Source organism: Teichococcus coralli (assembly GCF_009829925.1).
Classification (GTDB): Bacteria; Pseudomonadota; Alphaproteobacteria; order Acetobacterales; family Acetobacteraceae; genus Pseudoroseomonas; species Pseudoroseomonas coralli.
In genome coordinates this window covers 1-55931 of record NZ_SNVJ01000022.1, presented here as the reverse complement: position 1 = coordinate 55931, position 55931 = coordinate 1, and the positions used below count along the sequence as shown (strand labels likewise).

50 protein-coding genes and 2 tRNA genes (1 of these 52 running past the window's edge) are annotated in these 55931 nt (G+C 71.6%); 29 read left to right on the top strand and 23 right to left on the bottom strand.

The window, feature by feature from the left end; genetic code table 11:
* The 6 genes from E0493_RS19425 to rsmI form a co-directional block, all read right to left on the bottom strand.
* On the bottom strand, positions 1-227 hold the beginning of the coding sequence (locus tag E0493_RS19425) for a S1 family peptidase (protein WP_160938916.1). Its footprint begins 454 nt before the window's first position; the window shows 227 of its 681 coding nt (coding positions 1-227); its start codon is at positions 225-227; its stop codon lies off the left edge, out of view.
* Between the two features lie 79 nt (positions 228-306).
* Positions 307-1413, bottom strand: a complete 1107-nt coding sequence (locus E0493_RS19420; protein WP_160938915.1) for a hypothetical protein — start codon at positions 1411-1413, stop codon at positions 307-309.
* A gap of 80 nt (positions 1414-1493) precedes the next feature.
* A complete protein-coding gene (locus E0493_RS19415) occupies positions 1494-2468 on the bottom strand; it encodes an L-threonylcarbamoyladenylate synthase (RefSeq protein WP_160938914.1) in 975 nt (324 codons plus the stop codon).
* Entirely contained in the window at positions 2465-3241 is a 777-nt protein-coding gene (gene cysQ, locus E0493_RS19410) for a 3'(2'),5'-bisphosphate nucleotidase CysQ (RefSeq protein ID WP_160938913.1), read from the bottom strand. The genes E0493_RS19415 and cysQ overlap by 4 nt, the downstream gene beginning before the upstream one ends.
* Before the next feature lie 76 nt (positions 3242-3317).
* On the bottom strand, positions 3318-4436 hold the full coding sequence (locus E0493_RS19405) for a hypothetical protein (RefSeq protein ID WP_160938912.1): 1119 nt from the start codon (positions 4434-4436) through the stop codon (positions 3318-3320).
* An 88-nt stretch (positions 4437-4524) separates the two neighbouring features.
* Positions 4525-5445 carry a 16S rRNA (cytidine(1402)-2'-O)-methyltransferase gene (gene rsmI, locus E0493_RS19400; RefSeq protein WP_160938911.1) on the bottom strand — a complete coding sequence of 307 codons (921 nt, stop codon included), beginning with the start codon at positions 5443-5445 and terminating at the stop codon, positions 4525-4527.
* A 38-nt stretch (positions 5446-5483) separates the two neighbouring features.
* Between rsmI and E0493_RS19395 the strand changes: the two genes are divergently transcribed.
* Positions 5484-6638: a penicillin-binding protein activator gene (locus E0493_RS19395; protein ID WP_160938910.1), complete on the top strand. Its 1155-nt coding sequence runs from the start codon at positions 5484-5486 to the stop codon at positions 6636-6638.
* A gap of 38 nt (positions 6639-6676) precedes the next feature.
* Positions 6677-8062 (top strand): sensor histidine kinase, encoded by a 1386-nt coding sequence (locus E0493_RS23830; RefSeq protein WP_160938909.1) that lies wholly within the window; start codon positions 6677-6679, stop codon positions 8060-8062.
* Positions 8063-8200: 138 nt separating this feature from the next.
* Here E0493_RS23830 and E0493_RS19385 read toward each other — a convergent pair whose 3' ends face one another.
* From E0493_RS19385 to hemW, 4 genes are all read right to left on the bottom strand, one after another.
* On the bottom strand, positions 8201-8761 hold the full coding sequence (locus E0493_RS19385) for a DinB family protein (RefSeq protein ID WP_160938908.1): 561 nt from the start codon (positions 8759-8761) through the stop codon (positions 8201-8203).
* Between the two features lie 23 nt (positions 8762-8784).
* Positions 8785-9609, bottom strand: a complete 825-nt coding sequence (locus tag E0493_RS19380; RefSeq protein ID WP_160938907.1) for a TIGR03915 family putative DNA repair protein — start codon at positions 9607-9609, stop codon at positions 8785-8787.
* Positions 9602-10861, bottom strand: a complete 1260-nt coding sequence (locus E0493_RS19375; protein WP_160938906.1) for a putative DNA modification/repair radical SAM protein — start codon at positions 10859-10861, stop codon at positions 9602-9604. The genes E0493_RS19380 and E0493_RS19375 overlap by 8 nt, the downstream gene beginning before the upstream one ends.
* Before the next feature lie 221 nt (positions 10862-11082).
* On the bottom strand, positions 11083-12252 hold the full coding sequence (gene hemW / locus E0493_RS19370; RefSeq protein WP_160938905.1) for a radical SAM family heme chaperone HemW: 1170 nt from the start codon (positions 12250-12252) through the stop codon (positions 11083-11085).
* A gap of 324 nt (positions 12253-12576) precedes the next feature.
* Between hemW and miaB the strand changes: the two genes are divergently transcribed.
* The 6 genes from miaB (at position 12577) to E0493_RS19340 (ending at position 18897) form a co-directional block, all read left to right on the top strand.
* Positions 12577-13989 (top strand): tRNA (N6-isopentenyl adenosine(37)-C2)-methylthiotransferase MiaB, encoded by a 1413-nt coding sequence (gene miaB / locus E0493_RS19365; protein ID WP_160938904.1) that lies wholly within the window; start codon positions 12577-12579, stop codon positions 13987-13989.
* Between the two features lie 41 nt (positions 13990-14030).
* On the top strand, positions 14031-15116 hold the full coding sequence (locus tag E0493_RS19360; RefSeq protein ID WP_160938937.1) for a PhoH family protein: 1086 nt from the start codon (positions 14031-14033) through the stop codon (positions 15114-15116).
* On the top strand, positions 15116-15655 hold the full coding sequence (gene ybeY, locus E0493_RS19355; RefSeq protein WP_160938903.1) for an rRNA maturation RNase YbeY: 540 nt from the start codon (positions 15116-15118) through the stop codon (positions 15653-15655). The genes E0493_RS19360 and ybeY overlap by 1 nt, the downstream gene beginning before the upstream one ends.
* Entirely contained in the window at positions 15652-16566 is a 915-nt protein-coding gene (locus tag E0493_RS19350) for a hemolysin family protein (protein WP_160938902.1), read from the top strand. Before ybeY ends, E0493_RS19350 begins: the two co-directional genes overlap by 4 nt.
* Positions 16567-16754: 188 nt before the next feature.
* On the top strand, positions 16755-18290 hold the full coding sequence (gene lnt, locus E0493_RS19345) for an apolipoprotein N-acyltransferase (RefSeq protein WP_367614551.1): 1536 nt from the start codon (positions 16755-16757) through the stop codon (positions 18288-18290).
* A gap of 157 nt (positions 18291-18447) precedes the next feature.
* Positions 18448-18897, top strand: coding sequence for a helix-turn-helix domain-containing protein (locus E0493_RS19340; RefSeq protein ID WP_160938901.1), 450 nt, complete (start codon positions 18448-18450; stop codon positions 18895-18897).
* 79 nt (positions 18898-18976) lie between these two features.
* Here E0493_RS19340 and E0493_RS19335 read toward each other — a convergent pair whose 3' ends face one another.
* From E0493_RS19335 to E0493_RS19320, 4 genes are all read right to left on the bottom strand, one after another.
* Complete coding sequence (locus tag E0493_RS19335; RefSeq protein ID WP_160938900.1) at positions 18977-19885, bottom strand: lysophospholipid acyltransferase family protein; 909 nt, start codon at positions 19883-19885, stop codon at positions 18977-18979.
* 77 nt (positions 19886-19962) lie between these two features.
* Positions 19963-20772, bottom strand: coding sequence for a GNAT family N-acetyltransferase (locus E0493_RS19330; protein WP_160938899.1), 810 nt, complete (start codon positions 20770-20772; stop codon positions 19963-19965).
* Positions 20769-21284, bottom strand: a complete 516-nt coding sequence (locus E0493_RS19325) for a Fur family transcriptional regulator (RefSeq protein WP_160938898.1) — start codon at positions 21282-21284, stop codon at positions 20769-20771. The genes E0493_RS19330 and E0493_RS19325 overlap by 4 nt, the downstream gene beginning before the upstream one ends.
* Before the next feature lie 215 nt (positions 21285-21499).
* Positions 21500-21946, bottom strand: a complete 447-nt coding sequence (locus E0493_RS19320) for a MucR family transcriptional regulator (RefSeq protein WP_160938897.1) — start codon at positions 21944-21946, stop codon at positions 21500-21502.
* 130 nt (positions 21947-22076) lie between these two features.
* Here E0493_RS19320 and E0493_RS19315 point away from each other — a divergent pair, with 130 nt between their 5' ends.
* The gene (locus E0493_RS19315) at positions 22077-22337 is read left to right on the top strand and encodes a sulfurtransferase TusA family protein (protein ID WP_160938935.1); all 261 of its coding nucleotides are present in this window, start codon (positions 22077-22079) and stop codon (positions 22335-22337) included.
* Here the strand turns inward: E0493_RS19315 and tsaB are convergent.
* Entirely contained in the window at positions 22312-23451 is a 1140-nt protein-coding gene (gene tsaB, locus E0493_RS23535) for a tRNA (adenosine(37)-N6)-threonylcarbamoyltransferase complex dimerization subunit type 1 TsaB (protein WP_235913893.1), read from the bottom strand. The two genes, E0493_RS19315 and tsaB, sit on opposite strands and share 26 nt — an antisense overlap.
* 63 nt (positions 23452-23514) lie before the next feature.
* Between tsaB and ddpX the strand changes: the two genes are divergently transcribed.
* The 11 genes from ddpX (at position 23515) to E0493_RS19250 (ending at position 36419) form a co-directional block, all read left to right on the top strand.
* Positions 23515-24063, top strand: coding sequence for a D-alanyl-D-alanine dipeptidase (gene ddpX, locus E0493_RS19300; RefSeq protein ID WP_160938895.1), 549 nt, complete (start codon positions 23515-23517; stop codon positions 24061-24063).
* Positions 24064-24251: 188 nt separating this feature from the next.
* The gene (locus tag E0493_RS19295) at positions 24252-24872 is read left to right on the top strand and encodes a LolA family protein (RefSeq protein ID WP_160938894.1); all 621 of its coding nucleotides are present in this window, start codon (positions 24252-24254) and stop codon (positions 24870-24872) included.
* Positions 24873-24944: 72 nt separating this feature from the next.
* Entirely contained in the window at positions 24945-25748 is an 804-nt protein-coding gene (locus E0493_RS19290; protein WP_160938893.1) for a gamma-glutamyl-gamma-aminobutyrate hydrolase family protein, read from the top strand.
* Positions 25749-25987: 239 nt separating this feature from the next.
* On the top strand, positions 25988-26794 hold the full coding sequence (locus E0493_RS19285) for an exodeoxyribonuclease III (protein ID WP_160938892.1): 807 nt from the start codon (positions 25988-25990) through the stop codon (positions 26792-26794).
* Between the two features lie 232 nt (positions 26795-27026).
* Positions 27027-28046 (top strand): UDP-glucose 4-epimerase GalE, encoded by a 1020-nt coding sequence (gene galE, locus E0493_RS19280; protein WP_160938891.1) that lies wholly within the window; start codon positions 27027-27029, stop codon positions 28044-28046.
* 142 nt (positions 28047-28188) lie between these two features.
* Positions 28189-29784: a phytoene desaturase family protein gene (gene crtI, locus E0493_RS19275; protein ID WP_160938890.1), complete on the top strand. Its 1596-nt coding sequence runs from the start codon at positions 28189-28191 to the stop codon at positions 29782-29784.
* Complete coding sequence (locus tag E0493_RS19270) at positions 29781-31376, top strand: phytoene desaturase family protein (RefSeq protein WP_160938889.1); 1596 nt, start codon at positions 29781-29783, stop codon at positions 31374-31376. The genes crtI and E0493_RS19270 overlap by 4 nt, the downstream gene beginning before the upstream one ends.
* Positions 31377-31536: 160 nt before the next feature.
* Positions 31537-32322 (top strand): lysophospholipid acyltransferase family protein, encoded by a 786-nt coding sequence (locus E0493_RS19265; RefSeq protein WP_160938888.1) that lies wholly within the window; start codon positions 31537-31539, stop codon positions 32320-32322.
* 10 nt (positions 32323-32332) lie between these two features.
* A complete protein-coding gene (locus tag E0493_RS19260; RefSeq protein ID WP_367614549.1) occupies positions 32333-33451 on the top strand; it encodes a glycosyltransferase in 1119 nt (372 codons plus the stop codon).
* A complete protein-coding gene (locus E0493_RS19255; RefSeq protein WP_160938886.1) occupies positions 33448-35088 on the top strand; it encodes a squalene/phytoene synthase family protein in 1641 nt (546 codons plus the stop codon). Before E0493_RS19260 ends, E0493_RS19255 begins: the two co-directional genes overlap by 4 nt.
* A 44-nt stretch (positions 35089-35132) precedes the next feature.
* Positions 35133-36419, top strand: coding sequence for an aldehyde dehydrogenase family protein (locus E0493_RS19250; RefSeq protein ID WP_160938885.1), 1287 nt, complete (start codon positions 35133-35135; stop codon positions 36417-36419).
* Between the two features lie 359 nt (positions 36420-36778).
* Here the strand turns inward: E0493_RS19250 and E0493_RS19245 are convergent.
* The 4 genes from E0493_RS19245 to fdh form a co-directional block, all read right to left on the bottom strand.
* A tRNA-Leu gene (locus E0493_RS19245) sits at positions 36779-36864 on the bottom strand.
* Positions 36865-36907: 43 nt separating this feature from the next.
* Complete coding sequence (locus tag E0493_RS19240) at positions 36908-37828, bottom strand: NAD(P)-dependent oxidoreductase (RefSeq protein ID WP_160938884.1); 921 nt, start codon at positions 37826-37828, stop codon at positions 36908-36910.
* Between the two features lie 100 nt (positions 37829-37928).
* Complete coding sequence (locus E0493_RS19235) at positions 37929-38228, bottom strand: hypothetical protein (RefSeq protein ID WP_160938883.1); 300 nt, start codon at positions 38226-38228, stop codon at positions 37929-37931.
* On the bottom strand, positions 38225-41416 hold the full coding sequence (gene fdh / locus E0493_RS19230; protein ID WP_302466835.1) for a formate dehydrogenase: 3192 nt from the start codon (positions 41414-41416) through the stop codon (positions 38225-38227). The genes E0493_RS19235 and fdh overlap by 4 nt, the downstream gene beginning before the upstream one ends.
* 254 nt (positions 41417-41670) lie before the next feature.
* Here fdh and E0493_RS19220 point away from each other — a divergent pair, with 254 nt between their 5' ends.
* The 4 genes from E0493_RS19220 to E0493_RS19205 all read left to right on the top strand — a co-directional run bounded on the left by E0493_RS19220 (position 41671) and on the right by E0493_RS19205 (position 44488).
* A complete protein-coding gene (locus tag E0493_RS19220; protein ID WP_202397227.1) occupies positions 41671-41895 on the top strand; it encodes a hypothetical protein in 225 nt (74 codons plus the stop codon).
* An 11-nt stretch (positions 41896-41906) separates the two neighbouring features.
* Positions 41907-42803 carry a 4Fe-4S dicluster domain-containing protein gene (locus E0493_RS19215; protein ID WP_160938879.1) on the top strand — a complete coding sequence of 299 codons (897 nt, stop codon included), beginning with the start codon at positions 41907-41909 and terminating at the stop codon, positions 42801-42803.
* 11 nt (positions 42804-42814) lie between these two features.
* Positions 42815-43861, top strand: a complete 1047-nt coding sequence (gene nrfD, locus E0493_RS19210) for an NrfD/PsrC family molybdoenzyme membrane anchor subunit (protein ID WP_160938878.1) — start codon at positions 42815-42817, stop codon at positions 43859-43861.
* Between the two features lie 231 nt (positions 43862-44092).
* On the top strand, positions 44093-44488 hold the full coding sequence (locus E0493_RS19205) for a (R)-mandelonitrile lyase (protein ID WP_160938877.1): 396 nt from the start codon (positions 44093-44095) through the stop codon (positions 44486-44488).
* 202 nt (positions 44489-44690) lie between these two features.
* On the opposite strand, the gene E0493_RS19200 is transcribed toward E0493_RS19205, so the two are convergent.
* Positions 44691-45584: a LysR family transcriptional regulator gene (locus tag E0493_RS19200; RefSeq protein WP_160938876.1), complete on the bottom strand. Its 894-nt coding sequence runs from the start codon at positions 45582-45584 to the stop codon at positions 44691-44693.
* 169 nt (positions 45585-45753) lie between these two features.
* Here E0493_RS19200 and E0493_RS19195 point away from each other — a divergent pair, with 169 nt between their 5' ends.
* The 4 genes from E0493_RS19195 to paoC all read left to right on the top strand — a co-directional run bounded on the left by E0493_RS19195 (position 45754) and on the right by paoC (position 50940).
* Positions 45754-47007 (top strand): MFS transporter, encoded by a 1254-nt coding sequence (locus tag E0493_RS19195; protein ID WP_160938875.1) that lies wholly within the window; start codon positions 45754-45756, stop codon positions 47005-47007.
* A gap of 138 nt (positions 47008-47145) precedes the next feature.
* Positions 47146-47796: an aldehyde dehydrogenase iron-sulfur subunit PaoA gene (gene paoA / locus E0493_RS19190; protein WP_160938874.1), complete on the top strand. Its 651-nt coding sequence runs from the start codon at positions 47146-47148 to the stop codon at positions 47794-47796.
* Entirely contained in the window at positions 47793-48743 is a 951-nt protein-coding gene (locus E0493_RS19185; protein WP_160938873.1) for an FAD binding domain-containing protein, read from the top strand. Before paoA ends, E0493_RS19185 begins: the two co-directional genes overlap by 4 nt.
* 4 nt (positions 48744-48747) lie before the next feature.
* On the top strand, positions 48748-50940 hold the full coding sequence (paoC, locus tag E0493_RS19180; RefSeq protein ID WP_160938872.1) for an aldehyde oxidoreductase molybdenum-binding subunit PaoC: 2193 nt from the start codon (positions 48748-48750) through the stop codon (positions 50938-50940).
* A gap of 107 nt (positions 50941-51047) precedes the next feature.
* Here the strand turns inward: paoC and E0493_RS19175 are convergent.
* The 3 genes from E0493_RS19175 to selA form a co-directional block, all read right to left on the bottom strand.
* A tRNA-Sec gene (locus E0493_RS19175) sits at positions 51048-51137 on the bottom strand.
* Between the two features lie 10 nt (positions 51138-51147).
* Positions 51148-53040, bottom strand: coding sequence for a selenocysteine-specific translation elongation factor (gene selB / locus E0493_RS19170; protein ID WP_160938871.1), 1893 nt, complete (start codon positions 53038-53040; stop codon positions 51148-51150).
* Complete coding sequence (gene selA, locus E0493_RS19165) at positions 53037-54446, bottom strand: L-seryl-tRNA(Sec) selenium transferase (protein ID WP_367614547.1); 1410 nt, start codon at positions 54444-54446, stop codon at positions 53037-53039. Before selA ends, selB begins: the two co-directional genes overlap by 4 nt.
* Before the next feature lie 55 nt (positions 54447-54501).
* Between selA and selD the strand changes: the two genes are divergently transcribed.
* Positions 54502-55548 carry a selenide, water dikinase SelD gene (gene selD / locus E0493_RS19160; protein WP_160938870.1) on the top strand — a complete coding sequence of 349 codons (1047 nt, stop codon included), beginning with the start codon at positions 54502-54504 and terminating at the stop codon, positions 55546-55548.
* Positions 55549-55931: the final 383 nt, after the last annotated feature.

Below are 55931 nucleotides of genomic sequence, written 5' to 3'. Positions count from 1 at the left end.
GCACAGCCATGCAGCAGCGGCTGGGTGCCGTCCACCAGATGCGCCGCCGTCAGGAAGCGCCGCTGGCCGATATAGACCGCAGCCCCGGCCGAGATGCAGTCCGGCGCCAGCCCCGCGCGCAGCCCGGCCAGCCCGGCACGCTGCGGCGCGGCCGGTGCGCAACCTGCCATCAGCGGCATCAGCAGGAGAAGGAAAAGGCGGCACAGCGGGCGAGCGGGAAGGCGCATGGAAGAACCGCCTGCAAGACCCGCACGGCGGCGGGCGAAGCGTCAGCATGGCCTAGCCGCCGCGCCGCGCCCAGGCCTTTCACGGCACTTTGAGGAAGAAGCTCTTGGCCCGCGCCTCGCGCCCGCGGAGCAGGCTGGTGCGGATCTGCCGCACCGTCCGCTGGCCGACATTGCGCTCGTAATAGCCTTCATCCTCCGGCAGGCGGTCCATCAGAACGCGCCAGATCTCCTCCACGTCGGCGCGGGTGGCCAGCCGGTCGGGGTTGAACAGGCGCTTGCGCATCTCGGCGAGATGCGGCTCCAGCTGCTCCTGGCGGATGCGCGCGTGATGGGCGCGCTTGGCCTGGATGAGCGCCTCGAGCTGCCCGGCGGCCAGCCGCGGCGGCTCCGGCGGCAGCGCGGTGGCGACCTCCGTGCCCTCGAAGCCGTGCCGGGCGAAGCTCGCCGCGCTGAAGGACTGCCCCTGCTTGCCGATGTAGCGCGCATAGCACACGTCGGTGTTGATGCGGCCGAAGCCGAGCTCGGCGCAGGCCATGGTCTTGGAGACGTCCTGGGAGGACTGGGTGCTGGCCACCGCCTTGCCCAGGTAGGCCTCGACCAGCCGCAGATGCGGGCGGGCCTGGTAGTCGCTTTCCCGCCAGATCTGCAGGAAGGGAGCCAGCCAGGGCTGCATGGCCTGCCAGCACCGCCGCGTCAGCCCGAAGCCCCAGTGGTGTTCGAGCGGAATGAAGCCGGGGCGCTGCGGGTCGCCGGGGGCACGGTGATTGCCGTAGGCCGCGAAGTACCCGAGGCGAGAATGCGCCGGCAGTTGCGCGCGGATCGCCTCCAGCGTGGCGAGGTAGAACGGCCCGAGTTCGAGGTCCTCCTCGAAGAAATAGCCCACCTCGGCCTTCAGCGTCTCGAAGACGAGCGATTCGCCGCGCTGCAGGTTCAGCGCGATGCCCAGGTTCTGCGGCGCGGCATGCACCTGGCCCTGCGGAAAGACACGGCGGAAGGCCGCGACATTGGCCTCGATCGCCGCATCCTCGGCGAAGCGCACGCCGGAGCGGGGCGAGACGGCGCCGTCCTGCAGCAGGTGCACCTCGGCCTCGTTGAGCGCCACGCCCCGCTGCGCCTGCAGGGAAAGGCACAGGCGCTCCAGATAGTCGGGGCGGTTGAAGGCGTAGATGACGATCGGCGTCGTCAAGGGCGGCGATGGTTCCATCGGCGGTGCGGAGGCGCCCCCTGCTCGTCAACCCCGGCGATATCCGGCGCGGGCACGGCCCGTCAAGCCGGCGGCCGGGGCGCCGCGGCGCGCGCCAGCCGGTCGTTGATCGCGGCGCCCAGGCCCTCAGGCGGCACCGGCATGGCGGCGATGCCGGCAAGGCCGCGGCGGCGCCCCTCCGCGTCCAGCCAGCGCAGCCCGGCGAACAGGCGGGCCGCCGCCTCCACCGGGTCGCGCCCTTCGCTGAGCTGCCAGGTCGCGCCGGCGCCCGGCAGCGGCGGTCCGAAGGCCAGCAGCGCCTCGTCCGGTCCGACGGAGGCGGCGTCTAGCCGGACCGGCAGGCCCGGCGCGTAGTGCGAGCTCATCATGCCCGGCGCCTTGAGGCCGCCTTCGGCCTCGGCCACCGCGCCGGGCCGGCCGAGCGGCCCGAGCAGCGCCGCCAGCGCCGCCTCCGGCACGCCGCCGGGGCGCAGCAGCAGCGGCTGCGGGCCGGTGAGGTCGAGCACCGTGCTCTCCAGCCCGACCGGGCAGGCGCCGCCGTCCAGCACCGCCTCGATCCGTCCCTCCAGCCCGTCCAGCACATGCGCGGCGGTGGTGGGCGAGACCGCGCCCGAGCGGTTGGCGGAAGGCGCGGCGACCGGCACCCCGGCTTCCCGCAGCAACGCCCGCGCCAGCGGATGCGCCGGCACCCGCACGGCCAGCGAAGGCAGCCCGGCGCCGGTCAGCGGGTCGATGCGGCTGCGCTCCGCGCGCGGCAGCACCAGGGTGAGCGGCCCCGGCCAGAAGCGCCCCGCCACGAGCCGCGCGCGGTCATCCGCCCGCACCTCGGCGAAGGCGGCCTCCGCCGCGGCGAAATGACTGATCAGCGGGTTGAAGCGCGGCCGGCCCTTGGCGGCGAAGATGCGCGCCACCGCGGCGGCATTGCCGGCATCGGCGCCCAGCCCATAGACCGTCTCGGTCGGGAAGGCGACCAGCCCGCCCGCGCGCAGCAGCGCGGCGGCGCGCGTCAGCTGCTCCGGGGCCAGCCGCTCCGTCATGCCGCCCCGGGGCTTTCCGCCCCCTGGCAGAGGAAGGGGGGGTTCTCCCAGCCCGGCTTGCCATAGGCCAGCGGCCGGCCGTCGAAGTCGGTGCAGCGGCCACCCGCGGCCAGCAGCACCGCCTCGGGCGCCGCCGTGTCCCATTCCATGGTGCGGCCGAAGCGCGGGTAGAGGTCGCCCACGCCCTCAGCCAGGCGGCAGAACTTCACCGCCGAGCCCATGTTGACGATGCGCTGCACCTTCCGCCCCTCCAGGAAGCGCGGCAGGCGCGGGTCGTCCTTGTAGTGGCGGCTGGCCATGACAACGAGGCCCTCCCCCGGCACCTGGCGGGCACGGATGGGGCGGCGGCCGCCGGCATCCTCCTTCCAGGCGCCGGTGCCCGGGATGCCGGTGAACAGCTCCCCCGTTGCCGGGATGGCGACGGCGCCGAGCTTCGGCCGCCCGTTCTCGATCAGGCCGATATTGACGGTGAACTCCGCCCGGCCGGCGGCGAACTCGCGGGTGCCGTCCAGCGGGTCCACCAGCCAGTAGCGCGGGCTGGCGGCGAGCAGCGCACCGCCGGAGACCTCCTCCTCCGCCACCACCGGGATGTCCGGCACGGCCTCGCGCAGGCCCTCGGCGATGATCGCCTCCGCCAGCCGGTCGGCGGCGGTGACGGGGCTGAGGTCGTCCTTGTGCTCCACCGCGAAGCCGGCGTCGCGCACGGTGAGGATGGCGGCGGCGGCACGCTGGGCGAGCCGCGCAGCGAGGTCGAGGAGGTCGGAATCGGTCATTCTGCGGCGGGAGTGTAGCACCGGAGGCGCGCGGGCGGGGCCGGGGCGGGCAAAAAAGCCGCCCGGCCGCGCCCGCTCACTCGCGGAAGTTGCGCCCGCGATACTCCCGGCTGTTCAGCATGATGTTGCGCAGCTGCCGCACCGGGCTGCGGCCGGCATACTGCTCATAGATGTGGTCGCCCTCCGGCAGGCGGTCGAGCAGCAGGCGGTAGAGCTGCTCGATGTCCTCGCGCGTCGCCATCCGCTCCGGGTCCCAGTGGCGGGCGGAATAGCGTTGCAGGAAGCCGCCGAACTCCAGCTGCCGGAAACGGCGGAAATGCTCCTGCTGCCGCCGCAGGATGGCGGTGACGCGCTCGACGCTGGGCGGCTCCACGGGCAGATCGCCGCGCTCCACCGCCTCCATCCGGTCGTAGCCCATCTCGCGGAAGCGGCGCTCGCTGAAGGAGGCGCCCTTCTCGCCGATGTAGCGGGCGAAGCACGTGTCCGTCATGGCGCGGGCGATGCCGAGCTGGGCGCAGGCCACCGCCTTCAGCGCGTCCTGCGAGGACTTGTCGATCGCCATCTCCTGGCCTTCCAGGAAGCGGTAGACGGCGAGGTGGTTGCGGTTGGGGTAGTCGGTCTTCTCCAGGATGGCGAAATACGGTCTGAGCCAGGCCTGGATGCGCTGCCAGGCGTCCCGCCGCAGCGCGAAGCCCCAGTGATGGTCGAGCGGCACCAGCCGCACCCGGTTCGGGTCCGGGATGGCCCGGTGGTCGCCATAGGCGGCGAAATAGCCGACCTCCGGGAAGGGCGCGAAGGCCGCGCGCAGCCGCTCCATCATCAGCAGATAGGCGGGGCCGAGCTCCAGGTCGTCCTCGAAGAAATAGGCGATCTCGGCGCCCAGTGTCTCGAAGGCATGCGCCTCGCCGCGCCGGATGTTGAGGGCGATGCCGAGGTTCTCGGCGCTGGCCAGCACCTGCCCCTGCGGAAAGGCGGCGCGGAACACGGTGACGCTTTCGGCCATGGCCGCGTCCTCGGCGTAGCGCACGCCGGAGCGGCGCGAAACCGGCCCGTCCTGCAGCAGGCAGATCCGCCGCTCGTCCAGCGTGACGCCCTGCTGCGCCTTCAGCGAGGCGCAGAGGCGCCCCAGGTAGTTCGGCCGATCGAAGCCAAAAATGACGATCGGCGCATCCATCACGTGCGCGGCGTCTGCCATACCGGTCCCGCTCTCCCCATCGCCCAGCGGCCGGTGCCCTTCCCGCCTGCGCGCGGATAGGTAGGGAATCCGCCTCGGCGGGGCAACGTCATTCCGCCCCGCGCAGCTGCAGCGCGCGCGCATAGACCTGCTTGCGCGGCAGCCCCGTGGCGGTCGCCACCAGGGCCGCGGCGTCGCGCAGGCTCTCGCCGGCGGCAAGCGCCGCCCGCAGCCGCTCGTCCAGGCTGGCCTCGGCCTCGGGCGGCTCGTCGCCGGCGGGCCCGACCACCAGCACCACCTCGCCGCGCGCCGCATTGGCCTGATAGTGCGCCGCCAGCTCCTCCAGCGTGCCGCGGCGCACCTCCTCGAAGCGCTTGGTCAGTTCGCGCGCCACCGCGGCGGGGCGCGGGCCCAAGGCGGTGGCCATGGCGGCCAGGGTCTCCGCCAGCCGGTGCGGCGCCTCATAGAAAATCAGCGTGGCGGAAAGGCCGGCGCGCTCGGCGGCGCGCAGCCTGGCCAGGGCGGCGGCCCGGGCGGCCTCGCGCGGCGGCAGGAAGCCCTGGAACAGGAAGGGATGCGGCGGCAGGCCGGAAAGCGTCAGCGCCATCACCGCCGCGTTCGGGCCCGGCACGGCGGAGACGGCGATGCCCCCGGCGATGGCGGCGCGCACAAGCTGGTAGCCGGGGTCGCTCATCAGCGGCGTGCCTGCATCCGAAACCAGCGCGAGGCGTTCACCCGCTGCCATGCGCGTCACGAGGCGCGGGGTCGCGGCCTCCTCATTGTGCTCGTGCAGCGGCAGCAGCTTCGCGGAAACGCCATGTCGCGCCAGCATCGGGGCTGTTACCCTGGTATCCTCGCAGAGCACCGCGTCGGCCGCGCGCAACGTGGCCAGGGCGCGGGGCGCGAGGTCGCCGAGATTGCCGATCGGCGTCGCCACCAGTGTCAGCCCCGGCCTGCTGCCCGGGGGAGGGGAGGTTTCACTTGCTGCTTCCGTGGTCCCGTTCTCGTCCTGCTGCAAAGGCGGCTGCATCGGCCCTCTCCTCGTCCCGGCGCGGCCTGACGGCGGCCATGCTGCTCGGCGCCGTTGTGGGCCTCGCGGCCTGCGCGCCGCAAGTCTCCGGCACCGGATACATCCCCCCGCAGGCTGCGGGCCCCGTCCTGCCGCCGCAGCCGGCGCGCGAGAAAGTGGCCCTGCTGCTGCCGCTCTCCGGCGCCAACGCCTCGCTTGGCCAGCCGCTGCTGAACGCGGCGCAACTCGCCCTGTTCGAGCAGGGCGGGCCAGGTTTCGAGTTCCTTCCGCGGGACACCGGCGGCACGGCGAGCGGCGCCGCCGCCGCCGCGCGCAGCGCCATCGGCGAGGGCGCGCGCATCCTGGTCGGGCCGCTGACGGCACAGGAGACGGCGGCCGTGGCGAGCGCCGCGCGCGGCGCCGGCGTGCCGGTGCTGCCCTTCACCAACGACGCCAACCAGGCGGCGCCGGAAGTCTGGCCGTTGGGCCTGACGCCGGAGCAGCAGGTACGCCGCGTGGTGGCCGCCGCGCAGGGCCAGGGCGTGCAGCGCTTCGGCCTCGCCGCGCCGGACGGCGCGCTGGGCCGCCAGATGGCCGCCGCGCTGCGTGGCGCGGCCCGGGATCTTGGCCTGCCCGCGCCGGTGGTGGAACTCTACCCCGCCGCCGCCGCGCCTTCGATCGTGGCGCGTGAGCTGGCGGCGCGCCTCGCCCCCACCCCCGACGCGGCGCCCGGCTCCGGCGTCGAGATGCTGCTGCTGGGCGAGAACGGCGGGCGGGCGCGCGACTTCGTGGGCGGGCTGACCGGGGCGGGCGCCGCGGTGCCGCCGCTGCGCCTCGCCGGCCTCGCGGTCTGGGCCTATGACGACGGCCTGACGCAGCAGCCCGCGCTGGCCGGCGCCTGGTTCCCCGGCCCCGACCCGGCGGCGCACAGCCAGTTCGAGAGCCGCTACCAGGCCGCCTTCGGAGAGCGGCCGGCACGCGTCGCGGGCGTCGCCTATGACGCGGCCGCGCTCGCCGCCCGCGCCATGCGCGAGGCCGCCTCGGGCGGCATGCCGCGCATGCCCGTGGGCGAGGTCGTCCTCGGCGCCGACGGGGCGCTGCGGCTGAACCCCGGCGGCAAGGTGCAGCGGGCGCTGGCGGTCTATGCCCTCTCGCCCGGCGCGCCGGCCGCCCCCGTCGCTCCCGCGGAGCTGCCCGGCGAACTCGGCTACTGAGCCGGGAACGGCAGAACGGGCCACCGCGGAGGAGACGGATGCTGCAGAACGGGCCGGCGCCGGGCCGCTGGCTGGCCTCGGCGGCGCTGATCGGCGGCGTGCCCTTCGCGCTTTTCGCGCTGCTCGCGCTGAGTGGGCAGGCCACGCCGGTGCCGGCGCTGCTCTGCATGGCCGTGACGGCGGGAGCGGCGCTGCTGGTGGCGCGGCTCTGGCTCGGCGGCCTCGCCCGCCTGGCCGCCGTGCTGCGCCGGGCGGCCGATGGGGAGGAGGCCTGGCCGGCGCCCCTGTTCCCGCCCCTGCTGCCGGCCCTTGCCGAGATCTCGGAGGGTGTCGCCCGGCTTGCCCGCAGCCTTGCCGAGCGCGGCGAGCTGGTCGGGCGCATGCGGCGCGCGGATGCGGCCATTCTGGAAAGCCTGCCCGATCCGCTGCTGGTGCTGGGCGACGACCGGGCCGCGCTGCGCGCCAACGCCGCCGCCCGCGCGCTGTTCGGCGTCCGCGCCACCGAGGTGGGGCCGCTGGCGGGCGACACCGCCGCTGCGCTGCGCCATCCCGCCCTGGCCGGGGCGGTGGATCGGGCGCTCGCCGAGGGCACGCCGCAGGCGGTGGACCTCGTGCTGCCCGTGCCGGTGCCGCGCGAGCTGGCCGTGCAGGTGATCCCGCTCGAGCCGCCGCTGGCCGACGGCGGACGGTTGATCGTGCAGCTTTCCGACCGCACGCGCGAGCGCGCGGTGGAGCGCATGCGCGCCGACTTCGTGGCCAATGCCAGCCACGAGCTGCGCACGCCGCTGGCCAGCCTGATGGGCTTCATCGAAACCCTGCGCGGCCCGGCGGAGAACGACCCGGAAGCCCGTGCCCGCTTCCTCGGCATCATGGCCGAGCAGTCCGACCGGATGCGGCGCCTGATCGACGACCTGCTCGGCCTTTCCCGCATCGAGCTGGCCGAGCACCAGGCGCCGACCGGCCGCGTGCCGCTGGCCGAGCTGGCGCGCGGCGAGGCGGAGGCGATGGCGCCGATCCTGGCCACCCGCTCCGTGAAGCTGGTCCTCGCCGTGGATGAAGCGGCGGTGGCCGCCCCGGCCGATGCCGAGCAGCTGGCCCAGGTGCTGCGCAACCTGCTGGAGAACGCCGTTCGGCACGGCAATGCGGGCGGGGAGGTGAAGCTGGCGGTGGAGCGCACCCCCGGCGCCCGCCCCGGCGTGACGTTGAGCGTGACGGATGACGGTCCCGGCATTCCCCGCGAGCACATCCCCCGCCTGACCGAGCGCTTCTACCGCGTGGACAAGGGCCGCTCCCGCCAGGCGGGCGGCACCGGGCTGGGGCTGGCGATCGTCAAGCACATCGTCAACCGCCACCGCGGGCAGTTGCACATCGAGAGCCAGGAGGGGACGGGCGCGACCTTCAGGATCTGGCTGCCGGCGGAATAACAAGGCCAGGGAGGGGAAATGAATTTCCCCCCCTGTCCTCTTCTTTCTTTTGCCAGTTCTGGGCCGCGCTTTCCGCAGGCGCTGGAAACGCGAGGAAGGAAGATGGGGCCTGGAGGAATTCCTTCCCCGGGGCTTTCTTCACTCCCAGATCGTCGCCTCCGTCCAGCCGAGCTCCGCGAATTCCGCCGCGCGCAGCGGCGCCTCGGCCTCGGCGTAGAACTCGTCGAGCTGCGGCGGCGCGACCGAGGTGGCGCTCAGCATGGCATGCGCCTGCCCGCGATGATGGATCTGGTGCTGGAACAGGTGCAGCAGCAGCCGGTCGGCGCGCTCGCGCTGGATGCGCCCGGTGCGGTGGATCGTGATGACGCGGCCGGGGGTGGCCTCGTCCATCGCCCCGCACCAGGCGATCAGGCGGCGGTCCACGGCGGCCTGGGCCGCGTGCAGTTCCGCGACGCCCGGGCAGGGGATGCGCTCGGCCCAGGCGGCGGGGCCGAGCGTGCCCCCCTCCAGCGCGTCCACGTAGAAGTGGTCCACGATCAGGATATGGTTCAGCGTGGCCTGAATGGAGGGAAAGAAGCCGGTGCGCGGCGCCTCGAAGGCCGCCTGGGTGAGGCCGGCGCAGGCGGTCAGCAGGCGGTGGTTGGCCCAGGCATTGTTGTGGGCCATGGAGCGCAGGGCGAGCAGCAGCGAAGGCGGCATGGTTCCCTCCAGGTGGCGCGGGGTCAGTCCTTGCGCCGGCGCCGCGGCCCAGGGGGCTGCGGTTGCGATGCCGGCTCCTGGCCGAGCATGGCGCGCACGCGGCCGGAGGCGCCCTGCATCAGCGCAGGGATGATCCGCGCCTCCGGCAGGTTCTTCCAGTACTTCTTGGGCATCTCGGCGCGCATGGCGTCGGGCTTCAGGCGGGCGGGGTTGAAGATGCTGGCGAAATAGGTGCGCCAGAGGTCCTCGGCCGCGTCGTCGGCAGGGGCGTCGGCGCGGCGGGCGCCCTCGGCGAAGCGGATCTCGGCACCGTCCCAATGGGCGCAGCGGCGCGGCGTCAGGATGGACCAGCGCAGCGCGGCGAAGCGGCGCTGGAAGAAGCCGGCCTCGGCCTCGACGATGTGGTGCTCGGGCTCGAACCAGGCGACGGAGCGGGGCCCTTCCGGCGTGTCGATCTCCCGGAAGCGGAGAAAGGCGTGCATCTTGTGGGCGTCGCGCTTCACCGCGCGGGCCATGGCCTCCAGCCGGGCCATGCGCGGCTCGGTGGGGGTGCGCAGCAGGCCGGGGGCGCGGCGCGCATCCCAGAGCAGGCCGTAGAGCAGCGCGAAGCGCTCAGGGTCGCTGTGCCGGGCGGCACGCTCCGCCATCTCCAGGAAGTCGCGCGGCACGGGCGGAATGGCGCTCTGAGCTGGCACGTCGGGCGGCGGCGGGCCGGCAAAGAGGCCGGCGGGCTCGGCCGGGCTGTGCCAGGAAACGGCCTCTGGCGGGATGCCGGCCCCCAGCAGGCCGCGCGCCGCCTCCCGCCAGCCGGCGAAATCGGCAGGGCTTTCCAGCGTGACGCTATACATCGAGCGCGAGCTGTCGCGGCTTCGCGGCCTGGGCAAAGGCGCTCGGCGCCAGGAGCTGCCGCCGCAGCCCTGCGGAATCGAGCTGGCCCCGCGCCGGGCGGTGGTCGGGCGCCAGGATGAAGGGCGAGACCTTCTTCAGCGGCACCCGCAGCCGCGCCAGGTCGGCCAGCCGCACGGAGGAATACCGCCGCGCCGCCAGGATGCGGTCCACGTTGCGCGCGCCGAGGCCAGGGATCCGCAGCAGCGCCTCCCGCGAGGCGCGGTTCAGGTCAAGCGGGAACAGCGCGCGGTGCTTCAGCGCCCAGGCCAGCTTGGGGTCCAGCTCCAGGTCGAGCATGCCCCCTTCCCCGCCGGCCAGGATCTCCTGCGTCTCGAAGCCATAGAAGCGCAGCAGCCAGTCGGCCTGGTAGAGCCGGTGCTCGCGCAGCAGCGGCGGCGGAGCGGGCGGCAGCTTGGCGGAAGCGTCGGGAATGGGCGAGAAACCGGAGTAGTAGACCCGCTTCAGGCCGAACTTCTTGTAGAGCGCGTCGCTGGTGCCGAGGATGTGGCGGTCGTCGCTGTCATCGGCGCCGACGATCATTTGGGTGGACTGCCCGGCGGGGGCGAAGCGCGGCGGCGCGGCGCGGGTGGGCGTGCGCCGCGCCTCCTTCGCCTCGGCGATATGGCCGGACAGGTTGCCCATGGCGCCGTGGATGCCCGCCAGGTCCTTCTCCGGCGCCAGTTCCTTCAGGCTGCGCACCTGCGGCAGCTCGATGTTGATCGAGAGCCGGTCCGCCCAGCGCCCCGCCTCCGCCAGCAGCTCCGGCGCCGCGTCGGGAATGGTCTTGAGGTGGATGTAGCCGAGGAAGCCGTGCTCCTCGCGCAGCGTCCGCGCGACGCGGATCAGCTGCTCCATCGTGTAGTCGGAGGAGCGGATGATGCCGGAGGAGAGGAACAGCCCCTCGATGTAGTTGCGCCGGTAGAAGGCCAGCGTCAGCCGGACCAGCTCCTCCACGGTGAAGCGGGCGCGCCGGACGTCGGAGGACTTGCGGTTGATGCAGTAGGCACAGTCGAAAATGCAGGAATTGGTCAGCAGCACCTTCAGCAGCGAGACGCAGCGGCCATCCGGGGCATAGGCGTGGCAGATGCCCATGCCTTCCGTGCTGCCGAGACCGCCGGCGCGGGAATCCCGTTTCTCCGTGCCGGACGACGCGCAGGAGGCGTCGTACTTGGCCGCGTCGGCCAGCAGGGCGAGTTTGGCGCGGAGGTCCATGGCGGCAGTCCGGGAGGGGATCACGTTCTTTATATGTTCCCGATCTGGAATCCGCCAAGGAAGGCTGGGGGAAGGAATTCCCCCAGACCCCCATCTTTTTTCTGCCAGGCTCCAGGTACTGCCTTCGGCCGAGGCATGAGCGCGGATAGCCCGCGCCGCCAACTGACAGAAAAGCAAGAAGCGGGGGATCGGGGGAGAATTCCTTCTCCCCCGGTCCTGCCTCACCGCAGCAGCGACGGCAGCAGCAGGTCGAGCCGCAGGCGTCCCTCCCAGGTGGTGGCCAGCGCGCCCTCCGGCGTCCAGCGCAGGTAGTCCTCGTCCAGGCAGGCGGCGAGGATGGCCGGGTCCACCGCCTCGGCCAGCGGAACGCCGGTGCGGGCCAGCAGGCGGTCGGGATGGACGCCCTCGCTCAACCGCAGCCCCATCAGCAGGGCCTCGCGGGCGCGGTCGGTGGGCGACAGGGTCTCGGTGCCGGTGATGGCATGGCCCTCCGCCTCGACGCGCGCCAGCCATTCCTCCGGGCCACGATGGCGACGGGCGGCGACCAGCCCCTCCTTCAGCAGCAGGCGCTGATGCGCCCCGGCGCCGATGCCGATGGTGTCGCCATAGCGCCAGTAGGCGAGGTTGTGCCGGCTCTCCGCCCCGGGCCTGGCGTAGTTCGAGACCTCGTAGGGCCGCAGGCCGAAGCGGGCGGCCTCCTCGCCGGTGGCGAAGTAGAGCGCGGCGGCCGCCTCGTCGTCCGGCAGGGCGAAGGCGCCGCGGGCGTATTCGGTGGCGAAGCGCGTGCCCGGCTCGATGGTGAGCTGGTAGAGCGAGAGGTGGTCGGCGGCCAGCGCCAGAGCCTGCCGCAGCTCGGCGCGCCAGGCGGCCTCCTGCTGGCCGGGGCGGGCGTAGATCAGGTCGAAGGAAAGACGCGGGAACAGCGCCCGCGCCGCCTCCAGCGCGGCGATGGCCTGCGGCACGTCATGCCGGCGGCCGAGGAAGCGCAGCGCCTCCGCATCAAGCGACTGCACGCCGAGGCTGGCGCGGTTCACCCCGGCGGCGCGCACCTCCGCCAGCCGCGCCACCTCGACGCTGCTGGGGTTGGCCTCCAGCGTGATCTCGATCTCCGGCACCGGGTCGAAGAGGCGGGTGGCGTCGCTGATGATGTCGGCCACCACCTCGGGCGGCATCAGGCTGGGCGTGCCGCCGCCGAAGAAGATCGAGGCGAGCGGCCGGCGCCCCTGCCCTTCCGCCTCCAGCCGGACGGCCTCGAAGGCCAGCTCACGGCGCAGCGCGGCGCCGAAGCGGGCTGCGTCCACCCGCTCGCGAACATGGCTGTTGAAGTCGCAGTAGGGGCACTTGGCCGCGCAGAAGGGCCAATGCACGTAAAGGGCGAGCGGCTCGGACATGGGCGGGGATATGGGCGCGGCGGGGTGGCCGCGTCGAGGGCGGGACGAACGGGGGCAGGCATGCCGCGAAGCGGGCTCGGGGGGGTTTGCCCAAAACGTCATGTTCGCCGCGTCGGTTTGCCTTGACCGGCCAGGGCGGCATCCGCGAGCATCCTCCCACATGATGCGCCCTGGATCGCAGACGGATTCCGCGGTCTCGGGGAGCCTGGCCGCTTGACCCGCGGCCACGCGCCCCGCACATCCGCCCGCGACGCCGCCCCCCATCGGGGTGGCCCCGGCCGGCTTGTGCCGCCGGGTTCCGCAGCCCCGGGTTCCCTCCGCGTCATGACCTCTTCCCTGCCTGCCCAGGATCGCCCCATCTTGTCCGAGACTGCCGGCTCCCCCCGCAAGCGGCTCTACATCCGCACCTGGGGCTGCCAGATGAACGTCTATGACAGCGGCCGCATGGCCGACGTCCTGGCGCCACTCGGCTACGGCCCCGCCGAGACGCCGGAGGAGGCCGACATGGTCATCCTCAACACCTGCCATATCCGCGAGAAGGCCTCGGAGAAGGTGTTCTCCGATCTCGGCCGCCTGCGCCTGCTGAAGCAGGAGAAGGAGGCGGCCGGGCAGCGGATGGTGCTGGCCGTGGCCGGCTGCGTCGCCCAGGCCGAGGGCGCCGAGATCACCGCCCGCGCCCCCTGGGTGGACCTCGTGCTGGGGCCGCAGACCTATCATCGCCTGCCGGAGATGGTGGCCCGCGCCAGCCGCGCCGCCGGCGCCCAGATCGAGACCGACTTCCCGGTGGAGCAGAAGTTCGACCATCTGCCCGACGCGCAGGGGCAGCAGGGGCCGGTCGCCTTCCTGACCATCCAGGAGGGCTGCGACAAGTTCTGCTCCTTCTGCGTGGTGCCCTATACCCGCGGCGCCGAGTTCAGCCGGCCGGCCGCCGCCATCGTCGCGGAGGCCCGGCGGATGGTGGCGCGCGGCGCGCGGGAGATCGCGCTGCTCGGCCAGAACGTGAACGCCTGGCACGGCGAGGCGCCCGATGGCTCCACCTGGGGCCTGGCGCGGCTGATCCATGCCCTGGCCGAGATCGATGGGCTGGCCCGCATCCGCTACACCACCAGCCACCCGCGCGACATGGATGACGCGCTCATCCGCGCGCATGGCACCGTGCCGCAGCTGATGCCCTTCCTGCACCTGCCCGTGCAGAGCGGCTCGGACAAGATGCTCCAGGCGATGAACCGCGGCCACGAGGCGGAGCTGTTCTTCCGCCTGGCCGACCGGCTGCGCGAGGCGCGGCCGGACCTGGCGCTCTCCTCCGACTTCATCGTGGGCCATCCCGGCGAAACCGCCGAGGACCATGCGGCGACCATGCGGCTGGTGGAGAAGGTCGGCTTCGCCCTGGCCTACAGCTTCAAGTACTCGCCCCGTCCCGGCACCCCCGCCGCCGACCAGCCCTTCCAGGTGGCCGAGACGGTCAAGGACGAGCGGCTGCAGGAGCTGCAGGCCCTGCTCCGCCGCCAGCAGGACGATTTCAACCGCGCCTGCGTCGGCCGTGAGTGCGACGTGCTGATGACCGGCGCCGGGCGGCACCCGGGCCAGGTGGCCGGACGCACGCCCTGGCTGCAACCCATCCATGCGATTGGCCCGGAAGGCCTCGCGGGACAGGTGGTGAGGGTGCGAATCACCGCAGCGCACCCCAATTCTCTCTCCGCAACCTTGCTCGACGAGAAGGAGCTTGCCTGCGCTTGAGCAACACCGCCTCCATCGCGCTTCGCGCCGATGCCCGCAACCTGAGCCGCCCCCCGGCGGCTGACACCGTGTCCGAAGCCCGGACCGTCACGCTGCAGTTCGAGGACAACGCGCTGCTGCCGTTGCTGTTCGGCGAGCATGACCGCCATCTGGCCCGTATCGAGCAGCGACTGGGGATCCGGCTGGCCAGCCGGGGCAACCGGCTCTCGATCATCGGCGCGGCCGAGGCGACGGGGATCGCCGAGACGGCGCTGCGCAGCCTCTGGATGCGGCTGGAGCGGGGCGAATCGGTCGGCATGGCCGAGGTGGAGGCGGCGCTGCGCCTGGCGGAGGGCGCCCCTGCGGCGCCGGCCAGCGGGGACGAGCCGCGCCTGCCGCTGGCGGACCTGCCGGCGATCCGCACCCGCAAGGGCGCCATCGCGCCGCGCAGCCACGCGCAGGCGGCCTACATGGACCAGCTCGCGCGGCAGGACATGGTCTTCGGCATCGGCCCGGCTGGCACCGGCAAGACCTATCTCGCCGTGGCCCAGGGCGTGGCGCTGCTGCTGGCCGGACGGGTGGACCGCATCGTGCTCTCCCGCCCGGCCGTCGAGGCCGGCGAGCGGCTGGGCTTCCTGCCCGGCGACATGAAGGAGAAGGTGGACCCCTATCTCCGCCCGCTCTACGACGCCCTGCACGACATGATGCCGGCCGACCAGGTGCAGCGCCGCATCACCTCGGGCGAGATCGAGATCGCGCCGCTGGCCTTCATGCGCGGCCGAACGCTGGCGCATTGCTATGCCATCCTGGACGAGGCGCAGAACACCACGCCGGCGCAGATCAAGATGTTCCTCACCCGCATGGGCGAGGGCACGCGCATGGTGATCACCGGCGATCCCACCCAGGCCGACCTGCCGCCCGGGCAGAAGTCCGGCCTGGTGGAAGCGCTCGCCATCCTGGACGGGGTGGACGGCATCGGCGTCTCGCGCTTCGCGGAGGCCGATGTGGTGCGGCATCCGCTGGTGGCGCGGATCGTGGCCGCGTATAACCGTGCCGATCAATCGGCCGGGGGCCCCGCCGCCAGAGTGGGCGGCGCGGGCGGACGGCGCCGTGACGGGACTCCTCCCGCGCGGCAGGAAGGAGAATGATGGAACCGGGAAGTCTGTCGCCCGGCCGCGATAGCGTGGCCGGGCATCCCACACCGGAGGTCGTCGTCGTCATCGACGCTCCGGCATGGCGTGCGGCCGTGCCCCGCGCCGAGGATCTGGCGCGCCGCGCCGCCGAAGCCGCCTGGGCCGAGATGCTCGGCGACGGCTTCCCCCTCGACCATGCCCCGATCGGCGCCCCCTCCGGCAGCATGACCGTCCTGCTGACGGACGACCGCGCGGTGAAGCGCCTGAACGGCCGGCACCGCGGCAAGGTCAAGCCGACCAACGTGCTTTCCTTTCCTGGCGAAGGCTTCGGCCACCTGGGCGACATCGCCCTGGCGCTCGGGGTGGTGCGGCGCGAGGCGCGCGGCGCCAGCCGTCGCGTCGCGGCGCATCTGGCGCATCTGGTGGCGCATGGCACGCTGCACCTGGGCGGCCACGACCATGTCGAGGCCGGCGAGGCGCGCCGCATGGAGCGCGCCGAGGCGCGCATCCTTCGCCGCCTTGGCATGCCCAATCCCTGGCGGGGCGTGACATGAGCGAGACCCGCGAGACCCGGGAGGGCATCCTCTGGCGCCTGCACGGCCTGCTCCGCCGCCGCTCGGCCGAGACGGTGCGCGACCAGATGGAGGCCCTGGTCGAGGGGCGCGACCCCGAGGAGGCGCATGAGCACGACGGCCCGCCCCGCCCGGAGCTGGATGCGCAGGAACGCGCCATGCTGCGCAACGTGCTCAAGCTGCGCGGCAAGGCCGCCAGCGACGTGATGGTGCCGCGCGCCGACATCGTCGCCATGCCCGAGGACCTGACCCTGGAGCAGGCCATCCGCCTGATCCAGCGCGAGGGCCACAGCCGCTTTCCCGTCTATCGCGAGCAGCTCGACGATATCGTCGGCATGGTCCACATCAAGGACGTGTTCGCCAGCGTCGGCCGCGAGGGTCCGTTCAGCATGGCGGCGGTGCTGCGCAGGCCGCTCTTCGTGGTGCCCTCCGTGCCGGTGCTGGACCTGCTGCTGCAGATGCGCCAGCAGCGCATGCACCTGGCGCTGGTGGTGGACGAATACGGCGGCATCGACGGGCTGGTGACCATCGAGGACCTGGTCGAGACCATCACCGGCGACATCTCCGACGAGCATGACGAGGACCGCCCGCCGCAGTTCGTGGAGCGGCCGGACGGGCTGATCGACCTCGACGCCCGCACGCCGATCGACATCTTCGAGGAGCGCATCGGCGAGGTGCTGACCGAGGACGAGCGCGAACAGGACATCGACACCGTGGGCGGGCTGGTCTTCACCCTGGCGGGCCGCGTGCCGGCCAAGGGGGAGCTGGTGTCCCACCCCTCCGGGCTGGAGTTCCGCGTGCTCGACGCCGATGCGCGCCGGATCCGCCGCCTGCGCATCCGGCGGCCAGGCGCGCATAGCGGGCCGGCGCCCGCACGGGTGGCGGCGGAGTAGGACGGCTGGGGGAAGCAGTTCCCCCAGACCCTCTTCTTTTTTCTTCGCGTCGTGTGCTCGCGGAAAGCACGGCCGCAACCGGGTGAAAAGAACTCCCCGGAGCTTTCTCCCCGCCCTCTCGCCGGTGAAGCCCCTTTGGGCTACCCCCTTTCAGGCCGACACCTCTCCTGAAACAGGGTTTCCCCCGCGTGCTTTCCAAGATCTCCCGCCTGACCGGCCGCCGGGCCCTGCTTGCTGCCTTCGGCCTGGGGGCGCTCGGCGCCCTCGCCATGCCGCCGCTCTACGCCGTGCCGGTGCTGCTGCTGGCGGTTCCGGGCCTGCTCGCCCTGCTGGACGGTGCCGGAAGCGGGCGCAGGGCCGCGCTTCTGGGCCTGTGCTGGGGCTGGGGCCACCATATTGTCGGGCTCTACTGGATCAGCCACGCCCTGCTGACCGACCCATGGCGCTGGGGATGGCTGGTGCCGATCGCCGTGCCCGGGCTGGCCCTGCCGCTGGCCGCCTATGTCGCCGTCGCCGCGGTCGTCGCCTGGCGGGCGCGGCCGGGCTGGCGACGCTGGCTGGCGCTGGCTGGCGCCTGGGTGGTGATGGAGTGGTTGCGCGGCCTGCTCTTCACCGGCTTCCCCTGGAACCTCATGGGCTCGGCCTGGGCCTTCGATGCGCTGCCGATCCAGGGCGCCGCCTGGTTCGGCGTGTACGGCCTCTCGCTGGCCACCATGCTGCTGGCCGGCCTGCCATGGCTTGGCCGGCGCGCGATGATGGGTGGCGCGCTGGCGCTGCTGGTGCTCGCGGGCCTCGGCGCGGCGCGGCTGGCCGGCACAGAGCCGCCCCCCCGGCCGCTGTCGGTGATGCTGGTGCAGGGCAACATCCAGCAGGAGGCGAAGTGGCGCGAGGACCAACGCTGGCCGATCTTTCGCCGCTATCTCGAACTGACCCAGCAAGGCGCCGCCCGCGCACCCTCCGACCGCCGGCTGGTGGCGATCTGGCCGGAGACGGCAAGCCCGTTCCTGCTGCCCTCCGACGCCGCGGCGCGCGACTATGCCGCCCGCACCCTGCCACCGGGCGGCATCCTGCTGGCCGGCTCGGTGCGCGCGGAATGGGGCGCGGACGGGCGGCTGAGCCACCTCTTCAACAGCCTTTCGGCGGTGGACGCGGAGGGGCGGCTGCTGGGTGTCTACGACAAGGCGCATCTGGTGCCCTTCGGCGAATACATGCCGCTGCGCGGGCTGATCCCGATCCGGATCGTTCAGGGCGGCGCGGATTTCGGCGCGGGCCCCGGTCCCGTCGCGATGGAACCCGGAGGGCTGCCGCCCTTCAGCCCACTGATTTGTTATGAGGTCATCTTTCCGGGAGCCATCGTCCCGGCACAGCGGCCGGACTGGCTGCTGAATATCACCAACGATGCCTGGTTCGGCTTCTCCGCCGGCCCGTACCAGCACCTCGCGGCGGCCCGCCTGCGCGCGGTCGAGGAGGGGCTTCCCCTCGCCCGCGCCGCGCAAACCGGCGTTTCCGTCGTGTTCGACGCGCATGGCCGGACGGTGGCACGGCTCGGCCTGGGCGAACGGGGCACCGTGGTGGCTCCGTTGCCGGCTCCGCTGCCGCCAACCCTCTTTGCGCGCGTCGGCAACATTGGCGCGTTATCCCTGGCGGTTTTGATCCTCCTGGTTGCGTTTTTCCGGGGATCGCCTACGAAAGACCGGTCAAATGCGGGCCGCGGCGTCGCTTAATTGAGATTTCTCGAAAGAGTTGACAAAACCTTGCCGGACCCTTACTCAGATTTTCATGGATGCAAGGCGAAGGTCAGCCGGGTAACGCCGCCGCGAAGGTGTAGGCAAACCCAGAGCAACCGGGCGCGGTGCTGCACATTGTGGCGGAGGTTTGCATATGCCCAGCGATGATGTGGTGGAGCGGAGCGAGCGGGAACATCGGCCGAGCCCGATCGATGTTCACGTTGGCAGCCGAGTACGGCTGCGGCGCACGCTCCTCGGTATGAGCCAGGAGAAGCTGGGCGAGGCTCTTGGCCTTACCTTCCAGCAGGTCCAGAAGTATGAGCGCGGCGTGAACCGGATCGGCGCCAGCCGGTTGTTCGACCTTGCCCGCGTGCTGGACGTTCCGATCGGCTTCTTCTTCGACGACATGCCGGACGCGATGGGCGGCAACACGGCGCTGCGCAACCGCCTGAACGGCTTCGCCGAGCATCAGGAAGGCTTCGAGGACGACACGCTGCACAAGCGTGAGACGCTTGAACTGGTGCGGGCCTACTACCGGATCACCGAGCCTTCCGTCCGCAAGCGCGTCTTCGACCTGATCAAGAGCCTGGCGCCGACCGACTGAAGATCGCGCCGGCGCCCGCAGCGGCGGCGCCGAAGCGATCAAAGGCGTGGCGGACGCAGTTCCTCGCGCCTTTCCGTGTTCAGCGCGGCAAGGCGGCCAGGGGCGTTGCCACCCGGTTCTGCCGGAGCACCGCAGCGCCTTCGGCGACGACCTCCTCCACGGCCTGCGTCAGCACCTTGCGGTTGCGAAAGGCACGCGGATCCAGCGGTTGGTGGAGCAGAACCGTCACGTGCCCGCCCGGGCGGCATGCCAGGCGCCAGAAGTGGCTGCCGATGTCCATGTCCCCGTACCAGGCGAAGTGGGGGCGGTCCCGCCGGCGCGCCGGCAGGCCACCGATACGGTCGTACACCACCGAGATCGGCTGCACCGCGACCGCCGCATCCGCCACCGCCAGAAAGGAGGAGCGGAAGGGCAGCACGCGCGCGCCGTCATTGCTGGTGCCCTCGGGAAAGAGGATCAGGCTGTCCCCGGCGCCCAGGCGCTGCCGCATCGCATCGGCCTCCTCGCTCGTGCGGCCGCGGCTGCGGCTGACGAAGACCGTGCGCCCGAGCCGCGCCACGGTGCGGATCAGCGGCCATGTGCCGACCTCCGCCTTGGCGACAAAGGGCGCCTCCAGCACGCTGCCGAGCACCAGGATATCCAGCCAGGAGGAATGGTTGGAAAGGAACAGGGCGGGCGCCTCGCGGCACACCTCGCCCACCACCTGCACGCGCAGGCCGATCAGCCGGCACATCACCGCATGGTATGAGCGGGCGAAGCGCCGCTTGCCGCTTCCGGGAAGGAGGAGCAGCACGAGCTGCACGGGGATGCAGAGCAGCGTCCAGATCAGAACCGACACGAGGCGCCGCGTGGCGCGCACCCGGCCCGCACCCGGCGAAGCGGGCGCCAGCAGCAGGCCGGCATCCTGGACCTCCGGCCGCAGCCAGGAGGGGGCGCGCTGGCGCGACGGAGGTGGCTCATCCAGCGGAACGGGAACAGGAACCTGCATGACCAAGCCGGATAGCGGAGCCGTCCTCCCAGAACAATGTCGGCCGCGTGTCTCCGGCATGACAGCGGAAGGGCGGCTCAGTCGCGGCCGCCGATCTTGCGCTCGTAGTGGCGGCTGTACTTCTCGGTGACCAGCTCGGTCTTGACCACCACGCAAACATCGGTGGTGTTGAACTGGCTGTCGATGACGGCGCCCTCGCCCACGAAACCGCCGAGTCGCAGGTAGCCTTTCATCAGCGGCGGCAGGTCGGCCAGCGCGGCGCGCGGGTCCACGGCGGCGGGGTCCAGGCGGTCCATCGCCACGTAGCGATCAGGAATGGCGCGCGGGCGCAGTTCCGGCGGCGCCAGGTGGTGCGCGTGCAGATAGGTCAGGGGGGCGGCCAGCCGGTCCAGGTCGGTGCCGGGCAGGCTGGCGCAGCCGAACATCAGCGCGATCTGGTGCTTGGAGATGTAGGCGGCGATGCCGGACCAGAGGAGCTGCATGGCCGCCCGGTTGCGGTAGCGCGCGTCCACGCAGGAGCGGCCGAGCTCCAGCACGTTGCCGGGCTGCGCCAGCAGCGGCCCGATGTCGTATTCCGAGGCGGAGTAGAAGCCGCCAATGCGCTCGGCCGCCGCGCGGCGGATCAGCCGGTAGGTGCCGACCACCGCGTCGGCACCCTCGCCCCGGTCATAGTCGAGCACCAGGAGATGGTCGGCCACGTCGTCGAAAGCGTCGCAGTCACGCTCCGCCGCGGCGGTGACGGCATCGGGATGGGCGCCCATCTCGCCGTAGAAGATGCGGTAGCGCAGCGCCTGCGCCGCCTCCACCTCCGCCGCGTCCACCGCGATGCGGACGCCGAGATTGCCGATGCGCAGCTCGCCGAAGCCGGTCGCCGCATCATGGCTCATGCGGCGTCGCCCCCGCGCCGGCGCGGTGCCCGCCGCGCCCCGTCCCTCGCAGGCTCGGCCGCGGGGCGGCGGCCGAACAGCTCCAGCCGGTGACCGATCAGCTCGTATCCCAGCCGGGCGGCGATCGCCTTGGCCAGCGCCTCGTGCTGCTCGTCGGAGAACTCGATGACCTTGCCGCTGTCCACGTCGATCAGGTGGTAGTGGTGGCCGTGGTCGGTGGCCTCGTAGCGCGCGCGGCCGCCGCCGAAGTCGTGCCGCTCCAGGATGCCCTTCTCCTCCAGCAGGCGCACCGTGCGGTACACCGTGGCGATGGAGACGCGCGCATCAAGCGCGAGGGCGCGGCGGTACAGCTCCTCCACGTCCGGATGGTCCACGGCCTCGGACAGGACGCGTGCGATCAGCCGGCGCTGCCCGGTCATCTTCAGGCCCCGCTCGATGCACAGCCGCTCGATCCGCAAGGGATCGGGCGCGGCGTCGGCGGCGGGGCGGGGCGTGTCGGTGCGCGTGTCCATCGGGTTGGTCGGGTGCTCTCCTGTGCCGGCGGGAAGGGAGGGCCCTACCCGCCCGCACGCATTATGACACGACGCTCAGGCGCGCCATACCGCACCCTGCGGCGCGTCCGGAGCGCCCGCGGAGGCGCCGGGGCGCCCCGAGGCCTGAACAACGCTGGCTTGCCATCTTCGGCACGAGGAGGCAAGGCGGGCGATGGCCGGCCTGGAGCCGCCGCTCAGGCGGTGGCCGCAGCCCGGCGCGGCCGGGCGGGACGCGGCTTCGTACCCAGGCCGATCTTCTTGGCAAGCGAGGAGCGGTGCCGCGCATAGTTCGGCGCCACCATGGGGTAGTCGGGCGGCAGGCCCCAGCGCTCGCGATACTGTTCGGGCGTCATGTCATAGGCTGTCTTGAGATGCCGCTTCAACATCTTCAGCTTCTTGCCGTCTTCCAGGCAGACCAGATAGTCGTCGTGGACCGACTTCTTCACCGGCACGGCGGGCTGCGGGCGCTCGACCGGCGGCGGCGCGGCAACAGGCGCGGTGCCGAGGCCGGAGAGCGTGCGGTGCACCTGCTCGATCAGCGTCGGCACATCAGCCAGGGGAACCGAGTTGTTTGAGACATGGGCAGCCACAATCTGTGCTGTCAGTCCCAGAAGTTCACGCCCGTCCTGTTCTTCGGACATCCCCAAGCCTCACAAAAACCATCCGGTACAGCCACGACGTGTATCTCGCCTTGACTTGCCAAAGCATATCGTCAGCCGCGACCGTTTCGCAATATCCCATCCGCGTAAAATTCCAGCCGCAGGCAAATCGATGGAAAATACAGCGCCCGAAGAAAATCTTTTCCACCAAGCTCTCGACATAACAGGAGAAACTTGTCCCATGACATTTGTCCGCACCCGCCTGGCGCTGGACCGGATGACGGAGGGGCAGGTTTTGCTGGTGAAGTTGCGCGGCGAAGAGCCTCGTCAGAATGTTCCGCGCACGGCCACCGAGCAGGGACATGCCGTTCTCGGGCAACGGGAAATGCCCGACGGCAGCCTGCAGGTCAGGATCCGCAAAGGCGGCGGCTGAGCACCAGCGCATCGCTGCCATCTGGGTAGTAGCGGCGGCGGCGGCCGACCTCCACGAAGCCCGCCGCGGCGTAGAGGGCGCGGGCGGCGGGGTTGGCGGTGGAAACCTCCAGGAACATCTGCCTGGCGCCGGCCGCCTCCGCCACGCCCAGCGCCGCATCCAGCAGCGCCCGCCCGACGCCCTGCCGGCGGGCGGCGGGAAGCACGGCCAGGGTCAGCACTTCCGCCTCGTCCGCCGCGGCGCGCACGAGGATGAAGCCCTTCCCCGGGCTGTGCAGGGCGAAGGCGCCGGGCATTTCCAGCATCAGGCGCAGCGCCTCGGCGCCCCAGGCCTCGGCGGGCGGAAAGGCCGCGCCGTGCAGCGTCGCGAGGGTCGGGGCGGCCTCCGGCCCGGCGGAGCGCGGTTCAGGCACCGGGCGGCCGCACCGCCGGCGGCTCGACATAGAGCGGCAGGGCGGCACGGGGCGCCAGGCGCCCGGCGAGGCGCAGCGCCGCCACCGCCGCAACNGCGCCAGGCGCCCGGCGAGGCGCAGCGCCGCCACCGCCGCAACGGCGGCGGCGTCCGGCAGGAGGCTTCCGGTCAGCGCGGCCGGGATTTGGCGGGCGGCGAGCGCCTCGGCCGCCGCCGCGGCGGCATCGCCCACCAGCGCCACCGCGCCCTCCGGCACCGGCAAGGCGTCCAGGGTGAAGGGTTCGGGCGGGCCAAGCGGCGCGTCGGCACCGGGAGCGAAGCGCTCCAGCAGCACGCGGCCCCGCCTGGTGTCGATCACCGACCATACGCTCTGCCCGGCACGCAGCGCCGGCGGCAGGGCGGCAACCAGCGCCTCCCCCGTGGTCACGCCGATGGCGGGGCGGCCGGCGGCCAGCGCCAGCCCCTGCGCAAGGGCCAGCGCGGCGCGCAGGCCGGTGAAGCCGCCAGGCCCCACCACCGCGGCCACCGCGTCCAGCGCAGCCGCTTCCAGGCCCGCCTCCGCCAGCACCCGCGCCACCATCGGCGGCAGCGCGACGGCCTGGCCGCGCGCGCCCTCCGCCGCCGCGGCGGCGAGCACCTGCCCATCCGCCCACACCGCCGCCGAGGCCCGCGCCAGCGCGCCGTCCAATGCCAGGATCCGCATACGGCGCTGCATAGGGCAGATCGGCCGGCGACGGAACCGCGCGCGGGTGGCAGGATGCGCGCCATGCTGCTGCCCATCACCGGGGAGGATGGATTCATCCTCGACCTCCGCTACGCCACGCCGGACAACCTGACCGGGTCGCCCATCTATACCCGCCCTGTCGCGCTGCTGCTGCCCGCGGCGCGCGAGCGCCTGCTGCACGCCCGCGACCTGGCCGCGCGGCTCGGTTTCCGCCTCAAGGTGTTCGACGCCTTCCGCCCGGTGGAGGCGCAATGGGCGCTGTGGAACGCCGTCGAGGACAAGCGCTTCGTGGCCGACCCGCGTGCCGGGGGCGTGCATCCGCGCGGCGCGGCGGTGGACCTGACGCTGTGCGACGCCGCAACAGGCGCCGAGTTGCCGATGGGCACCGGCTTTGACGCCACCGTGCCGGAATCGGCGCATGGTCATGCGGGGGTGCCGGCGGAGGATCAGCGCAACCGGGCACTGCTGCTCGGGCTGATGACCGCCGCGGGCTGGGACCACTACAAGCTGGAGTGGTGGCACTACCAGCTGCCGCAGGCGCGCGGCTTCCCGGCGCTGACGGCCGCCGCCGTGCCGGGCGGCCCGATGTAGCCAGGGCCCGACGTAGCAAGGGAAGGCTCGGGGCAAGGAATTCCCCCGGAGCCCCTTCTCCTTTCCACCAGCCCGACGCGGCGCTTTCCGCCAGCATGCCGCACGCGAAGAAAACGGATGGGGGGGCGCATGAGGGGAATTCGTGCGGCCAGCTTTCTTTCCTGCCGGCCGAGGGCCAGATTGGCAGCATGTTCCGACGCACCCTGCTCGCCGCCGCCGCGACCCTGCCCTTCCTGCCCCATGGCGCCGCCGCCCAGAGCCCGCAGCGGGCGGCGCTGCTGGCGCGGATCGAGGCCTATCTCAACAGCATCACCACCATGCGGGCGCATTTCCTGCAGATCGCGCAGAACGGCGGCGTCGCGGAGGGCACCGCATTCATCGCGCGCCCGGGCCGCATGCGCTTCGACTACGAGCCGCCGGAGCCGCTGCTGCTGGTCGCCTCGGACGGCCAGTTCCTCTACTACGACCGCGAGCTGAAGCAGCCCACGGTGGTGCCGGTGGGCTCCACCCCCCTTGGCCTCCTGCTGCGGACGCAGATCCACTTCGGCGGCGACGTTGAGGTCATGGCGGTGGAGCGCAGCGGCGGCTTCGTCGGCGTGACGCTGCGCCGCCGCGACGCGCCGGCCGAAGGGCGGCTGACGCTGATCTTCGCCGAGGAGCCGCTGGAGCTGCGGCAGTGGATCGTGGTGGACAGCCAGGGGCGGCAGACGCGCGTCAGCCTCAGCGCCATCGAAACCGGCATGAAGCTCGACAAGCTGCTCTTCACCTTCAACGATCCCCGCTTCTTTGAGCAGGAGGGCAACCGCTGACGCAGGGCTGGCGCCACAAAGCGGCACGAATCGTGACTTGATCGCGCCGCTTTGAAGGGCGATTTTTCCGGCATGCGCCCCCTCATTGGCATCCCCTGCTGCATGAAGGCCTTCGGGGCCTTCGCCATGCCGAACCACGCGGTATCGGACCACTACATCCAGGTGGTTCTCGGGCCGGTCGGCGGCGTGCCGATCCTCGTTCCCGCGGCGGGAGAGGGCGCTGCGGCAGAAATCCTGCCGCGGCTGGACGGGCTGCTGCTGACCGGCAGCCGCTCCAACGTGCAGCCGGACCTTTATGCCGGCCCGCCTCATCTCGATGGCACGCCGGAAGATCCGGCACGGGACGCCACCACCCTGCCATTGATTCGCGGCGCCCTGGAGAATGGCGTGCCGCTGCTGGCCATCTGCCGGGGATTCCAGGAGTTGAACGTGGCGCTTGGCGGCACGCTGGATCAGCGCATCCAGGATCTTCCGGGCCGCATGGACCACTCCACGCCCTCGGACCAGGCCTTGCCCAGGGTCCGCACCGGCAAGGCGCATGCCGTGCGGGTCGCGCTGGAGGGCGAGCTGGCACGCCACTGGGCGGGGCTGGACTGGCTGCCGGAGGCGGTGCCGGTGAACTCGCTGCACAACCAGGGCGTGGCAACGCTGGCTCCGCGCCTTGTCGCCGAGGCCTGGGCGCCGGACGGGACCATCGAGGCGGCGCGCGTCGGGAAGGCCCGCGATTTTGCCCTTGGTGTGCAATGGCACCCTGAATATGATTGGCCGAAGGACATGCTCTCGCGGCGCCTGTTCCAGGCTTTCGGCGAGGCAGCGCGGCGCCATCAGGGCGTCAGCGGCGGAGCGGTGCTGGCCGCCTCCCTCGCGGCAGAGTGAGCGAGCCGCTCCTGAGGTTTTTCATTCAAACGTTTTTGAATTCCACCAAAAAACCCTTATTTTTTGTGCGGTAGATGCCATTCTGATAGATGGGTGGCTAGTCCCCATAGCCAAACCCGACCATTCCCTCCAGGAATGTACCCCCCCGGCGCCCGGTCACCCCCCTGACCGGGCGCCTCCATTTTCGGCGCCCTGCAACCCCTGGCCCTCGCCGGCATTACATCCTATCCCTTCCCGCCATGCCCACGCTCCGCATCGTCACCTGGAACATCAACTCCGTCCGCCTGCGCCTGCCGCTCCTGACGGACCTGGTTCGCGACCTGGCACCGGACGTGATCTGCCTGCAGGAGACGAAATGCCCGGACGAACTGTTCCCGCATGAAGGCGTTGCCGGCCTTGGCTTCCCCTACCGCGCCGTCCGCGGCATGAAGGGCTACAACGGCGTCGCCGTCCTTTCCCGTATCCCGCTCGCCATCCGCGAAGGCGATCCGGACTGGTGCGAGAAGGGCGATTGCCGCCATCTCGGCGTGACGCTGGACGTGCCCGGCGGGCTGGACCTGCACAATTTCTATGTTCCCGCCGGCGGGGACGTGCCGGATCGCGCCGCCAACCCGAAATTCGCCCACAAGCTTGACTTCCTGGCGGAGGCGACCGCCTGGAACCAGGCGCGTGGTCCGGCGCGCCGTGCCGTGATGCTTGGCGACCTCAACATCGCGCCGCTGGAGCATGACGTGTGGAGCCACCGGCAGATGCTCGGCGTGGTTTCCCATACCCCCGTCGAGGTGGAGGCTCTGGCCAGCTGGCAGCAGGCCGGGGCGTGGCATGATGCGCTCCGCCACTTCGTGCCGCCCTCCGAGAAGCTCTACACCTGGTGGTCCTATCGCGCAAAGGACTGGGCGGCCGCCAACCGGGGCCGCCGCCTGGACCATATCTGGGTGAGCCAGGACCTGGCGGGCAGCCTGAGCGGCTGCGACGTGCTCAGGGCCGCGCGAGGCTGGGCCCAGGCGAGCGACCATGTCCCCGTCATGGCGGAGATGAAACTCTAGCTAGCCGGAAGTTGAAGCACGCAGGTTGCCCACCTGGATCAGAATTTGATGCGGTTGCAGGCATTTGAGCGGAGGCGCTTTTGCCCTTTGGGTTGAATTCCCTAACCGCAGAAGCGCGGCACCGTATATCCTGCGGCACGGCACCGCCCACTTCGCCTCTCGAACTTCTTCAGCAACGAAGCGGGGGCCTCGCAGCTTTTTCGTCGGGGCTACCAGCAACAAGGGATCTATGATGGCGCGTTTCCTGGTCACGGGCGGAGCCGGCTATGTCGGCAGCCATGTCGTCCTCGCCCTGCGGGAGCGGGGGGATGAGGTCGTCGTGGTGGACGATCTCCGGCAAGGACATCGCGCCGCCGTGCCAGCGGATACGGAGCTGGTGGTCGCGGACGTCGCCGACAGCCGGGCGCTGGCGGAGGTCTTCGCCGCTTGGCGGTTCGACGGGGTGCTGCATTTCGCCGCCCTGTCCCTGGTTGGTGAAAGCATGCGCGATCCGTTGCGCTATCTCTCCGAGAACCTTTGCAACACGCTGGCCGTCGCGGATGCCGCCGTGAAGGCCGGTTGCAGGCGCTTTGTGCTCTCCTCCACCGCCGCGCTGTTCGGCAACCCGGAAACCACGCCGATTGACGAGACCGCGCGGCTGGCGCCCACCTCCGCCTATGGCGAGTCCAAGCGCATGGCCGAGGCCGGGCTGGACTGGGCGGACCAGGTGCATGGGCTCCGCTCGGCCGCGCTGCGCTATTTCAACGCCGCCGGCGCGGACCCGCAGGGTCGGCTGGGCGAGGATCATCATCCCGAGACGCACCTGATCCCGCTCGCCATCAATGCGGCCCTCGGGCTCGGGCCGGAGCTGACGGTGTTCGGCACCGACTATCCGACCCCCGACGGCACCTGCATCCGCGATTACGTGCATGTGACCGACCTGGCCGATGCCCACTTGCGCGTCCTCGACGCGCTCGAGGACGGGCCGAGCGTCCGCTACAATGTGGGCAATGGCCAGGGGCACTCCGTGCGCGAGGTGCTCGATGCGGTGGAGCGCGTCTCCGGGCGACGGGTGCCGCACAGCATCGGCCCGCGCCGCGCGGGCGACCCGGCGGTGCTGGTGGCCTCCAACGAGCGGCTGCGGCGCGAAACCGGCTGGGTGCCCCGCTACGCCGCGCTGGATGACATCGTGCGCACCGCCTGGGCCTGGCGGGAGGCGCATCCGCGCGGCTACGACAGTCGGCGCCAGGGGCCGGCGGCGCAGGCCGCCTGAGGGAAGGCGCCGCATCCGGGCCGGCGGGGATGCCGGCCTGCCGGAGCGATGAAGTGGTGGTGCGCGTGCGCTTCCACCCTTGGCAAGCCGCGCTGCGACCGCACCTGTTCTTACCAATCCGACAGGCGATCGCAGATCCGGCATGACCCTTCCGCTGACCTCCCCTGCCCTTCGCCGCTCCCGGCGCCATGCCATCGTCATCGGCGCCGGGCCGGGCGGGCTGGCCGCCGCCATGCTGCTGGCGGCCCGCGGCCTGCGGGTCACCGTGCTGGAAAAGGACGGGGTGGTGGGCGGCCGAAGCCGCACCCTCACCACGCCCGAGGGGTACCGGTTCGATCTCGGGCCCACCTTCTTCCTTTACCCGCGCATCCTGGAGGAGATCTTCGCCAGTTGCGGCGCCTCCCTGCGCGACGAGGTGGCGCTCGCCCGGCTGGACCCGCAGTACCGTCTGATTTTCGGCGGCGCCGCCGGGCCCGTGCTGGACGCGACGCCCGATCTCGCCCGCATGGAGGCCGAGATCGCCAAGCTGGACCCGGCCGACGCACGCAACCTCCGCCCCTTCCTCGCCAGCAACCGGGCCAAGCTGGAAGCCTTCCGCCCCGTGCTGGAACGCGGCTTCTCCTCGGCCGCCGACCTTTTCGGGTGGGACATGCTGAAGGCGCTGCCGCACCTGCGGCCGCATCTCTCGGTGGATGCGGAGCTGCGGCGCTTCTTCCGCGATCCGCGCACCCGGCTGCTCTTCTCCTTCCAGACCAAGTACCTGGGGATGAGCCCCTTCCGCTGTCCCAGCCTCTTCACCATCCTTTCCTTCCTGGAATACGAACACGGGGTCTTTCATCCGCTGGGCGGCTGCGGCGCCGTGGCGACGGCGATGGCGCGCGTGGCCGAGCGGCTGGGCGCCGAGATCCGCCTCAATGCCCCGGTGGAGCGCATCGCCTTCGATGGGCGGCGCGCCGTGGGCGCCGCCGTCGGCGGCAGCTTCCTGCCGGCCGATGCGGTGGTGATGAACGCCGATTTCGCCCATGCCGCGCCGCAGCTGATCCCGGATGCGCTGCGGCGCCGCTGGTCCGACCGGCGCATCGCGGGGGCGCGCTATTCCTGCTCCACCTTCATGCTCTACCTTGGCGTGGAGGGGCGCTTCCCGCAGCTTGCGCACCACACCGTGCTGCTGGCCGAGGACTACCGGCGCAACCTGCGGGAGATCGAGACCGGGCTGCTGCCGGACGAACCCTCCTTCTACCTGCACAACCCGGTGGCCACCGACCCTTCCATGGCGCCGGAGGGGCACAGCAGCCTCTACCTCCTGGTGCCCGTCGCCAACCTGCGTGGCACCACGGACTGGCAGGCCACCGCGCCCGCCTTCCGGGCCGAGGCGCTGCGTCGGCTCGCCAGGCTCGGCTTGCCGGACATCGAATCGCGCATCCGCTACGAGCGCATGGTGACGCCGGTGGACTGGCAGGAGCAGTTCGCCGTCGGCTACGGCGCCACCTTCAACCTGGCTCACGACCTCGGCCAGATGCTCAACTTCCGCCCGGGCAACCGTTTCGCCGGCACGGAGGGGCTGTACCTCGTGGGCGGCGGCACGCATCCCGGCAGCGGCCTGCCGGTGATCTACGAGGGCGCGCGGATCAGCAGCAACCTGTTGCTGCGCGACCTTGGGCTGGAGGGTGTCGAGACCGCGCTGCCGGGGCTGGAACCGGTGCGCCAGCCGGGCAAGGGCAAGGAGATGGTCGCATGAGCACGTCGCATGTGGTGGTGATCGGCGGCGGGCTGGGCGGCCTTGCCGCGGCGGCGGTGACAGCGGCGCGCGGGCACCGCGTCACGCTGTTCGACAAGAACCCCTGGCTGGGCGGCAAGGCCGCGGTGCTGAACCTGCCCGGGCAGGGGACAGGAAGCCCGGAGGGGGCCAACAGCGGCTTCCGCTTCGACATGGGGCCGACCATCCTGACCATGCCGCGCGTGCTGCGCCGCATCTTCGCCGAGGCCGGGCGCGACCAGCAGGCCGAGCTGCCGCTGATCCGGCTCGACCCCCAGTGGCGCTGCTTCTTCGAGGACGGCACGCAGATCGACCTGATGCAGGACGTGCCGGCCATGGCAGCCTCCATGGACCGCTTCGCCGCCGGGAACGGGGCGGGCTACCGCCGCTTCCAGGAGGTCGCCCGCAAGCTGCACGACGTTTCGGAGAAGTTCTTCTTCTGGAAGCCGGTGGAGGGCATCACCGACACGCTGGATTTCCGCGCCAATCTCGACCCCAACACCATGCGGGACGTGCTGGCGCTGCGCATGGGCCAGACCGTGGCGAAGGTGATCCGCGGCCACGTGCCGGATGCGCGGCTGGCACAGATGCTTGACCACTACACGCAGTATGTCGGCTCCTCGCCCTACCTGGCGCCCGCCGTGCTCTGCGGCATCGGCGACATGCAGGCGGCGGAAGGCATCTGGTACCCCAAGGGCGGCACCCGCGCGGTGGCCGAGGGGCTGGCGAGGCTGGCCGCCTCCCTCGGCGCCGACCTGCGGCCCGGCACCGAGGTGACCGGGCTGGAGATCGAGAACGGCGCCGTTCGTGCGGTGAAGGCCGGCGGGGAGCGCATCGCCTGCGACGCCGTGATCTCCAACATGGACGCCATCCGCACCTATGGCGAGCTGGTCGGCGGCGGCGCGGCGCGGAAATACAGCCGCAGGAAGTTCGAGCCGGCCTGCTCGGGCGTGGTGCTCTATCTCGGCCTCAGCCGGCGCTATGAGCATCTGGCGCACCATGACTTCGTCTTCTCGCGCGACGCGGAGGAGGAGTTCGACGCCATCTACAAGAAGGGCGTGCCGGCGCCCGACCCGACCGCCTATCTCGCCGCTCCCGCCGCCACCGACCCCACCGTCGCGCCGGAGGGCGGCGAGGCGCTCTACGTGCTGGTGCACACGCCGCATCTCCGCCCCGGCCAGGACTGGTCCCGGATGCTGCCGGAATACCGCCGCACCATCCTGGACAAGCTGAAGCGCACGGCGGGGATGGAGGACATCGAGGAGCGCATCGTGGTGGAGCGCGCGCTGACGCCGCAGGACATCCACGAGCGCTACAAGGTGCTGGACGGCGCCATCTACGGGATCGCCAGCCACGGGCGCTTCACCGGCGCTTTCAAGCCGGGCAACCGCTCGCGCGCGGTGCAGGGGCTCTACCTCGCCGGCGGCGCGGCGCATCCCGGGCCAGGCATGCCGATGGTGATGATGTCCGGCTGGATCGCGGCCGACGCACTGGACCGCGACCTCGGCGGACGCGGCATGGACGCGGCCGCCGACCGGGCGGGCCAGCGGGAGGCGCGTCTGGCGGCCGAGTGACGCGCGTGAGCGACCCGTCAGGGCCAAGGGGGCGCCGCCCTCCTGAACCCCCGCCGGGACCCCCCGCCGGGGAGACACTGTCTCCCCAGAGCCCGCCGTCTGTGGCACGAACGGCGAGGCTCGGGGAGGGCAGCCTCCTTCCCGCCCCCGGTGGAAGCCGATGACCGATCCGCTCCAGGCCTATTCGGCCTCTCAACTCGCCTTCTACGACTTCATGTTCACCCGCTTCTTCCGCCGTCACATGCGGGCCTTGCGGGTGCCGGGCTGGGGCATGCCGGAGGTGCCGCCCGGCGTGCCGCTGGTGGTCTTCGCCAGCCATCCCTCCTGGTGGGACGGCGTGGCCTTCATGCTGCTCTCCCGCCGGCTCTTCCCGGAGCGGCGCATGTTCATCCCGATGGAGGCGGTGGCGCTGGCGCGCTACCGCTTCATGCGGCGCCTCGGCGTGTTCGGCGTGGACACGGCGAGCCCGCGCGGCGCGGCCGCCTTTCTGCGCACCGCCCGCCAGGTGCTGGCGCCGGAGCGGAACGACATGCTCTGGATGAACGCGCCCGGCCGCTTCGCCGACCCGCGCGAGCGCCCGGTGCCGATCGCGCCCGGACTGACACGCCTGGCGGAGCTTGCACCGGAGGCGTGTTTCGTTCCGCTGGCGCTGGAGTATCCTTTCTGGACCGAGCGCAAGGCGGAAATGCTGGCCGCCTTCGGCCCGCCCTTGCATGGCGGCGCGTTGCAGGCCATGCCGCGTGAGGCACGCGCCCGGGCGCTGGCCATGGCGCTGGCCGAAGCGATGGACCGCCTCGCCGAGGAGGCCATTCGCCGCGAGCCCGCGCGGTTCCGGGTGGTGGAACAGGGGAAGGAAGGCATGGGCGGCATCTATGACCGGTGGCGGCAGTTGCGGGCCAGGATGGCCGGCCGCCGCTTCGACCCGCGCCACGAAGCGCGCGACTGAGGCTGGTCGCGTGGGCCTTCTCGGCGATTCACTACCCTGGGCGACGCTGGCGCTCGCCGCCCTGCCGGTGGCGGTCGGAGCCGGCAACCTCCGGCGCCTGCCCCGCGCGCATGGGAAGCCGCCGGGGCCGACACTGGTCTCCATCCTGATCCCCGCCCGCGACGAGGCCGCCAATATCGAAGCCTGCCTGCGCGCCGCCCTGGCCAGCCGCGACGTGCCCGTCGAGGTGGTGGTGATGGACGACGGCAGCCGCGACGGAACCGGCACCATCGTCGCGGCGCTGGCGGCGGAGGATGAGCGCGTCGGCCTGGTGACGGCACCACCCCTGCCGCCGGGCTGGACAGGCAAGGTGCATGCCTGCGCCCGGCTCGCCGAGGCGGCGCGCGGCACGCATCTGCTGTTCATCGACGCCGATGTCCGGCTGCGCCCGCATGCTGCCGCCGCCCTCGCCGCCCATGCCGAGGACCACGATCTGGCCCTCGTCACCGGCGTGCCGAAGCAGGTGCTGGGCAGCCTGGGCGAAGGGCTGACGGTGCCGGCCATCAACTTCCTCATGCTGGGCTACCTGCCCGGCGGCGGGCGCGCCGGGAGCGGGCAGGCCTCCCTGGCCGCCGCCTGCGGCCAGCTCATGCTGGCGGAGGCCACCGCCTATCGGCGCGCCGGCGGACATGCGGCGGCGCCCGGCGTCCTGCATGATGGCCTGGCGCTGGCCCGCCGCCTGCGGGCACAGGGCTTCCGCACGGAGGTGGTGGATGGCAGCCGGCTCGCCACCTGCCGCATGTATTCCGGCTTGCGCGAGGCCTGGGCGGGCTTCGTGAAGAACGCCCGGGAGGGCATGGCGACCCCGCGCGGCCTGCCGGTCTGGACGGTGCTGCTCGGCGGCGGGCACCTGCTGCCCTGGCTGCTGCTGCCGCATCCGGCCGCGGCGCTGGCGGTGCTGCTCTCCCTCGGGCTGCGCGGCGCCATCACCTGGCGGATGCGCGAACGCTGGTGGAGCGTGCCGCTGCACCCCTTCGCCGTGGCGGTGGCGCTGGCGATCCAATGGACAGCGCTGCTCGGCCACTGGCTGGGCGCGCGCCCGGCCTGGAAAGGGCGCGCCTATGGCGACTCGCGAACGGGGGCGGCATGAGCACGGCGGGGCCTTCCCTCGCGCCCGGCGAGGTGCTGGCCGGGCCGCCGACGCGCGGCCCGGGTTCCGAGAACTTTCCGGTCGCCTCCTGGCTGCTCGCGCCTGAGCAGCGCGGCAAGGTGCTGGCCTTTTACGGCTTCGTCCGCGCGGCCGACGACATCGCCGACCACACGGAGCTTTCCTCCGCCGAGAAGCTGGCCCGGCTCGACCGGCTTGAGGCGGCGCTGGACGATCCTGCCGGCCCGCTCGCCGTTGCCCGCAGGCTGCGGGAAAGCGGCGCGGGAATGGCGGAGGCACGCCAGATGCTGACTGCCTTCCGGCAGGACGCGGTGCAGCCCCGCTACGGCGACTGGGCGGCGCTGGAGGACTATTGCGCCAATTCCGCCGTGCCGGTCGGCCGGCTGCTGCTGCGGCTGCACGACGAGACGGACCCCGAGGCGCTGGCGGCGGCTGATGCGCTCTGCACCGCGCTGCAGATCCTGAACCACCTGCAGGACGCCGCCGAGGACCGCGCCAGGCTGGACCGCGTCTACCTGCCGCAGGACTGGCTGGCGCTGGCCGGCGGCGAGGCGCGGTTCTTCGCCGATCCCGCCATGCGCGCGCCGCTGCTGGCAACCGCGCTGGACCGGGTGGACGCCCTGCTGGAGCGCGCGGCCAGCCTGCCGCGCCGCCTGCACAACCGCCGGATGGCGCTGGAAGCGGCGGTGACGCTGGAACTCGCCCGCCGCCTGCTGGCCCGGCTGCGCGGTGCCGATCCCCTGGCGCGGCGCGTCGCCCTGACGCGGGGCGATTTCGCCCGTGCCTTGCTGGCGGCCCCGCGCCGGGGCGGGCCAGACGCCGCGGTGGTGCAGGCACGGGTGCTGCGGGCACGTTCCTCCTTCGCACGCGGCATGGCGGCGCTGCATGGCGACCGGCGCCGGGCGCTCTACGCCGTCTATGCTTTCTGCCGGGCGGTGGACGACATCGCGGATGGCAGCATGCCCGAGGCCGAGAAGCGCCGTGCGCTCGCGGACTGGCGCGGCAAGCTGGACACGCCGGACTGCGCCCTTTCGCGCGAGCTGGCCTGGGCACGCCGGGCCTTCGCCCTGCCGCGCGCCGAATGCGAGGCGCTGATCGCCGGCATGGAAGCCGATGCGGGGCCATCGCGCCGTATCGCCGACGAAGCGGCACTCGCGGCGTATTGCCGGCAGGTGGCGGGCAGCGTGGGGGCGCTGGCGGTGCGCATCTTCGGCGCCGCCGAAGCGGAGCCTTTCGGCCTGGCGCTCGGCCATGCCTTCCAGCTGGTGAACGTGCTGCGCGACCTCGACGAAGATGCGGCGCGGGACCGCGTCTATCTGCCGCAGAGCTGGCTGGCGGCCGAAGGGCTGGGGGGAATGCCGGCGGCGGCGCTGGTCGCCGATCCGCGTCTGGCGCGGGTGGCGGAGCGGCTGGCGGCGCAGGCGGAAGCAGCTTTCGCGGCGGCCCACGCGCTGGCGCCTCCGCGCTGCCAGGCTGCGCTGAAGCCGGCCCGGATCATGCAGCAGGGCTACAGGCTGCTGCTGGAGAAGATGCGTCGGCAGGGATTTCAGCCGCCGCGGACGCGGGTGCGGCTCACCCGGGGCGAGAAGCTGCGGCTGCTCTGGCGGGCCGGCTCGTGAACGAGCAAGGCGGGGCCAATGAACGCCCGCAGCCTTCCCCGGCCATGAACACGCCCGCCGCCGCCCTGGCCGCCTTGCGCGCCGAGGAGGCCCGGCTCTCCTTGCGGGAGCGGCGGCGGCTGCTGGCGGCCCTTGCGCGCGAAGTGATCCGGCGCGCCGAGGATTTTGTCGCCGCGGCGGACGCCGATTATGGCGGCCGCTCCGCAGTGGAAACGCTGGTGGCGGACGTGCTGCTGGTGGCCCAGGCGGCGCGGCGGGCCCGGCGCTGGCTCTGGTGGTGGGCACGCCCGCGCCCGGTGGTGGCCCCCCTGGCCTTTCAGCCGAGCCTCGCCTGGGTGGAGCCCGTGCCGAAGGGTGTGGTGGGCGTGATGGCACCCTGGAACTACCCGGTCCAGCTCGGGCTCTGGCCGCTGGCGGAGGCTTTGGCCGCCGGCAACCGCGTGGCGCTGAAGCCAAGCGAGCATACGCCCCGCACCGCCGCCCTGCTGGCCGAGGTGGTGGAGGCGGCGCTCGGCCCGCGCGTGGCGCGCGTGGTGCAGGGCGACGCCACCGTGGCAGCCGGCTTCGCCGCGCAGCCCTGGGACCATCTGGTCTTCACCGGCGGCACCGAGACAGGCCGGGCGGTGATGCGCGCGGCCGCGGAGAACCTGACGCCGCTGACGCTTGAACTGGGCGGGAAGTGTCCTGCCATCGTTCTTCCGGGCGCCGACCTGCAGCAGGCGGCCCGCGCCATCCTGGCAGGAAAAGCGGTGAATGCCGGGCAGACCTGCGTCGCACCCGACACCGTGCTGCTGGTCGGCCATGGTGGGGAAGCCTTCGCCGCGGCCTGCCGCGCCTGCGTGGTGCCTGTGGACAGCGCCGTGCTGCCAGGGCAGCGGACGCGGCAGACAACGCTTTCGGAGGGTGGCGAGCGGCTTGCGGGCGGCCTCGCCCTGGTGGCGGACCAGGAGACGGGCGAGATCTTTGGCCCTTCCCTTGCGGTGCGGGCCGTTGACGATCTGGCGGCGGCGCTGGCCTGGGTGCGGGCGCGGCCCGCGCCGCTGGCCGTTTACCTGTTCGGCGCCAGCCGCTCCGAGGCGGCTGCGGTGGCCTCGCAAACCCGGTCCGGAGCGCTGGTGGAGAACCGGTGCGTGGAGCACGCCGCCTTTACCGCCCTTCCCTTCGGCGGCGTGGGTGCCTCGGGATGCGGCCGGTACCACGGGTTCGCCGGCTTTTCCGCCTTCAGCGACTGGCGAGCACGGGTTCGGCATGGACCCTTCGCGCTCTCGCGCCTGCTGGACCCGCCGCGCAGCGAAAAGGCGGCCCGGCTGGCACGGCGGCTGGTGCGGTGATCCGGATCAGGCGCGCCTGACGCCCTCGCGCGCCCCGCGCCCCGCACATGGCAGGGAAGCCATGCGTCCCTCCATGTTGCACCCGCGAAAAACGCAACGGTTAGGCAAGGAGGGAGTCCCCATATTCTCCTTCGCAGCCGCAGCATCGCGGCGGACCTAAAGGATCAAGGGGTTTACCCATGTCCGCTTTTCTGTTTGTCACTGTTGTCGCCGCCCTGGTCGGGGGTGGACTGTTTGCCCGCTCCCTTGTTGAGCGCGACATGCCGGAGTTCGCCCGCCTGCAGATGGCGGACTGAACCCGCCGCGGCCGAAGGCCGCACAGCGCATCACGCCTCCCCGGCCCCGGGACCGGGTGGCGCTGGTGCGGACGGCGGGTTTCGAACCCGCACTCCCCAGGGGGAAGCAGATTTTAAGTCTGCTGCGTCTACCGTTTCGCCACGTCCGCGCCGAGTGCTTCTCCTGCCACAGCGGCGCGGCGGGCAAAAGGGTCAGCCGGCCTCGGCCACGATCCGCCGGCAGTGATTCAACGCCGCCTCGATGAGGTTGTCGCTCGCTTCCGGCGTCCGGAAGGCGGAATGCGCGGAAAGCGTGACGTTCGGCACAGTGGTCAAAGGGTGGTCCGCCGGCAGCGGCTCGACGTCGAAGACATCCAGCGCGGCATGCGCGAGACGTCCCGTCCGCAACGCCGCGAGCATGGCCGCTTCGTCCACCACCGCGCCACGCGCGGTGTTCACCAGGATCGCCGAGGGCTTCAGCTTCGCCAGCCGCTCGGCCGAGAGGAAGCCGCGCGTCTCGTCGTTCAGCAGCAGGTGGACGGAGAGCACGTCGCTTTCCGCCAGCAGCCGGTCGAGTTCGACGAACTCAACGCCCTCCGCCGATCTCGGGGAACGGTTCCAGGCCAGAACCTTCATGCCCGCGCCGCGGCAGAGCCGCGCCATCTCGGCGGCGATGCCGCCGTAGCCCAGCAGGCCCACCGTCTTGCCGGTGAGTTCCACGCCGTCGGTGCGCAGCCAGTTGCCGGCGCGCATCTCGCGATCCATCCGGGCGATGCCCTTGGCCGCCGTCCACATCAGGGTGAAAGCCATCTCGGCCACCGCCGTGTCGCCATAGCCCTTGATGATATGGACCTGGATGCCGCACTCGGCTTCCAGCTCCTCCGGGTTCATGTAGGAGCGCGCGCCGGTGCCCAGGAAGACCACATGCTTCAGGCTGGGGATCTGCTTCGCGGTCGCGGTGGGCAGCGCCGTGTGGTCGATGATGGCGATGGCGTGACCCGCCAGGTGGCCGGGCAGTTCCTCTGGCGTGACGTTGGGCTGGACGTTGACGGTGACGGGCAGGTCATCCTCCCGCCGCAGCCGCCGCATCACCTGCGCCAGCGCTTCCCCGGCATCCACAAAATTGGCGCGCATGCACCCCCTCCTCCGATTGCGCGGGCATGGTAGCGGGCGATGGGGGTTCGTCCAGGGTGCGCGGCGGGGAGCAGATCAGGGGCGGAGCGCCCCTTGGCCTTCATGCCGGTTCGAGCAGCTCCGAAAGCCAGCCACGCGCCTTCTGCAACTCCTCCCACGGCGTGTCGCCCAGGGGGAAGTGGCTGCCGACCACCACGCTGATGACCACGTTGATCCGGGCCAGCCGCTCGCGCGACTTCGGCGCGGCCCCGCCACGGCGATGCTCCGCGGCGATGCTGTCCCGCCAGGCGCAGAGCCCCTCCATGGCGGCGGAAAGGGCATGATCGTCCTTGTGCGGCTTCTTCTCCAGCACCTTGTCCAGGGCTTCCAGGGCGCGGCGGCCGGCCGCCTCGTCGCTCATTCGGCCGCCCTCGCCGGGGGACGTACCACCCGCCCTGGCCGCAGGCTGCAGGTGATGGCCTTGGTGGTGTGGATGCTGGTGTTGGCATCGCCCGTGATGGCCAGCAGCACGTTGGCGACGTCGCCGCGCGCGTAGCCTTCCCAGCCGAAGACCCAGGGCATGCCGATCTGGTACACGGTGCGACCCCCGATGGTGAAGGGGCGGATACGCTCGGTGACCATGGCGCGCACCTCGATCTCGCCACGCTTGGTGGCGAGCACCGTCCAGTCCAGGTGGCGGATGCCGAGTTCACGCGCGAGCTCGGGCGGGATCTCGACGAAGGCCTCGGGCTGGAGTTCCGCGGTGTGCGGCGCCACCCGGCTGATGATGCCCCCGCAATGCAGCTCGGTCAGCCGGTAGGTGGTGAGGACGTAGGGATAGGCCGGGTCCTCCGGCGCGTGCAGCTCGTTGCCGGGGCGCTGCCAGAGATGCGCCGCGGGGTTGCGCTGGCGGCCGTAGAGCGGGTTCTTCACCGGGCTTTCGATCGGCTCGTAATGCGTCGGCAAGGGTCCGTCCTTCAAGCCGGAGGGGACGAAGAGCATGCACTTGCCATCCGCCTCCATGATGAAGGGATCGGCGCCGCCCAGGGCATCCATGCCCTTGGGGTGCTTGCTCCAGTCCGGCCGGTGGCCGGGCGGCAGGTCCTTGGTGAAGTCCGGCACGTCGGTGCCGGTCCACTCGCCCTTCTCCGCGTCCCACCAGATCATCTTCTTGCGCTCGGACCAGGGCTTGCCGTCCGGGTCGGCCGAGGCACGGTTGTAGAGGGTGCGGCGGTTGGCTGGCCAGGCGAAGGCCCAGTTCGCATGGCTGCCGGAGCCACCGGGCTTGTCCGGCTTGCGGGAGCGGGACTTGTTGACGCCCTCCTCCGGATAGACGCCGGTATACATCCAGCCGCCGCAGGCCGTGGAGCCGTCGTCCTTGATCTCCTTGAAGGAGGCAAGCTGCTTGCGGTCGGCCACGGTGTAGCCGTTGATCTCGCGCAGCACCGCCTCGGGGTCGGGCTCCTGGCGCGCGCCGCGCACCGGATAGTCCCAGGTGAGCGCCTGGATGCCACGGTCACGCGGCTCGGTACTGCCGGCGTAGAGCGCCTTCAGGCGCCGGCCGAGATGGTAGATGAACCACAGGTCGGAGCGGCTGTCGCCCGGCGCCTCGCAGACCACGTCGTGCCACTGCACGAGGCGGCTGGTGTTGGTGACCGAGCCGTCCTTCTCGCCCGCCAGCGCGGTGGGCAGGAAGAACATCTCGGTGCCGATCTCCTCCGGGCGCACCTCGCCCTTGCGGACGCGATGGCCGTTCTTCCAGAAATTCGCCGTCTCGGTCAGGGCGAAGTCGCGCACCACCATCCAGTCGAGCTTGGCGAAGCCCATCTCCACCAGCTCGGAATTGACGGCGCCGACGGCCGGGTTCTGCCCGAGCATGAACTGGCCCTTGATCAGGCCGTTGCCCATGGCGAGTGTCATCGGCAGTTGCGAGACGTCGCCGGTCAGCTTGGGGACGAACTGGTAGCCCCATTCGTTGTCGGCACGCGATTCCTCGCCATACCAGGCCTTGAGCAGGCTGATGACGTATTTCGGCAGGTTGTGCCACCAGCCCGTCTCCGGCGTCTCGACCTCCAGGTATTTCTCAAGCGTCGGGTGCTCGTGGAAGATGTTCGGCTGCGGCAGGTAGGTCGGCAGCATGTTGTAGAGGGTGGGGATGTCCGTGCTGCCCTGGATGCTGACATGCCCGCGCAGCGCGAGGATGCCGCCGCCGGGGCGCCCGACATTGCCGAGCAGGCCCTGGATGATGCTGGCGGCGCGGATGATCTGCACGCCCACCGTGTGGTGCGTCCAGCCCACCGCGTAGCAGAACGCGCCGGTGCGCTCGCGGCCGGAGTTGCGGGCCAGCGCATCGGCCACCTTCAGGAAGGTTTCCTTCGGGCAGCCGGTGACGCGCTCCACCATCTCCGGCGTGTAGCGGGCGAAGTGCCGGCGCATGATCTGGTAGACGCAGTTCGGGTGCTGCAGCGTGCGGTCCTCGGGCGGCGGGCTGTCCGACATGCCCTGGGACTCGCCGCCGCCCTTTCCCTTGGTCTGCACGCGGTGCTCGGCGATCGAGGAGGGCACCACCTTGCCCTTGTACTGCCAGGTGTCCTCCTTGTAGCTGCCGCTGGTTTCGTTGAAGCCGGAGAAGATGCCGTCGCCCTGCTCGGCGTCCCGGTAGCCCTCCTCGATGATGTGCGCGATGTTCGTGTAGTTCAGCGCGAAGTCACGGAACCAGAGGTCGTTCTCCAGGATGTGGCGGATGACCCCGCCCAGGAAGGCGATGTCCGAGCCGGAACGGATCGGCGCGTGGATGTCGGCCAGGGCGGAGGTCCGCGTGAAGCGCGGGTCCACATGGATGACGGTCGCGCCGCGCTGCTTCGCCTCCACGACGAACCGGAAGCCGATCGGATGGTTCTCCGCCATGTTGGAGCCCATCACCACGATGCAGTCCGAGTTCGCCAGGTCCCAGAGGGACATGGTGGCGGCGCCGCGGCCGAAGGAGGTGCCCAAACTGGGCACCGAGGAGGAGTGTCAGATTCTGGCCTGGTTCTCGATGTTCACCATGCCCAGGCCACCGCCGAACAGCTTCTTGATGAGGTAATTTTCCTCATTGTCCAGCGTGGCGCCGCCGAGCGAGCCGAGCCCGAGCGTCTGGTTGATGACGCGCCCATCCGGCAGGGTCTCGGCGAAGGTCTCGTCCCGCGCCTGCTTGGTGAGCTGCGCGATGCGCTCCATCGCCCAGTCGAGCGGCTTCTGCTCCCAACGGTCGGAATAGGGGGCGCGGTGGAGCACGTGATTGATGCGTTCGGGGCTGAGCAGCACGCCGAGCGTGCCGGCACCCTTCGGGCAGAGCGTGCCCTGGTTCACCGGGCTGCGCGGGTCGCCCTCGATATGGATGGGCTTGCCGTTCTTGGCGTAGACGAGTTGCGCGCAGCCGACGGCGCAGAAGGGGCAGATGCTGGTGCCGACCTTGTCGGCCTCCTCCAGGCGCGGCCGCAGCGCCCTTGAGGCGGCGCTTTTGGCCGCCTCCGCCATGACGCTTTCGCCGGCGAGTTGCCGCGGCAGGGACCAGTCGCGCAGGAAGCCGGAAACACGGCCTGACATGCTGCGGCGCATCTTCTTCATCGATGGTCCCTCCCCGCAAGGAATTGGCGCCCGGCTGGCGGCTGCGCGGGCACTTCGTTAGCGGGAAAGGTGCGGGGCGGGTTGCGGGGCGGCAACCGTGGCGCTGCGGCACCTGGGTTCACGATCCCGGCACTATGCCCGCGCCCACGCCTGACTTCGCCTTGCGCCGCCAGGCAGCCCGCGTGCAACTTCCCTCCCTGCGCGGACTTCCTTCTCCTGCGCTTGCAACTTTCCGGGCCACCGCGATGAGAATCATGGAAGGCGTCGTGACCATCGTGCAGGAGGGCCGCTTTCAGCTCACCGACGATGGCGGCGTCTCGCACCTGTTCCTGCTCAGCCATGACGCGGCGGCGGAGCCGGAGCAGCTTCCGCCGCTGCAGCGCCGGCAAGCGCGGGTGCGGGTAAGTTACACACCGGCAAGGAATCTGATCGGCCTCGTCGCCCATGCGGTGGAACTCGCTGAGCTGCCCGTCCCCTGAGGAGCACGCCCATGGACATGCCCGCCCGCGCCGCCGAAGAATCCGCCTCCCGCCTCGACAGGATGATCCCGAACGAATCCGAGTTGACGGCGGGGGTGCGCGTCGAGCCTGGAAAGTCTTACGGGTTTTTCACCGATACGACGCTCTGCATCGGCTGCAAGGCTTGCGAGGTGGCCTGCAAGGAATGGAACAACCTGCCCGCCGACAATATCGGCCTGACTGGGCAGAGCTACGACAACACCGGCGCGCTCTCGGCCAATACCTGGCGGCACGTCAACTTCATTGAGAAGGCGGGCACCTGCGGCCTGCGCGAGAACACGCAGTCGCCCTTCCAGAGCGGCTGGCTGATGATGAGCGACGTGTGCAAGCACTGCCACAACGCGCCATGCCTGGAAGCCTGCCCGACCGGCGCGCTGTTCCGCACCGAGTTCGACACGGTCGTGGTGCAGCAGGACATCTGCAACGGCTGCGGCTACTGCGTGCCCGCCTGCCCCTTCGGGGTGGTCGATCTCAGCGAACTGGACGGCAAGGCGCACAAATGCACCCTCTGCTACGACCGGCTGAAGGGCGGGCTTGAGCCGGCCTGCGCCAAGTCCTGCCCCACCGACAGCATCCAGTTCGGCGAGCTGGAGGACCTGCAGGGGCGTGCGGAGAAGCGCGTGGCGCAGCTGCACGAGCTGGGCGCCAGCAACGCCTATCTCTACGGCGCCCCCGGCAGCCCGGGCGCGACCGGTGACCTCGGGCATCTCAACGCCTTTTTCCTGCTGACCGACCGGCCGGAGACCTACAACCTTCCCGCCGCGCCCACGCGCGCCGCGAACCGCGTGGCCCCCAGCCTGGGCACCGGCCTGGCCGCCGTGGCCGGGCTGGCGCTCGCCGCCTTCGCCCTTCTTTCCGGCCGCGACTGAGGAGACCGCCGATGTCCGAGCGCCTCGCCACCGAACTCGGGCCGAAGCAGCCCCCGGTCCCGCCGCCGACGGCTTCGCAGGCCTCGGCACCCGGCCGCAGCCGGCATTGGGAGGGCCCGACCTACTATGGGCGCCCGCAGGTCAAGGCGGCGCCTTTCAACAACTGGGTGGTGGGCGGCTATATCTTTCTGGGTGGCCTGGCCGGCGCGGCGGCGTTGCTCGCGGCGGTGGCCGACCGCGCGCGCGGGCCCGAAGCGGCGCCGACGGTGCGCCGCGGCCGCGCGCTCTCGATGCTGGCGCCCACCCTCGGCGCCGGCCTGCTGATCTATGACCTGCACACGCCGCGGCGGTTCTACAACATGCTGCGCGTGGCCAAGCCCACCTCGCCGATGTCGATCGGCACCTGGATCCTGATGAGCTTCAGCGGCTTCTCCATTCTTGGCGCAGCGGCCGCGGCGGCCTCGCGCTGGCTGCCCCGCCTCTCCTTCCTCCGCCGCACGGCGAAAGCCGCCCAGCTGCCCGCCGCGGTGACGGGCGCGGGCATGACGACCTATACGGCCGCGCTGCTCTCCGCGACCTCCACGCCCCTCTGGGCCGCCGCGCCGCGAAGCATGGCCGTTCGCTTCGGCAGTTCCTCCCTCGCCGCCGGCGCGGCGGCGCTTTCCATGGGCGATACCGGGCGCGTCGGCCGTACGCTGGACAAGGTGGCGCTGCTGGCGCTTGCGGCGGATTTGGCGGCCACATGCGTCTCCCACAACACCTATCGCCGGACCGGCGTCGCGCCCGCACTGGAAGGCGACTGGGGCAAGGTGGAGAAGCTGGGCGTCACCGGGCTCGGCACATTGCTGCCGATGGGGCTCTATGCCGCCTCGCTGGCGCGGGGCCGCTCGCCGGCGCTCTCCACCCTGGCCGGCATCGCGACCCTGGCCGGAAGCGCGATGCTGCGCGTCTCCACCATGGCGGCGGGCGATGAATCCGCGAACCGGCCGGATGTCAGCTTCCGCTTCAACCAGCCGCAGAACCTTCCGAAGCGGCCGTCGCGCTGGTTCCGGCGGTAACGCCGCGCACGGGCCTTTCCGCCTGCCCCTGCCTGCCCCCCCGGGCGGCAGCGCGAGTCCGGAAGGCGTTGCGCGCCGCCGCCTTCCCGCTCCCGATTGAGAAGCGTCTCTCATAAGGCCATGCAGGCCCTTCGCTCTAATCGCGGCCGTCTCCCTGCACTATCTCCTTTCCACAAGCGGTGGCGGCCGCTGCAACGGCGCCCGCGTTTCCGCAAGCCCAGGAGAGAGCAGATGGACATCATCCACGCTGGTGCGCGGCCCTCCGCCAAGGGACCGGCCGAGTACTTCACCGGCACCGTTCGCATCGATCCCCTGTTCAGCCCGCCCGATCCGGCGCGGGTGGCCGGCGCTTTGGTCACCTTCGAGCCCGGCGCCCGCACGGCCTGGCACACGCATCCGCTCGGCCAGACGCTGGTCGTGACCGCGGGCTGCGGCTGGGTGCAGCGCGAGGGCGGGGCCGTGGAGGAGATCCGGCCGGGCGACGTGGTATGGTTCCCGCCTGGCGAGAAGCACTGGCACGGGGCCACTGCAACCACCGCCATGAGTCACATCGCCATTCAGGAAAAGCTTAACGGCTCCCCCGTGGACTGGCTGGAGCACGTGACCGACGCGCAGTACCAGCGCTGAGGGGGATGGTCTTGGCCGGTGTCGCAGGCGGAGGCACCGGGCACCGGGCACCGGGGCGGCGCGCAGGCTGGGGAACGAACGACGCCTTCCGTCATCCTCCGGGGCGCCGGGGAGATGGCCAAGGCGGCCAGAGACCTCGCAGGCGGCGGCGAAGCCGCGGTGCATGGTGCGCCAACCCGTCTCCGGACACAGCCGTGCTGCCTCAGCCTCGGTATCGCAGCGCCTCGACCAGCAGCGCGAAGGCGGGCGTGAGCTGGCGGCGGCTGGGGTAGTAGAGATGGTAGCCCGGGAAAGGCGGGCACCAGTCGGCCAGCACCCGGATGAGGCGTCCTTCCGCGAGGTGGTCCCGCACCTGATCCTCGAACACGCATGCCAGGCCCAGCCCCTCCAGCGCAGCCCTGAGAAGCAGAGGCGGGTAGTTGACCACCAGCGGTCCCTCGACATGGACCCTGAGTTCGCGTTGCCCCTTTTCGAGCTCCCAGGCATAAAGCGAGCCGTGCGTCGGCAGGCGGAGGTTGACGCAGGCGTGGCTGGTCAGGTCTTGCGGCGCCTTTGGCCGCGGCCGCCTGGCGAAATAGGCCGGCGCGCCGACCACCGCCATCCGCATGTCCGGCCCGATGCGCACTGCGATCATGTCCCTGGCCACCTGCTCGCCGAAGCGTATGCCCGCGTCGTAGCGCCCGGCGACGATGTCGGTCAGCGTGTTGTCGACGTCGATCTCGACCTTGATGTCCGGATACTCCGGCAGAAGCCGCTCAAGGGCCGGCATCAGGATGGCTTCGACCGGGTGCTCGCCCGCCGAGATTCGGATGGTGCCGGATGGCTTCTCGCGGAATTCGCTAAGCGCAGCCAAGGTTTCGTCGATCTGGTCGAAGGCGGGCCCCAGGGTCCGGAGCAGGCGCTCGCCCGCCTCGGTCGGCGCGACGCTGCGGGTCGTACGGGTCAGCAGGCGCAGGCCGAGCCGCGTTTCGAGCGCGCGGAGGGTCTGGCTGAGGGCGGACTGCGAGACCCCCAGTTTCGCCGCGGCCCGCGTGAAGCTGCGGTCGCGCGCGACAGCGAGGAAAGCTTGGAGATCGTTGCGGTCGGTCCGCGGCATTCAGAAGACTCGCTTATAGCCTCCTGTGCATTTTAGCAGCTAATCGCGCGCGAGCGCACTCGCTAGGTTCGGCGGAGCCAGCCTGCCGCAGATCGCGTTCCGGCCCGCCCCAAAGTCTCGGGGCGGGCGCGTGGGCCGCGCCGGTTCCAACAACACCACAAGGCCGTTCATGAGCGACCAGACCCTTCCGGACGCCGCCGCGCTCCCCTCAAGCTCGCCCGTGTTGGGGGCGGTTCTCGCGATGACGCTGTGCGCCGCCGCCCTGATCGCGTCGGAGTTCATGCCGGTCAGCCTGCTCACGCCACTGGCCTCCGATCTCGGCATGACGGAGGGCCAGGCAGGCCAGGTGATCTCCGTGTCGGGCATCTTCGCCGTCCTGACCAGCCTCCTGGTGTCGTCGGCAGCGGGGCGGCTCGACCGCCGCACCGTGCTGCTTGGCCTTACGCTGCTCATGGTCGTTTCCGGCGTGGTGGTGGCCTTTGCGCCGAACTTCGGCGTGCTGATGGCCGGCCGGGCGCTGCTGGGCGTTTCCATCGGCGGCTTCTGGTCGATGTCAACCGCGACCGTGATGCGCCTCGTGCCCCCAGACGCGGTGCCCAGGGCGCTGGCTGTCCTGAACGGCGGCAACGCGCTGGCCGCCACGGTGGCAGCGCCGCTCGGAAGCTTCCTGGGCGCCTGGGTCGGCTGGCGAGGCGCCTTTCTCTGCGTGGTTCCGCTGGCGGCCCTTGCCTTCGCCTGGCAGCTGGCAACCGTTCCGCCGCTGCCTGCCGAGCGGCAGGCCGGCACTGGGGCCACCCTCGGGCTGCTCGGCCGCCCCCAGGTGGCATCGGGCATGCTCGCGATCCTGTTCCTGTTCATGGGGCAGTTCGCGCTGTTCACCTACCTCCGGCCATTCCTTGAAGCGGTCACGCGCGTGGATGTCTCCACACTCTCGCTCATCCTGCTGGGGCTGGGCATCACCGGGCTTGTGGGCACCTCCCTTGTCGGCCGCCTTCTACGGGCGAGCCTGCATGGCACCTTGATCGCCATTCCGCTCGCGATGGCGGCGATCGCCATCGCCCTGGTCGCTTTCGACCAGCAACCCCTTGCAACCGCGGCATTGCTGGCCGGCTGGGGCCTCATCGCCACGCCCGCTCCCGTGGGCTGGGGGACCTGGCTGAGCAGGACCTTGCCGGCGGAGGCCGAGGCGGGCGGCGGCCTGATGGTTGCAACCATTCAGTTGGCCATCACCGCCGGGGCGTCAGCTGGCGGCCTGCTGTTCGACGCGGGCGGCCACGAAAGCGCCTTCGGCGCCAGTGCCACCATGCTGGGCGCTTCCGCGCTGCTGGCGATCCTGAACTGGCGCCTTGGCGCGGCGCGGCGACGATCATTCCAGGCTCCAGCGCCGCCCCGCTCAGCGAGGCCTGCCCTGGACCACCAGTAGGCGAAAGCAACGACAAGGGGGCATCAGCCGTTCACGCGCCAGTCGGTTGCGCGGTGTGCGGACCAGGTGGCGTGGACGGCCTCAAGGCTGACCAGCGGTTTCCAGCACAACAACGAAGAACGAGGATCGGAGAAGCCCATGCGAGCTTCTGATTTCGCAGCGACCAGGCGCGGCCTGGTGATCGGCGCGGCGGCCTCTGCTGCCACTGCGGCGCCCGGCGCGGCAGGTGCCCGGGCAGCCACAGGCGCCGCCCCTTTTCCCGCTCCAGGAGCGTCTGCCATGTCCAAGGTTTCCTTCAGCGTCAACGGCGAAGTGCGTGATCTTGAGCTCGACACGCGAACAACCCTGCTCGACGCCCTGCGCGAGCACCTGCACCTCACCGGCACCAAGAAGGGCTGCGACCACGGCCAGTGCGGCGCCTGCACCGTCATCGTGGACGGCCGCCGCATCAACGCCTGCCTGTCGCTGGCCGTCATGCACGAGGGTGACGCGATCACCACCGTCGAAGGCCTGGGCTCGCCGGAGAACCTGCACCCGATGCAGGCCGCCTTCATCAAGCACGACGGCTTCCAGTGCGGCTACTGCACGCCGGGGCAGATCTGCTCCTCCGTCGCGGTGCTGGAGGAGATCAAGGCAGGCATTCCGAGCCACGTCACGGCGGACCTGACCGCGGCATCGCAGGTCACGCCTGAGGAGATCCGCGAGCGCATGAGCGGCAACATCTGTCGCTGCGGCGCCTATTCCAACATTCTGGATGCCATCACCGAGGTGGCGGAGCGCCAGGCATGAAGCCCTTCACCTATGAGCGCGCGGCCTCGCCCGCCGAGGCGGCCGCGGCGGCGGCGCGCATGCCGGGCGCCAAGTTCATCGCGGGCGGCACCAACCTGCTCGACCTCATGAAGCTGCAGATCGAGGCGCCGGCGCATCTGATCGACGTCAACGGCCTGGCGCTGGACAGGATCGAGCCGACGCCGGAAGGCGGCCTGCGCGTCGGCGCGCTGGTGCGCAACACCGACCTGGCGGCCGACGAGCGCATCCGGCGCGACTACGGGGTGCTGTCCCGCGCGCTGCTGGCGGGCGCCTCCGGCCAGTTGCGCAACAAGGCGACCACGGCGGGCAACCTGCTCCAGCGGACCCGCTGCCCCTATTTCTACGACACCGACCAGCCCTGCAACAAACGCCAGCCCGGCTCCGGCTGCGCGGCCATCGGCGGCTTCAGCCGCCAGCTGGCGGTGATCGGTCACAGCGAGGCCTGCATCGCGACGCATCCCTCCGACATGGCGGTGGCCATGCGGGCGCTGGACGCGGCGGTGGAGACGGTGAAGCCGGACGGCACGGCGCGCAGCATTCCCATCGCCGAGTTCCACCGCCTGCCCGGCGACACCCCGCAGATCGAGACGGTGCTGGAGCAGGGCGAACTCATCACGGCGGTGGTGCTGCCTCCGCCCTCCGGCGGGCGGCACTTCTACCGCAAGGTGCGCGACCGGGCGTCCTATGCCTTCGCGCTGGTCTCGGTCGCGGCCGTGGTGCAGCGGGACGGCACGGGGCGGGTGGCGCTGGGCGGCGTCGCCCACAAGCCCTGGCGCGTCGAGGCCGCGGAGGCCGAGCTCCCGCGCGGCGCCAGCCCCGCCATGCAGGCCATCCTGGCCGATGCGCGCCCGACCCGTGAGAATGCGTTCAAGGTGACGCTGGCCGAGCGCGCGCTGAGCGCCGTGCTGGCGGAAGCGAGGGGCTGAGGCCATGAAGTTCGACACGCCCGCTACCACCAACCCGATCGACCGGATGAAGGTGGTCGGCCAGCCGATCGACCGCATCGACGGGCGGCTGAAGACGACGGGCCAGGCGCCCTACGCCTATGAGCAGAACGACGCCGTCCGCGACCCGGCCTATGGCTATGTGATCGGCGCGGCGATCGCCAAGGGCCGCATCACCGGCATGGACCTCCGCGCCGCCAGGGCTGCGCCCGGCGTGCTGGCCATTGTCACCGCGGAGAACGCGGGGCCGCTCGGCAAGGGCGACATGAACACCGCCAGGCTGCTGGGTGGCCCGGAGGTGGACCACTACCACCAGGCGATTGCGGTGGTGGTGGCCGAGACCTTCGAGCAGGCGCGCGACGCGGCGCAGAGGGTGCGGGTGGACTACGCTCCGGCCGGGGGCGCTTTCGACCTTGCCGCCGCGCGGGACACCGCGAAGGAGGTGGACCAGTCGGCGAGCTCGGTGGGCGACTTCGAAGGTGCCTTCGCCGCGGCGGCGGTGCAACTGGACGCCACCTACACCACACCCGACCAGAGCCATGCGATGATGGAGCCGCACGCCTCCATCGCCGCCTGGCAGGGCGACCGGCTGGTGGTCTGGACCTCCAACCAGATGATCAACTGGAGTGCGGGGGACCTGGCGAAGACGCTGAAGCTGCCGAAGGAGAAGGTGCGGCTGATCTCGCCCTTCATCGGTGGCGGGTTCGGCGGCAAGCTGTTCCTGCGGTCGGACGCGGTGATGGCGGCCCTTGGCTCCCGCGCCGCGAAGCGTCCGGTCAAGGTCGCGCTCCAGCGGCCGCTGATGATGAACAACACCACCCACCGGCCCGCCACCATCCAGCGCATCCGCATCGGCGCAGCTCCGGACGGCAGGATCGGCGCCATCGCGCATGAAAGCTGGTCGGGAGACCTGCCCGGCGGCGGGCCGGAGACGGCGGTGGACCAGACGCGGCTGCTCTATGCCGGGGCGAACCGGCTGACGCAGCTTCGCCTCGCCGTGCTGGACCTGCCGGAAGGCAACGCCATGCGCGCGCCGGGCGAGGCACCCGGCCTGATGGCGCTGGAGATCGCCATGGACGAGATGGCGGAGAAGCTGGGCATGGACCCGGTGCAGTTCCGCATCGTCAACGACACGCAGGTGGACCCGAACGACCCGGACCGCCCCTTCTCCCAGCGCCAGCTGGTGAAGTGCCTGCAACTGGGCGCGGAGCGCTTCGGCTGGGATCAGCGGAACCCCCGGCCGGGGCAGTCGCGTCAGGGCCGCTGGCTGACCGGGATGGGTATGGCCTCGGCCTTCCGCAACAACCTGGTGATGAAGTCGGCCGCGCGGCTGCGGCTCGACAGCCGCGGCGAGGTGACGGTCGAGACCGACATGACCGACATCGGCACCGGCAGCTACACCATCATCGCCCAGACGGCGGCCGAGATGATGGGCGTGCCCATCGACAAGGTCACCGTCCGGCTCGGCGATTCCTCCTTCCCGGTCTCGGCGGGCTCGGGCGGGCAATGGGGCGCCAACAGCTCCACCGCGGGCGTCTATGCCGCCTGCATGAAGCTGCGCGAGGCGGTGGCGCGGAAGCTGGGCTTCAACTCCGCCGACGCGGTGTTCGCCGAGGGCCAGGTGCGTTCGGGCAACCGCGGCGCGACGCTGGCGGAGGCAGCGGGTCCGGACGGCATCGTGGTGGAGGACATCCTTGAATACGGCGACCTCAGCAAGCGCTTCCAGCAATCCACCTTCGGGGCACATTTCGTGGAGGTGGCCGTCGATGCGGCGACAGGCGAGGCCCGTGTCCGGCGCATGCTGGCCGTCTGCGCGGCGGGGCGCATCCTGAACCCGAAGACGGCCCGCAGCCAGGTCATCGGCGCCATGACCATGGGCGTGGGCGCGGCGCTGATGGAGGAGCTGGCGCTGGACAAGCGCCGGGGGTTCTTCGTCAACCACGACCTCGCGGGCTATGAGGTGCCGGTGCACGCCGACATCCCGCACCAGGAGGTCATCTTCCTGGACGAGGCCGACCCGATCTCCTCGCCCATGAAGGCCAAGGGCGTGGGCGAACTCGGCCTTTGCGGCGTCGGTGCGGCCATCGCCAACGCCATCCACAACGCCACCGGCGTGCGGGTACGGGACTATCCCATCACGCTTGACAAGTACCTCGACCGGCTGCCGGAAGCGGTCTGACGGCGAAGGGGTCGGGGCGGTGCCGGCCGGGGTGAGCGGCTCCGGCCACGAGGGGAAGCGCGGCGCGGCGCGCCTTCCTGCCTGGCATGCGGGGCTGCCCGGGGCGGCGGAGGCGGATGGGAATCGAACCCACCACCCGCTCTGAACGGGCCGCTGGTTTTGAAGACCAGGAGGGCCACCAGACCCCGATCGCCTCCATCCCCTTCCCTACACCGCGTCGCGCCGGGCCGCCAGCACGCGGTGGTCGCCGGCGCGGCGGGTGAAGTGGATGGCGTCGAGATGCTCGAGCAGAGGCACGCTGAACTTGCGCGAAATGCCGAGCGCCGCGCCGGCCTCCTTCACCAGCAGGCCCGGTGGAGTGGCCAGCAGCGGGGCCAGGATGCGCTGCGCGGACGCGATTGCGTCGCGGTGGAACAGCACGTCGCGCTTCTGCACGCGATCCGCCGCGCGCACCAGCACTCCGGCGCGCACCAGCGCGTCCAGCAGGCGACGGGAATGCGGATCGGGCGCGACAACATGCGGATCCGGCGGGCTCAGGCCACCCTGGCGCAGCGCTTCGGCAATCCTGGCGGCCTGCGCCGCCTCCTGCCTGGCACGTGCATGCTCCTGCGCCGGGCGCGGAACACGCAGGGAGCCGCCCTCCTGCCGCAGCGTTCCGGCGGCGACGAGCCGTGCCAACGCCTCGTCGAGCACCGCCGCGCCTGCCGCCGGCAGGAGTGGCGGCACCTTGTCGCGCGGCAGGCCGTCCGGATGCGCGGCAAGACGCCCGGGCAGCTGGGCGAGGATGGCTTCGAAAGCCTGCCGTGACACCGCCATGCGGCCCCGGGTGAGGACCACCGGCAACAACTGAAGGATCTCTCCCAGCCGCGCGGGCGCCAGCCCCGCCAGGCGCGCCAGCCGCCGCAAGGCGATGCCGCCGGCCCCGGCCTGCGTGACCTCCCGCGCCACCAGTTCCTCGGGCCCGGCGGCGGCGAGGGCGGCCAGATGCTCCAGTACCGCAGGTGCGTGCCGCCGCAGCCGCACCGTTTCCGCGTCAAGGATGCGGCCGCCGGCCACGGTTCGCGCCGGGGAGGCGATGCGCAGCACGAACTGCTCGCGCGCAGGCACGGCGACGGGGGTGGCGCAGCGCAATTGCGCCAGGGCGGTTTCACCCGGCTCCAGCGCATCGCGGTCCAGCAGGCGCAGTCGCGCCTCCAGATCCTGGGTTCCGAGCAGCAGGCGCAGCCGCGCGGTGTTGCGCAGCGGGGCGGCATCCGCCACCGCGCGCAGCTCGACGCTCAGCCATTCCGAGGGCGGCAATGCGCCGCAGGCCGCAAGGGCGGCGCCGCGCGGCACCCGCGCCGCCTCGACGCCGCGCAGGTTCACCGCCACACGCTGGCCAGGCTGCGCCACCGCCACCTTCGCGCCATGCACCTGCAAGCCCCGCACGCGAAGCTCCGGCCCCGAGGGCACCAGCTCGACCTCGTCCCCCGTGGCCAGCGGCCCGCCGCGCAGCGTTCCCGTCACCACCGTGCCATGCCCGGCGACGCTGAAGGCGCGGTCAACCGGCAGATAGGGCACGCCGCCGGCCACGGCAGGCCCGACCTCCCGCAGCACGGCGCCGATCGCCGCCTTCAGCTCCGCGACGCCCAGGCCCTCCGGCGCCGCGGTGAGCACCGGCGGCGGCCCCTGGAGCCCGGCGCGCGCAGCAAGCGCCGCCGCCTCGCGGCCCACGGCCGCCGCTTCGGCGGGCGTGGCGAGATCGGCCTTGCTGATGGCGATGACGGCGCGCCGCAGCCCCAGCAGCGCGGCGATGTCCACATGCTCGACGGTTTGCGGCTTGATGCCCTCGTTCGCCGCCACCACCAGCAGCACCGCGTTGATGCCGGTGGCGCCGGAAACCATGGTGCGCACGAAGCGCTCATGGCCGGGCATGTCGATGATGTCCACCATCGTGGCCGACGCACTGTCCAGCGTGAAATGCGCGAAGCCCAGCGCGATGGAGATGCCGCGCCGCTTCTCCTCCGGCAGGCGGTCGGTGTCCATGCCGGTGAGCGCGTGCACCAGGGCGGTCTTGCCATGGTCCACATGGCCGATGGCACCGAGCAGCAGGCGGCTCATGCCGGCTCGCCTGCCGCGCGGACGGCCCCGGCGATCTCCGGCACCTCGTCCTCGCTGACTGCGAGCATGTCGAGCAGGAGCCGCCCGGCGGCGATGCGGCCGATCACCGCGGGCTGCTGCAAACGCAGGCGTCGCGCCAGCTCCTCTGCCGCCAGGCCAGGAACGGCAAGACTGACCGCCTGGCTGGCCACGCCCTCGCCGGGCAGCGCGCCACCGCCGGCATGGCCCTCGCTTGCCACAACAATCGCCTCCGCCGCACCCGCCAGCAGCCCCGCCAGACGCTCGGCACGCGCGCGCAGCTCGGCCTCGCCCTGGCCCAGCATCCGCAGCACCGGCAGGCGCTGCGGAGCGTCGCGGTGGAGGCGCAGCGTCGCCTCCAGCGCGGCGAGCGTCATCTTGTCCAGCCGCATTGCACGCAGCAGCGGATGGCGGCGCAGGGGATCGATCGCAGCATGGCGGCCGACCAGCACGCCCGCCTGCGGGCCGCCCAGCAGCTTGTCGCCGCTGAAGGCGACGAGATCGGCGCCGGCGACGAGGCATTCCGGCACGGTGGGCTCATGGCGGTGGCCGAGCGGGCGCAGGTCGGCCAGGGTCCCGCTGCCGAGATCCTCCATCACCAGAAGGCCGTGCGCGCGCGCCAGCGTGGCCAGTTCGGCAACGCTGGCTTCCGCGCTGAAGCCGAGAATGCGGAAGTTGCTGCGATGCACCTTCAGCAGCACGCGCGTCTCGGGGGTGATGGCGGCGCGATAGTCGGCGAGCCGCGTCTTGTTGGTGCTGCCCACCTCCACCAGCCGCGCGCCACCCTGGCGGATGACGTCGGGGATGCGGAAGCCGCCGCCGATCTCCACCAGTTCCCCGCGCGATACGATCACCTCGCCGCCCGCAGCGAGGCCGCTCAGCGCCAGCAGCACCGCGGCCGCGTTGTTGTTCAGGACGAGTGCGGCCTCGGCGCCGGTGAGCTGGCGCAGCAACGGCTCGACACCCTGCATCCGGGAGCCCCGTGCCCCCGCCGCGAGGTCGAATTCAAGGTTGGAGTAGCCGCGCCCTGCCTCGGCGGCGGCGGCCACCGCCTCCGGCGCGAGGGGCGCGCGGCCGAGGTTGGTGTGCAGCAGGATGCCTGTGGCGTTGACGACGCGCCGCAGGACCGGGCGGCGGGCTTCCCGCAGCATCTCCCCCGCACGCGCCAGCATGGCCTCGGGCGCGGGAATCTCCGGGGCCGCCGCGTCACGCAGCGTCGCGCGGATGTGATCAAGGATCGCGCGCAGCGTCGCCGCGACCGCGGCGTGGGAGAACTCGCGGATCAACGGCGCCGCACCGGGCCGTTCCAGCAGCCGCTGCACTTGCGGCAGGGCCCGAAACCTGTTGCCAGCCCCGATATTTCCGTCCTGCTTCGCTTCGCTGTTCACCCTGACGTCCCGCAATTCCGACTGGCCCGCACCAAACCGCTAGAGGACAAGAATCATGGCCGATGTCGAGCCCTCCCTGACTTCGCTCGCCCATGGTGGCGGCTGCGGCTGTAAGCTGGCGCCCGCCGTTCTGCAGTCCCTGCTCGCCAAAGTGCCGGCGGCCCGGGCCTTCCCCGGCCTGCTGGTGGGCACCGAGACCGGCGATGATGCGGCTGTCTATCGCCTGAACGACTCCCAGGCGCTGGTGGCGACAACCGACTTCTTCACCCCCGTGGTGGACGACCCGTACGACTTCGGCCGCATTGCCGCCGCCAACGCCCTTTCGGACGTCTATGCCATGGGCGGCACGCCCATCCTGGCGCTGGCGATCCTGGGCATGCCGCTCGGCAAGCTGGCGCCGGAGGTGGTGGGGCGAATTCTGGCGGGCGGCGCCTCCGTGTGCGCCGAGGCCGGCATCCCGGTGGCGGGCGGCCACTCCATCGACAGCCCGGAACCAATTTACGGGCTGGTGGCGCTGGGCCTGGTGCATCCCGACCGTGTGCTGCGCAACAGCGGCGCGCGCGCGGGGGATCGGCTGATCCTGACCAAAGGACTGGGCATCGGCATCTTCAGCGCGGCGCTGAAGCGCGGCGCGCTGGATCCGGCGCGGTACGGCGTGATGCTGGATTCCACCACGCGGCTCAACCGGATCGGCGCCATGCTGCCGGACCTGCCCGGCGTGCATGCGGTGACCGACGTCACCGGCTTCGGGCTGCTCGGCCATGCGCTGGAAATGTGCCGTGGCTCCCGCCTGGGCGCACGCCTTCGCCTGGACGCCCTTCCGTTCCTTGAAGGCGCGTCCGATCTCGCCCGCGCGGGCTTCGGCACCGGCGCGGCAACGCGCAACTGGGCCAGCTATGGTGACGCGGTGCGCTTGCCCGAAGGGCTGCCGGAGTGGCAGCGCGGCCTGCTCTGCGACCCGCAGACCAGCGGCGGCCTGCTGATCGCCGTGGCGCCGGAAGCGGCGGCGGACCTGCTGGCGGGGCTCCGCCAAGCGGGACATGAGGGAGCGGCGGAGATCGGCGCGATGAGGCAAGGAACCCCGGTGGTGGAACTGACCTGAGCGAACAACACCATGCTTCGGAAATCATGGCGGACGGCAGGTTCCGTTCTCACAGGCACCCCCGGTGGAACGGGGTAATCCGCAAGAAGTCTTCGAGGGCCAGGCCGGGACGCTTCAAGATGCCCAGGGAGGAGCAGGCCCGGCGTATTACCTCTCTGCCTCCTTCGCCCGGGAGGGCTGCAGGAAGGGGAAAGCTGGCGACCGAGGCGGCCATGGCGGTCGCGCGAGGTGTTTGTCGCCGCGTGGCCAGGAGGTGGCGACGCACCGGATGGCTCCTCTCGGGCGGTGAAGGCGCGAGGCATTGCGAGCGAAGGGCAACCATGTGTGGCATCGTGGGAGCAGTGGGTTGGCAGCCGGCGGCGCCGCGGCTTTTGGAGGCGCTG

What these genes read in the sequence shown, in the direction of transcription:
- E0493_RS19415 (WP_160938914.1), bottom strand. Translation starts at nt 2,468, where the DNA reads ATGACGGAGCGGCTGGCCCCGGAGCAGCTGACGCGCGCCGCCGCGCTG.
- cysQ (WP_160938913.1), bottom strand. Translation starts at nt 3,241, where the DNA reads ATGACCGATTCCGACCTCCTCGACCTCGCTGCGCGGCTCGCCCAGCGT.
- E0493_RS19405 (WP_160938912.1), bottom strand. Translation starts at nt 4,436, where the DNA reads ATGGCAGACGCCGCGCACGTGATGGATGCGCCGATCGTCATTTTTGGC.
- rsmI (WP_160938911.1), bottom strand. Translation starts at nt 5,445, where the DNA reads ATGCAGCCGCCTTTGCAGCAGGACGAGAACGGGACCACGGAAGCAGCA.
- E0493_RS19395 (WP_160938910.1), top strand. Translation starts at nt 5,484, where the DNA reads ATGCTGCTCGGCGCCGTTGTGGGCCTCGCGGCCTGCGCGCCGCAAGTC.
- E0493_RS23830 (WP_160938909.1), top strand. Translation starts at nt 6,677, where the DNA reads ATGCTGCAGAACGGGCCGGCGCCGGGCCGCTGGCTGGCCTCGGCGGCG.
- E0493_RS19385 (WP_160938908.1), bottom strand. Translation starts at nt 8,761, where the DNA reads ATGCCGCCTTCGCTGCTGCTCGCCCTGCGCTCCATGGCCCACAACAAT.
- E0493_RS19380 (WP_160938907.1), bottom strand. Translation starts at nt 9,609, where the DNA reads ATGTATAGCGTCACGCTGGAAAGCCCTGCCGATTTCGCCGGCTGGCGG.
- E0493_RS19375 (WP_160938906.1), bottom strand. Translation starts at nt 10,861, where the DNA reads ATGGACCTCCGCGCCAAACTCGCCCTGCTGGCCGACGCGGCCAAGTAC.
- hemW (WP_160938905.1), bottom strand. Translation starts at nt 12,252, where the DNA reads ATGTCCGAGCCGCTCGCCCTTTACGTGCATTGGCCCTTCTGCGCGGCC.
- miaB (WP_160938904.1), top strand. Translation starts at nt 12,577, where the DNA reads ATGACCTCTTCCCTGCCTGCCCAGGATCGCCCCATCTTGTCCGAGACT.
- ybeY (WP_160938903.1), top strand. Translation starts at nt 15,116, where the DNA reads ATGGAACCGGGAAGTCTGTCGCCCGGCCGCGATAGCGTGGCCGGGCAT.
- E0493_RS19350 (WP_160938902.1), top strand. Translation starts at nt 15,652, where the DNA reads ATGAGCGAGACCCGCGAGACCCGGGAGGGCATCCTCTGGCGCCTGCAC.
- E0493_RS19340 (WP_160938901.1), top strand. Translation starts at nt 18,448, where the DNA reads ATGCCCAGCGATGATGTGGTGGAGCGGAGCGAGCGGGAACATCGGCCG.
- E0493_RS19335 (WP_160938900.1), bottom strand. Translation starts at nt 19,885, where the DNA reads ATGCAGGTTCCTGTTCCCGTTCCGCTGGATGAGCCACCTCCGTCGCGC.
- E0493_RS19330 (WP_160938899.1), bottom strand. Translation starts at nt 20,772, where the DNA reads ATGAGCCATGATGCGGCGACCGGCTTCGGCGAGCTGCGCATCGGCAAT.
- E0493_RS19325 (WP_160938898.1), bottom strand. Translation starts at nt 21,284, where the DNA reads ATGGACACGCGCACCGACACGCCCCGCCCCGCCGCCGACGCCGCGCCC.
- E0493_RS19320 (WP_160938897.1), bottom strand. Translation starts at nt 21,946, where the DNA reads ATGTCCGAAGAACAGGACGGGCGTGAACTTCTGGGACTGACAGCACAG.
- E0493_RS19315 (WP_160938935.1), top strand. Translation starts at nt 22,077, where the DNA reads ATGGAAAATACAGCGCCCGAAGAAAATCTTTTCCACCAAGCTCTCGAC.
- ddpX (WP_160938895.1), top strand. Translation starts at nt 23,515, where the DNA reads ATGCTGCTGCCCATCACCGGGGAGGATGGATTCATCCTCGACCTCCGC.
- E0493_RS19295 (WP_160938894.1), top strand. Translation starts at nt 24,252, where the DNA reads ATGTTCCGACGCACCCTGCTCGCCGCCGCCGCGACCCTGCCCTTCCTG.
- E0493_RS19290 (WP_160938893.1), top strand. Translation starts at nt 24,945, where the DNA reads ATGCGCCCCCTCATTGGCATCCCCTGCTGCATGAAGGCCTTCGGGGCC.
- E0493_RS19285 (WP_160938892.1), top strand. Translation starts at nt 25,988, where the DNA reads ATGCCCACGCTCCGCATCGTCACCTGGAACATCAACTCCGTCCGCCTG.
- galE (WP_160938891.1), top strand. Translation starts at nt 27,027, where the DNA reads ATGGCGCGTTTCCTGGTCACGGGCGGAGCCGGCTATGTCGGCAGCCAT.
- crtI (WP_160938890.1), top strand. Translation starts at nt 28,189, where the DNA reads ATGACCCTTCCGCTGACCTCCCCTGCCCTTCGCCGCTCCCGGCGCCAT.
- E0493_RS19270 (WP_160938889.1), top strand. Translation starts at nt 29,781, where the DNA reads ATGAGCACGTCGCATGTGGTGGTGATCGGCGGCGGGCTGGGCGGCCTT.
- E0493_RS19265 (WP_160938888.1), top strand. Translation starts at nt 31,537, where the DNA reads ATGACCGATCCGCTCCAGGCCTATTCGGCCTCTCAACTCGCCTTCTAC.
- E0493_RS19255 (WP_160938886.1), top strand. Translation starts at nt 33,448, where the DNA reads ATGAGCACGGCGGGGCCTTCCCTCGCGCCCGGCGAGGTGCTGGCCGGG.
- E0493_RS19250 (WP_160938885.1), top strand. Translation starts at nt 35,133, where the DNA reads ATGAACACGCCCGCCGCCGCCCTGGCCGCCTTGCGCGCCGAGGAGGCC.
- E0493_RS19240 (WP_160938884.1), bottom strand. Translation starts at nt 37,828, where the DNA reads ATGCGCGCCAATTTTGTGGATGCCGGGGAAGCGCTGGCGCAGGTGATG.
- E0493_RS19235 (WP_160938883.1), bottom strand. Translation starts at nt 38,228, where the DNA reads ATGAGCGACGAGGCGGCCGGCCGCCGCGCCCTGGAAGCCCTGGACAAG.
- E0493_RS19220 (WP_202397227.1), top strand. Translation starts at nt 41,671, where the DNA reads ATGGAAGGCGTCGTGACCATCGTGCAGGAGGGCCGCTTTCAGCTCACC.
- E0493_RS19215 (WP_160938879.1), top strand. Translation starts at nt 41,907, where the DNA reads ATGGACATGCCCGCCCGCGCCGCCGAAGAATCCGCCTCCCGCCTCGAC.
- nrfD (WP_160938878.1), top strand. Translation starts at nt 42,815, where the DNA reads ATGTCCGAGCGCCTCGCCACCGAACTCGGGCCGAAGCAGCCCCCGGTC.
- E0493_RS19205 (WP_160938877.1), top strand. Translation starts at nt 44,093, where the DNA reads ATGGACATCATCCACGCTGGTGCGCGGCCCTCCGCCAAGGGACCGGCC.
- E0493_RS19200 (WP_160938876.1), bottom strand. Translation starts at nt 45,584, where the DNA reads ATGCCGCGGACCGACCGCAACGATCTCCAAGCTTTCCTCGCTGTCGCG.
- E0493_RS19195 (WP_160938875.1), top strand. Translation starts at nt 45,754, where the DNA reads ATGAGCGACCAGACCCTTCCGGACGCCGCCGCGCTCCCCTCAAGCTCG.
- paoA (WP_160938874.1), top strand. Translation starts at nt 47,146, where the DNA reads ATGCGAGCTTCTGATTTCGCAGCGACCAGGCGCGGCCTGGTGATCGGC.
- E0493_RS19185 (WP_160938873.1), top strand. Translation starts at nt 47,793, where the DNA reads ATGAAGCCCTTCACCTATGAGCGCGCGGCCTCGCCCGCCGAGGCGGCC.
- paoC (WP_160938872.1), top strand. Translation starts at nt 48,748, where the DNA reads ATGAAGTTCGACACGCCCGCTACCACCAACCCGATCGACCGGATGAAG.
- selB (WP_160938871.1), bottom strand. Translation starts at nt 53,040, where the DNA reads ATGAGCCGCCTGCTGCTCGGTGCCATCGGCCATGTGGACCATGGCAAG.
- selD (WP_160938870.1), top strand. Translation starts at nt 54,502, where the DNA reads ATGGCCGATGTCGAGCCCTCCCTGACTTCGCTCGCCCATGGTGGCGGC.